At 45.1% G+C, this 57,671-nt stretch carries 50 protein-coding genes; 27 read left to right on the top strand and 23 right to left on the bottom strand.

All coding sequences use genetic code 11. From position 1 onward, the window contains the following. The first annotated feature begins 21 nt into the window (after nucleotides 1–21). Both RID53_RS22760 and RID53_RS22755 read left to right on the top strand, forming a co-directional pair. Nucleotides 22–873: a hypothetical protein gene (locus tag RID53_RS22760; RefSeq protein ID WP_446390274.1), complete on the top strand. Its 852-nt coding sequence runs from the start codon at nucleotides 22–24 to the stop codon at nucleotides 871–873. A gap of 92 nt (nucleotides 874–965) precedes the next feature. Next, nucleotides 966–1,148: a hypothetical protein gene (locus RID53_RS22755; RefSeq protein WP_446390273.1), complete on the top strand. Its 183-nt coding sequence runs from the start codon at nucleotides 966–968 to the stop codon at nucleotides 1,146–1,148. Between the two features lie 187 nt (nucleotides 1,149–1,335). Here RID53_RS22755 and RID53_RS22750 read toward each other — a convergent pair whose 3' ends face one another. Next, the gene (locus RID53_RS22750) at nucleotides 1,336–1,980 is read right to left on the bottom strand and encodes a hypothetical protein (protein ID WP_446390272.1); all 645 of its coding nucleotides are present in this window, start codon (nucleotides 1,978–1,980) and stop codon (nucleotides 1,336–1,338) included. Between the two features lie 598 nt (nucleotides 1,981–2,578). Here RID53_RS22750 and RID53_RS22745 point away from each other — a divergent pair. Beyond that, a complete protein-coding gene (locus RID53_RS22745) occupies nucleotides 2,579–2,962 on the top strand; it encodes an SH3 domain-containing protein (protein WP_446390271.1) in 384 nt (127 codons plus the stop codon). Nucleotides 2,963–3,068: 106 nt separating this feature from the next. Here RID53_RS22745 and mutS read toward each other — a convergent pair whose 3' ends face one another. Further along, nucleotides 3,069–5,696 carry a DNA mismatch repair protein MutS gene (gene mutS, locus RID53_RS22740; protein WP_446390284.1) on the bottom strand — a complete coding sequence of 876 codons (2,628 nt, stop codon included), beginning with the start codon at nucleotides 5,694–5,696 and terminating at the stop codon, nucleotides 3,069–3,071. A gap of 246 nt (nucleotides 5,697–5,942) precedes the next feature. Here mutS and RID53_RS22735 point away from each other — a divergent pair, with 246 nt between their 5' ends. The 5 genes from RID53_RS22735 to RID53_RS22715 all read left to right on the top strand — a co-directional run bounded on the left by RID53_RS22735 (nucleotide 5,943) and on the right by RID53_RS22715 (nucleotide 8,698). Beyond that, nucleotides 5,943–6,110, top strand: a complete 168-nt coding sequence (locus RID53_RS22735) for a hypothetical protein (RefSeq protein ID WP_446390270.1) — start codon at nucleotides 5,943–5,945, stop codon at nucleotides 6,108–6,110. Between the two features lie 214 nt (nucleotides 6,111–6,324). Then, a complete protein-coding gene (locus RID53_RS22730; protein WP_446390269.1) occupies nucleotides 6,325–6,576 on the top strand; it encodes a hypothetical protein in 252 nt (83 codons plus the stop codon). After that, nucleotides 6,573–6,920, top strand: coding sequence for a type II toxin-antitoxin system PemK/MazF family toxin (locus tag RID53_RS22725; RefSeq protein ID WP_006099904.1), 348 nt, complete (start codon nucleotides 6,573–6,575; stop codon nucleotides 6,918–6,920). Before RID53_RS22730 ends, RID53_RS22725 begins: the two co-directional genes overlap by 4 nt. A gap of 256 nt (nucleotides 6,921–7,176) precedes the next feature. After that, the gene (locus RID53_RS22720; RefSeq protein ID WP_446390268.1) at nucleotides 7,177–7,932 is read left to right on the top strand and encodes a leucine-rich repeat domain-containing protein; all 756 of its coding nucleotides are present in this window, start codon (nucleotides 7,177–7,179) and stop codon (nucleotides 7,930–7,932) included. A 190-nt stretch (nucleotides 7,933–8,122) separates the two neighbouring features. Continuing rightward, nucleotides 8,123–8,698 carry a Uma2 family endonuclease gene (locus tag RID53_RS22715; RefSeq protein WP_446390267.1) on the top strand — a complete coding sequence of 192 codons (576 nt, stop codon included), beginning with the start codon at nucleotides 8,123–8,125 and terminating at the stop codon, nucleotides 8,696–8,698. Nucleotides 8,699–8,854: 156 nt separating this feature from the next. Here the strand turns inward: RID53_RS22715 and RID53_RS22710 are convergent, their stop codons facing one another. From RID53_RS22710 to RID53_RS22670, 9 genes are all read right to left on the bottom strand, one after another. Beyond that, on the bottom strand, nucleotides 8,855–9,700 hold the full coding sequence (locus tag RID53_RS22710; protein WP_446390266.1) for a dual specificity protein phosphatase family protein: 846 nt from the start codon (nucleotides 9,698–9,700) through the stop codon (nucleotides 8,855–8,857). 288 nt (nucleotides 9,701–9,988) lie between these two features. Then, nucleotides 9,989–10,582, bottom strand: coding sequence for a Uma2 family endonuclease (locus tag RID53_RS22705; protein ID WP_446390265.1), 594 nt, complete (start codon nucleotides 10,580–10,582; stop codon nucleotides 9,989–9,991). 272 nt (nucleotides 10,583–10,854) lie between these two features. Beyond that, nucleotides 10,855–11,388, bottom strand: a complete 534-nt coding sequence (locus tag RID53_RS22700) for a chemotaxis protein CheW (RefSeq protein ID WP_446390264.1) — start codon at nucleotides 11,386–11,388, stop codon at nucleotides 10,855–10,857. A gap of 240 nt (nucleotides 11,389–11,628) precedes the next feature. Then, entirely contained in the window at nucleotides 11,629–14,931 is a 3,303-nt protein-coding gene (locus tag RID53_RS22695) for a response regulator (protein WP_446390263.1), read from the bottom strand. 551 nt (nucleotides 14,932–15,482) lie between these two features. Next, nucleotides 15,483–18,341 carry a methyl-accepting chemotaxis protein gene (locus RID53_RS22690; protein ID WP_446390262.1) on the bottom strand — a complete coding sequence of 953 codons (2,859 nt, stop codon included), beginning with the start codon at nucleotides 18,339–18,341 and terminating at the stop codon, nucleotides 15,483–15,485. A 447-nt stretch (nucleotides 18,342–18,788) separates the two neighbouring features. Further along, complete coding sequence (locus RID53_RS22685; protein WP_446390261.1) at nucleotides 18,789–19,364, bottom strand: chemotaxis protein CheW; 576 nt, start codon at nucleotides 19,362–19,364, stop codon at nucleotides 18,789–18,791. A 119-nt stretch (nucleotides 19,365–19,483) separates the two neighbouring features. Continuing rightward, on the bottom strand, nucleotides 19,484–19,849 hold the full coding sequence (locus RID53_RS22680; protein WP_446390260.1) for a response regulator transcription factor: 366 nt from the start codon (nucleotides 19,847–19,849) through the stop codon (nucleotides 19,484–19,486). Between the two features lie 140 nt (nucleotides 19,850–19,989). Beyond that, nucleotides 19,990–20,355, bottom strand: coding sequence for a response regulator transcription factor (locus tag RID53_RS22675; RefSeq protein WP_446390259.1), 366 nt, complete (start codon nucleotides 20,353–20,355; stop codon nucleotides 19,990–19,992). Nucleotides 20,356–20,460: 105 nt separating this feature from the next. After that, nucleotides 20,461–21,660 (bottom strand): response regulator, encoded by a 1,200-nt coding sequence (locus RID53_RS22670; protein ID WP_446390258.1) that lies wholly within the window; start codon nucleotides 21,658–21,660, stop codon nucleotides 20,461–20,463. 397 nt (nucleotides 21,661–22,057) lie between these two features. Here RID53_RS22670 and RID53_RS22665 point away from each other — a divergent pair, with 397 nt between their 5' ends. The 4 genes from RID53_RS22665 (at nucleotide 22,058) to RID53_RS22650 (ending at nucleotide 24,517) form a co-directional block, all read left to right on the top strand. Then, on the top strand, nucleotides 22,058–22,903 hold the full coding sequence (locus RID53_RS22665) for a lipoate--protein ligase family protein (RefSeq protein WP_446390257.1): 846 nt from the start codon (nucleotides 22,058–22,060) through the stop codon (nucleotides 22,901–22,903). A gap of 371 nt (nucleotides 22,904–23,274) precedes the next feature. Further along, nucleotides 23,275–23,868 (top strand): cysteine hydrolase family protein, encoded by a 594-nt coding sequence (locus tag RID53_RS22660; RefSeq protein WP_446390256.1) that lies wholly within the window; start codon nucleotides 23,275–23,277, stop codon nucleotides 23,866–23,868. A gap of 211 nt (nucleotides 23,869–24,079) precedes the next feature. Next, nucleotides 24,080–24,241 carry an arginine synthesis PII-interacting regulator PirA gene (pirA, locus tag RID53_RS22655; protein WP_006099655.1) on the top strand — a complete coding sequence of 54 codons (162 nt, stop codon included), beginning with the start codon at nucleotides 24,080–24,082 and terminating at the stop codon, nucleotides 24,239–24,241. 87 nt (nucleotides 24,242–24,328) lie between these two features. Further along, nucleotides 24,329–24,517, top strand: a complete 189-nt coding sequence (locus RID53_RS22650; protein ID WP_446390255.1) for a hypothetical protein — start codon at nucleotides 24,329–24,331, stop codon at nucleotides 24,515–24,517. A 33-nt stretch (nucleotides 24,518–24,550) separates the two neighbouring features. Here the strand turns inward: RID53_RS22650 and RID53_RS22645 are convergent, their stop codons facing one another. Next, nucleotides 24,551–24,814: a hypothetical protein gene (locus RID53_RS22645; protein ID WP_446390254.1), complete on the bottom strand. Its 264-nt coding sequence runs from the start codon at nucleotides 24,812–24,814 to the stop codon at nucleotides 24,551–24,553. Further along, entirely contained in the window at nucleotides 24,792–26,159 is a 1,368-nt protein-coding gene (locus RID53_RS22640) for a TldD/PmbA family protein (protein ID WP_446390253.1), read from the bottom strand. Before RID53_RS22640 ends, RID53_RS22645 begins: the two co-directional genes overlap by 23 nt. A 323-nt stretch (nucleotides 26,160–26,482) precedes the next feature. Here RID53_RS22640 and RID53_RS22635 point away from each other — a divergent pair, with 323 nt between their 5' ends. The 3 genes from RID53_RS22635 (at nucleotide 26,483) to RID53_RS22625 (ending at nucleotide 29,486) form a co-directional block, all read left to right on the top strand. Beyond that, a complete protein-coding gene (locus RID53_RS22635; protein WP_446390252.1) occupies nucleotides 26,483–27,133 on the top strand; it encodes a DUF1361 domain-containing protein in 651 nt (216 codons plus the stop codon). A gap of 213 nt (nucleotides 27,134–27,346) precedes the next feature. Continuing rightward, complete coding sequence (locus tag RID53_RS22630) at nucleotides 27,347–28,087, top strand: cytochrome c biogenesis protein CcdA (protein ID WP_446390251.1); 741 nt, start codon at nucleotides 27,347–27,349, stop codon at nucleotides 28,085–28,087. Nucleotides 28,088–28,091: 4 nt separating this feature from the next. Further along, nucleotides 28,092–29,486 (top strand): cytochrome c biogenesis protein, encoded by a 1,395-nt coding sequence (locus tag RID53_RS22625; RefSeq protein ID WP_446390250.1) that lies wholly within the window; start codon nucleotides 28,092–28,094, stop codon nucleotides 29,484–29,486. 51 nt (nucleotides 29,487–29,537) lie between these two features. Here the strand turns inward: RID53_RS22625 and RID53_RS22620 are convergent, their stop codons facing one another. The 3 genes from RID53_RS22620 to RID53_RS22610 all read right to left on the bottom strand — a co-directional run bounded on the left by RID53_RS22620 (nucleotide 29,538) and on the right by RID53_RS22610 (nucleotide 34,476). Further along, nucleotides 29,538–31,631 (bottom strand): HEAT repeat domain-containing protein, encoded by a 2,094-nt coding sequence (locus RID53_RS22620; RefSeq protein WP_446390249.1) that lies wholly within the window; start codon nucleotides 31,629–31,631, stop codon nucleotides 29,538–29,540. Between the two features lie 5 nt (nucleotides 31,632–31,636). Next, complete coding sequence (locus RID53_RS22615; protein WP_446390248.1) at nucleotides 31,637–32,854, bottom strand: glycosyltransferase family 4 protein; 1,218 nt, start codon at nucleotides 32,852–32,854, stop codon at nucleotides 31,637–31,639. Nucleotides 32,855–33,252: 398 nt separating this feature from the next. Continuing rightward, entirely contained in the window at nucleotides 33,253–34,476 is a 1,224-nt protein-coding gene (locus RID53_RS22610) for a glycosyltransferase family 4 protein (RefSeq protein ID WP_446390247.1), read from the bottom strand. A 121-nt stretch (nucleotides 34,477–34,597) separates the two neighbouring features. Between RID53_RS22610 and RID53_RS22605 the strand changes: the two genes are divergently transcribed. Beyond that, complete coding sequence (locus RID53_RS22605; RefSeq protein ID WP_446390246.1) at nucleotides 34,598–36,130, top strand: glycosyltransferase family 39 protein; 1,533 nt, start codon at nucleotides 34,598–34,600, stop codon at nucleotides 36,128–36,130. A gap of 21 nt (nucleotides 36,131–36,151) precedes the next feature. Here the strand turns inward: RID53_RS22605 and RID53_RS22600 are convergent, their stop codons facing one another. The 4 genes from RID53_RS22600 to RID53_RS22585 all read right to left on the bottom strand — a co-directional run bounded on the left by RID53_RS22600 (nucleotide 36,152) and on the right by RID53_RS22585 (nucleotide 39,431). Next, nucleotides 36,152–37,114, bottom strand: coding sequence for a GDP-mannose 4,6-dehydratase (locus RID53_RS22600; protein ID WP_446390245.1), 963 nt, complete (start codon nucleotides 37,112–37,114; stop codon nucleotides 36,152–36,154). Between the two features lie 113 nt (nucleotides 37,115–37,227). Next, complete coding sequence (locus RID53_RS22595; RefSeq protein ID WP_446390244.1) at nucleotides 37,228–37,350, bottom strand: hypothetical protein; 123 nt, start codon at nucleotides 37,348–37,350, stop codon at nucleotides 37,228–37,230. Further along, a complete protein-coding gene (locus RID53_RS22590; RefSeq protein ID WP_446390243.1) occupies nucleotides 37,340–38,272 on the bottom strand; it encodes a glycosyltransferase in 933 nt (310 codons plus the stop codon). The genes RID53_RS22595 and RID53_RS22590 overlap by 11 nt, the downstream gene beginning before the upstream one ends. Before the next feature lie 181 nt (nucleotides 38,273–38,453). Further along, a complete protein-coding gene (locus RID53_RS22585) occupies nucleotides 38,454–39,431 on the bottom strand; it encodes a glycosyltransferase (protein WP_446390283.1) in 978 nt (325 codons plus the stop codon). Between the two features lie 154 nt (nucleotides 39,432–39,585). Between RID53_RS22585 and RID53_RS22580 the strand changes: the two genes are divergently transcribed. The 4 genes from RID53_RS22580 (at nucleotide 39,586) to RID53_RS22565 (ending at nucleotide 44,298) form a co-directional block, all read left to right on the top strand. Beyond that, a complete protein-coding gene (locus RID53_RS22580) occupies nucleotides 39,586–40,599 on the top strand; it encodes an Npun_R2821/Npun_R2822 family protein (RefSeq protein WP_446390242.1) in 1,014 nt (337 codons plus the stop codon). A 160-nt stretch (nucleotides 40,600–40,759) separates the two neighbouring features. After that, on the top strand, nucleotides 40,760–42,088 hold the full coding sequence (locus tag RID53_RS22575; RefSeq protein WP_446390241.1) for a Coenzyme F420 hydrogenase/dehydrogenase, beta subunit C-terminal domain: 1,329 nt from the start codon (nucleotides 40,760–40,762) through the stop codon (nucleotides 42,086–42,088). Nucleotides 42,089–42,135: 47 nt separating this feature from the next. After that, on the top strand, nucleotides 42,136–43,023 hold the full coding sequence (locus RID53_RS22570; RefSeq protein WP_446390240.1) for a sulfotransferase domain-containing protein: 888 nt from the start codon (nucleotides 42,136–42,138) through the stop codon (nucleotides 43,021–43,023). A gap of 21 nt (nucleotides 43,024–43,044) precedes the next feature. After that, entirely contained in the window at nucleotides 43,045–44,298 is a 1,254-nt protein-coding gene (locus tag RID53_RS22565; RefSeq protein WP_446390239.1) for a polysaccharide pyruvyl transferase family protein, read from the top strand. 87 nt (nucleotides 44,299–44,385) lie between these two features. Here the strand turns inward: RID53_RS22565 and RID53_RS22560 are convergent, their stop codons facing one another. After that, on the bottom strand, nucleotides 44,386–45,624 hold the full coding sequence (locus RID53_RS22560) for a glycosyltransferase family 4 protein (protein WP_446390238.1): 1,239 nt from the start codon (nucleotides 45,622–45,624) through the stop codon (nucleotides 44,386–44,388). A 265-nt stretch (nucleotides 45,625–45,889) separates the two neighbouring features. On the opposite strand from RID53_RS22560, the gene RID53_RS22555 reads away from it, so the two are divergent. The 4 genes from RID53_RS22555 (at nucleotide 45,890) to RID53_RS22540 (ending at nucleotide 52,744) form a co-directional block, all read left to right on the top strand. Beyond that, nucleotides 45,890–46,876 (top strand): glycosyltransferase family 2 protein, encoded by a 987-nt coding sequence (locus RID53_RS22555; RefSeq protein ID WP_446390237.1) that lies wholly within the window; start codon nucleotides 45,890–45,892, stop codon nucleotides 46,874–46,876. A gap of 207 nt (nucleotides 46,877–47,083) precedes the next feature. Continuing rightward, nucleotides 47,084–47,947 carry a hypothetical protein gene (locus RID53_RS22550; protein WP_446390236.1) on the top strand — a complete coding sequence of 288 codons (864 nt, stop codon included), beginning with the start codon at nucleotides 47,084–47,086 and terminating at the stop codon, nucleotides 47,945–47,947. Nucleotides 47,948–48,123: 176 nt separating this feature from the next. Then, nucleotides 48,124–50,187 carry an ATP-binding protein gene (locus tag RID53_RS22545; protein WP_446390235.1) on the top strand — a complete coding sequence of 688 codons (2,064 nt, stop codon included), beginning with the start codon at nucleotides 48,124–48,126 and terminating at the stop codon, nucleotides 50,185–50,187. Between the two features lies 1 nt (nucleotide 50,188). Then, nucleotides 50,189–52,744: a DNA translocase FtsK gene (locus RID53_RS22540; protein WP_446390234.1), complete on the top strand. Its 2,556-nt coding sequence runs from the start codon at nucleotides 50,189–50,191 to the stop codon at nucleotides 52,742–52,744. 99 nt (nucleotides 52,745–52,843) lie between these two features. Here RID53_RS22540 and RID53_RS22535 read toward each other — a convergent pair whose 3' ends face one another. Both RID53_RS22535 and RID53_RS22530 read right to left on the bottom strand, forming a co-directional pair. Beyond that, on the bottom strand, nucleotides 52,844–53,518 hold the full coding sequence (locus RID53_RS22535) for a DUF4276 family protein (protein WP_446390233.1): 675 nt from the start codon (nucleotides 53,516–53,518) through the stop codon (nucleotides 52,844–52,846). Further along, complete coding sequence (locus tag RID53_RS22530) at nucleotides 53,518–54,618, bottom strand: AAA family ATPase (protein ID WP_446390232.1); 1,101 nt, start codon at nucleotides 54,616–54,618, stop codon at nucleotides 53,518–53,520. The genes RID53_RS22535 and RID53_RS22530 overlap by 1 nt, the downstream gene beginning before the upstream one ends. 274 nt (nucleotides 54,619–54,892) lie before the next feature. Between RID53_RS22530 and RID53_RS22525 the strand changes: the two genes are divergently transcribed. From RID53_RS22525 to RID53_RS22515, 3 genes are all read left to right on the top strand, one after another. Beyond that, nucleotides 54,893–55,756, top strand: a complete 864-nt coding sequence (locus RID53_RS22525) for a ParA family protein (RefSeq protein ID WP_446390231.1) — start codon at nucleotides 54,893–54,895, stop codon at nucleotides 55,754–55,756. Between the two features lie 116 nt (nucleotides 55,757–55,872). Then, nucleotides 55,873–56,034, top strand: a complete 162-nt coding sequence (locus RID53_RS22520) for a hypothetical protein (protein WP_446390230.1) — start codon at nucleotides 55,873–55,875, stop codon at nucleotides 56,032–56,034. Nucleotides 56,035–56,286: 252 nt separating this feature from the next. Further along, on the top strand, nucleotides 56,287–57,225 hold the full coding sequence (locus RID53_RS22515) for a ParA family protein (protein WP_446390229.1): 939 nt from the start codon (nucleotides 56,287–56,289) through the stop codon (nucleotides 57,223–57,225). Nucleotides 57,226–57,671 lie beyond the last annotated feature (446 nt).

The raw sequence follows: 57,671 nt of genomic DNA, 5'->3' as shown, positions 1-57,671 counted from the left end.
CTTTATCATCCCTAAATCGTCATGACTCTTCAGCACCATGAAACCTTAGAGCAAATTTACCAGCTTTTAGACAGTTTACCGAGCGAAGTGCTGTTTCAGCCAGATCTGATGACACCTGATCAGATCAATGAATGGCATAAAACCCGATCTACTCAGCACCTCAAAGCTGAATGCTGGAAAAGTAAGTTTATTAAACCTGGATATTATCCAATAGACGAGGCTTTGGATCGAAAAGATATTTCTAAATGTAAAGCAGAATTAATTAGACTGTCAGTTGAGGAACTCAAGGCTCGATGGGAACTTTCCCAAGTCGCTGAAAAACACGTAAAAAATGCCCATGATTTTTTACAGCACTTCACGGATTATGTCAACAATTTTCCTCAACCCATAAGTCGTCTTTGGAAAAAATTACTGCATAAAAATTTATTGAAGCCGTATCCTTTTAACTCAGCTTATGATTTGTTTGCCGAGACAGTCAAAGAAGATGTGGATTATCCTCTATCAATTTCTTTAGAAAAATACTATGAAGTTCCTATCGATAAATGGCGTAAGGCTAGTCGGTTCTTTGTTGAAATACTCGAACGAGCCGATTCTGATGGAGTTTATCCCAAGCTCAATAGTATAGAAGAAGGCAATTTTAAACACAATTTATCTTGGGATAAAGTAACTTTTTCCTGGTCAGGCATGACGTTATGGGTATGCCAAATTGAAGCCTCCAATGATCCATTGCTTAGAGATCGACTAATAACCTATCATAAATCGCTTCGAGAAGTACTGATTAAAACGGCGAAAGCTAGCTACAAGGTTCGCGGATTTAAGTGGGATAATGGACAAATAGTCCCTGCTTCTGGTCGTGGCGGAGTTTACCGCTAACCTTAACATAACTTCACATCTGGAACAAACTTGATCTCCTCCTAGGGGCACTCACTTATGTTGGACAAGTACATATCTTGAGGAGAGTATTTATGTCTAACATTCATGTAACCATTCTGGTAGCTTTACTTCTTGGTTCAGTGATTACCTTAGGGAAATTTCTCCAAGATCCGAAGCTACTGCTTTTAGGCTACGCTGCTTTCGGCGGTTATTGGTTTTGGTTATTACATAAAGTATGGTTAGCTATCGTTGAGTTAGCCACACAAGGACAGTAAATTGCCAAACAATAGAGACGTTCTGGTAGAACGTCTCTACGAAAAATGCATCGCGTCAACTTGTTTAATCCACAAAGGCTTGACCATCTTTTGAATACAGTAAGCCCCCCTTTTGAAGGGGGGTTTGGGGGGATCTGTCAACCTTAAATACACGCTTAGGAGTACGAGGAGTATGACGTCAATTTCTCTAATTCACAAAGACTTGACCATCTTCTTGAATTCTCAGTACCCCTTGATTACTATCTAACGTTGTTTCTTCTTCAAATGTAACCTCCAACTGTCCAGTTTCATCAACAGATATAGGCATCATCTGAAGCCAGCCCTCATCCTGACGAACGGCGGTTATCGTAATCGGCGTGGGTAAGTTTTGCAGAACAATTTCCTCTCCACCTGAGATAAATCGACGATCCGTATGTCCGACGGCTTGATAAGAAACAACAGCATCAGTGTTATTTTTCAGCCGCACATCAACAGTACCGTTTGTGGGTTGGATTCGGGCAACTGCATCACTACGTTCTGCTGGTAGAGGAGGTTGAGACACTCCGGCTGGAGGGGGTACAGGAGTCATCCTAGCAGGCATTTGACCGCCTCGACCCATCTGTCCTGCTGCATTCTGCGGACACCCCTGCGGAACCATGCGTGTGCTATTGTAGGGTTCTTCGTAGTAGATTCCCGGACAAGGATTGACTTGAGCTAAGGTAGAAAAAGGTGCGGCTGATGCTTCTAAAATCGTTGCTGGTAAGCTAATTAGAACACCACCGACTATCGCTCCTAATAGTCCGGCATTTTTGAGATTACGATTACTTAGATTATTCTGATGTTGCTTTTTCATGAAAACCTCTTTTAAAATCATCTATGGACGATAGTTTTGCCACCAAAACTAAATTTACTTATTTGAATTATCAGGCAAGGCTATTTTCCGATTCGTAACAGCTTAAGGTATACGAATACTGTTAGCGCAAGAACAGAGTTGGCTTTGTTCACGTTGTCCACCTAACAATTTAACCGCTTCTATTGACCATCTCATCTACCTGGGGAAGGGCATAACCTTCTATCGAAAGTAGGAGTTTTCTATAAGCCTAGAGTAAGCTGTCATGCATTTAAATTGGGAATGGGTAGCGAGCAAGATGCAAAGCCTACGGCATGGCTTCGCTAAACACACTACAAGGATTGCGCCCTTATTGATATTAAGGTTTAAATGCCGAACAGCACAGCTTATAAAGGAAAACTAAAATAACTGGAGTTTTTATAAAAATCAGCATATAGGAAGATGTCAAAAAACTTAATCAGTTTTACGGATTAAGCCTCCTTAAAACGCTTACTGTACGATTCGTTTCATCTGTTCAAAACTTGCTGTTTCAGTGGAGGGATATTAATGTTTACTTATATAGATAGATGGATAATTTACCCTAGTTAGATAAATTTTTATCATGCAAGTTAAATTCGGAAAAGCAATGAAAAGTTTGTATAAATTGATAGGATTGACAACCCCAGCGTTGATGGCATTGGGTACAGCCTCGGCTGTGGCGACAACACCATCATCTCCAAGACACCAGCCCTCCACTTCAGCCGGAATGTCTGTAGAAAATGAGACCCCTGATAAACTAGCACAAGTCTCAGCCAACTGTCGCCAAGTGGCAGCTATAGGAGGGGGGTTGTATGTCCGAGAACAACCCACGGTTTATAGTGAGTCTGTCACCGTATTAACAGATGGACAAACTGTCACGATTGAGAATGGTGGCACCAAGTATTGGGTTCCGATTTCCGCCCCTGTATCCGGTTATGCGTTTAGAGGTTTTCTGACGTCTTGTTAATCTACTCCGGGGGATTTGGTATAACCTCTCTTTTGACATTTGACTGGGCGAAGCATTTGCGATGCTAATTTAGCAGTAGAACCGAAACACCCGCAATGGTTCGCCCCTACTCGGCAAAAATATCTAACTGCTGTACCGATGTGTCTGGGGTAATCGTTTCAGTATCCTGGGGTTTTTTAGCAATACCTTTCCGCAATCCCATGGCAATTTTACTGTGCTTTTCAATTTGCCCCATCACCTGCTTTGCCCGTTGAATCACCGCCGGAGGTAAACCCGCCAGACGCCCTGCTTCAATCCCATAAGACTTATCCGCCCCGCCCGGTTGAACTTGGTGTAAAAAGATAATTTCATCGGGCAATTCTTTCACCGTAACCTGATAATTAGCAACATTCTCTAGAATAGATGCCAGTTCGTTTAATTCATGGTAATGGGTAGCAAAAATAGTCCGTGCTTGAATTTCCAGAGACAGATATTCCGCCACCGCCCAAGCAATGGATAACCCATCAAACGTGGCGGTTCCTCTGCCAATTTCATCTAATAAAACCAGGGACTTATTGGTGGCATGATTTAAGATATTTGCCGTTTCATTCATCTCCACCATAAACGTGGATTGACCCGTAGCTAAATCATCAACCGCGCCAACCCGAGTAAAAATGCGATCGCAGATTCCCAATGTCGCCGATGTCGCTGGCACAAAACTCCCCGTCTGCGCCATAATTTGAATTAATCCCACTTGGCGTAAATAGCAACTTTTGCCACTGGCATTGGGTCCAGTGAGGATAATTAAATCGGGACGTTGATGATTCTCTGTCTTTGTCTTTTCCGCAGATGATGACGTGGACTCCTCCCATCCCAAATACGCCGAATTAGGGACAAAGAATCCCACCGGGAGAGACTTTTCCACCACGGGATGGCGTCCATCAATAATCGTAATTTCCCGCCCCTCTACCATTGTGGGACGACAATAGCCCTGGCGTACCGCAATTTCTGCTAAACCCGACAAAACATCAATCGCCGCCACTGCGCGGGACAGATTGCGAATTAACTGGGCGTAATTCCCCACTTGGGCGCGTAATCCGACAAAAATCTCATATTCTAAGCGGTTTAAATCATCCCGTGCGGTCAGAATCCGGGTTTCGCGTTCTTTTAAGTCAGGAGTAATGTAGCGTTCTTCGTTGGTTAGGGTTTGCTTGCGGATGTACTCGTCGGGAACTTGGTCAGCTTTAGAGCGAGCAATACTGATGTAATAGCCGAAGGTTTTGTTGTATCCTACTTTTAGATTAGCAATACCCGTGCGATCGCGTTCGCTGACTTCTAAGTTAGCAATCCATTGCTGATCTGCTTCCGCCATGCGACGCATTTCATCCAGTTGGTCATTCACCCCAGGACGAATTAAATTGCCTTCCTTTATCTGTAATGGCGGCGATTCCACCAGATGGGCGCGAATGCTGTGTCCTAACTGTTCTAATTCAGGGGGAAAGGTTTGCAAGGCTTTCAGATAGGGAGAACCCCCATACGCCGCAAGTTCGGCTAAGTCGGGTAACTTTAACAGGGAATCCGCTAACGCCACCAAATCCCGTGCATTGGCGGTTCCCGAACTCGCGCGTCCAGTTAATCGTTCTAAATCATAAATTCCCCGTAATAACTGACGCAAATCTTCCCGCAGTCCGGTATTTTCCGTCAACTCCTGAATCGTATCCTGTCGCGCCCGAATTCCTTTAACATCGAGTAAGGGTTGCAATAACCAACGGCGTAATGCCCGTCCACCCATGGAGGTACTGGTTTGATCCAATGCCCAGAGAAGAGAACCATGAAACGTATTATCCCGCACCGTGGTGGTAATTTCTAAATTGCGGCGGCTTTGGTGATCTAGAATCAGATAATCGGCTAAAGTATAGGTGCGTAAATGTTGCAGAGCGACATAATTTTCCTTTTGGGTTTCTTCCAAATATTCCAGCAATCCCCCCGCCGCCCGCACTCCCAGAGGCAAATGTTCACAACCCATCCCTTCTAGCGATCGCACTTTAAATCTTTCTAGGAGTCGTTGTCTAGCTTCTGAGGAACGGAAGGGGGTTTGCGGACGCAGGCTATAACAAAAGGAACTAGGGAACCAATCCGGTAATGACTCTGAACGTTCCCCTGGACGCAACATACTCCCCAAATCCGGGGCGTTGGTGGGAATCAGCACTTCTGACGGGTGCAAACGCAACAGTTCCTGAACCAGTAACTCTAAATCCGTGGCTTGAGTCGTGAAAAATTCCCCCGTGGAAATATCCGCATAGGCTAATCCCCAATGATTCCCCGCTATCACCACCGCCGCCAGGAAGTTATTACGTTTAGCATTCAGCATCCCGGCTTCGGTTAACGTACCGGGGGTAAGAATCCGCGTGATTTCCCGTTTCACCTGACGCCCTTCTTTGGCGGCGATGGAGGCGTCTTCTACCTGATCACAAATAACAATCGCATAGCCTTTTTCCACTAACTGAGTGGCGTGGCGTTCAATGGAGTGATGAGGGACACCCGTCATCGGAACTCGTCCTACCCCTTTTCCTGCCTCCTTACTGGTGAGGACTAATTCCAATTCTTCCGCCACTCGCCGCGCATCTTGGAAGAAGGTTTCATAGAAATCACCCACCCGGTACAGCAGTACCGCATTCGGATACTGGTCTTTGAGTTCCGCAAAATGCTGCATCATCGGCGTTAACTGCTTGCGGTCTACCGTCCGATGATCCATATTTTCCGCAGCCACCTGTTTCGCCTTCTCGGTGGCGCGAACGTCGGTAGCACCGTTGGATTCGGGAGTAGATGCGTGGGAATATCCGCTCATGAACAGTCTCAATGATATGCCGACTTCTTAATGACTTTACCGTAATCTGGGGAGGATTGGTATTAAAGGTTTGTTAGGATTGCCTGGGCGTGGGTGCGAAGCGTCACCTTAAACCCAGGATACGGCAATGCCGTACCCCTACGGAAGAATTGATTGGGTAGGGACACGATACCATCATGTCCTGATTTAGATCTAACAGACAAACGTGCGATCGCGCCGTTTGTAGTTGAGGCTTTAGCCTTAAACAAGTTACGTCGAAGAGAACTAACGGAACTCGAAAAACTCACCTCCAACCCACACCACCTGGATTCTACCCGTTAACGGTTGGGTGCGGGGCGGGTTTATTGAATTGAGAAGTTTCTCGCCAAAGATAACAGTAAAACCCGCCCCTACGGGTTAACTCATATTTGGGTTAAATTGTCAAATTCAGAGGAAATAAAATCAACAGGCAGATTATGCGATCGCCTGAACCTTTTCCGCAGATCCAAATGATAAGCTAGACCTTAGAGCCACTCAATCCGTAGAATCTTAGATCATGAACCCTCCCACCTTGCACCAGATTGAAAAAATGGTCAGTTGCTTATCGGATGAAGAGCAACTGTGGTTAATGGAAAGAATTATTCACAATTTGAGACTATCTCGCACCCTTAACCATCGTGACAGCCAGGGAAAAACGGTTGAACAGCAACTGGTAATGATGGCAAATGACCCAGGGATTCAGGGCGAACTCAAGGCAATTGAGCAGGAATTTGCCGTAACTGAAATGGATGGATTAACTGAATTGTGAGCATTCAACGCGGCGAAATTTATTTTGTTAATCTCAACCCAGTTCAAGGGAGAGAACAAGCCGGAGAACGTCCTGTGCTTGTCCTTTCAATTGATGCCATTAATCGTTTACCGCTAGTGGTAACGGTTATTGTAGGAACGAAAGGAGAAAATATCCAGCGCGATTACCCAACGAACGTGCGGGTTTCTACAGCCGACAGTGGTTTGCCCATGGAAACGGTGTTCTTATGTTTCCAAATTCGCTCCCTGGATTCCAAACGCTTTCCTAAACAACCTGCGGGTTTACTGTCTGAAGAAGTTATGGCAAGGGTTGAAGCAACGACTCGCTATTGCTTAGGCTTATAACTACCTTATCTGTGATTGCGCTGTCTACTGTCTTGGTCTGAAAGGCTTCATAGATAGGCTATAGGCAGGCACATTTTCATAGGTGAAAAGTATACCAGAAAAGTAGGCGATCGCACTTTACCATCATCGGGGTAGGATTGGTATTAAAGGGTTGTGGCAATTTTTTAAACTGTGTTCCTTGATATACCTGGGTTTTAAGATTTTCACCTGTCAGCACTAAAATAGGATGGCGATATCTTTGAGGGAGAGAAAGGAAATGCATAAAACTGCTGTAATTGCTCTAACGATTAGTACGTGGATATTAGGATGGGAGGTGGCTCAAGCAGCTAACCCTAGCTTGGGGAGTTCTTTTCAAGAGTGGTGTCTGAACAAAACCCGTTTGTCAGCTGAGGCAAGGAAAACAGTAGAAGTGTTGTTAGAAATAGCCGACACGAGTGACTGTCAACAAGCTAATGAAAACCTATCAAGTCGCACTGAGCTTGACCTCAAAGTTAATCAAATAACAGATATCAGTCCTCTATCTGGACTTACCAATCTAACTTTGCTTTACCTCAGCGACAACAAAATAATAGATATCAGTCCTTTATCTGGACTTACCAACCTGACTGGGCTTGACCTCAGCAGTAACCAAATAAAAGATGTCACTCCTCTATCTGAACTTACCACTCTGACTTGGCTTTCCCTCAGCAACAACCAAATAACAGATGTCAGTTCTCTATCTGCACTTACCAATCTAACTGGGCTTTCCCTCAGCTCTAACCAAATAACAGATGTCAGTTCTCTATCTGGACTTGCCAATCTGAGTTGGCTTGGCCTCAGCGACAACCAAATAAAAGATGTCAGTCCTCTATCTGGACTTACCAATCTGAGTTTGCTTTTCCTCAACGATAACCAAATAACAGATGTCTCTCCTCTATCTGAACTTACCAATCTGATTCACCTTGACCTCGGAGACAATCCCATACCACAGCCAACTTGTCCAGTCAGTCCCCCAGATGTTTGCGAGTTCTGACCATAATTTAGTAGTGTTTACCGCGATTGGTGCTATTACCGCCTTGTCTACTATTTGTGTCTAAAATACTTAATCAAAAGGTTATAGGCAGGCACATTTTCATAGGTGAAAAGTATACCAGAAAATTGTGCGATCGCACTTGACAGTCATCGGGGTAGGATTGGTATTTAAGTTAATAGGTAAAACAAAAATGACCGCTTATACGATAGACTTTAACCCAATCATTCAGCTAACCGACGACCAATTTTATCAGTTGTGTCGGGCGAATCCAGATCTTAAATTTGAACGCAATGCCCAAGGAGAACTAATTATTATGCCTCCAACTGGCGGAGAAACCGGAAATCAAAATTTTGAGTTTGGTGCTGATTTAGCGATATGGAATCGCCAAACTCGATTAGGGGTTGGCTTTGACTCCTCCACCTGTTTTAAACTCCCCAATGGTGCTAATCGTTCTCCGGATTTGGCTTGGGTGATACAGGAACGATGGGAAGCTCTGTCTCCTGAACAACGCACCAAGTTTCCACCCATTTGTCCTGATTTTGTGGTGGAATTGATGTCTCCTTCGGATACCTTAAAAGACAGGCAAGATAAAATGAAGGAATATATCGAGAATGGCGCTCGTTTGGGTTGGTTAATTGCGCCAGGAATGAGACGAGTGGAAATTTATCGTCCTCAGCAAGCTGTTGAAGTTTTAAAGGCTCCGGCTACTCTCTCAGGAGAAGCGATTTTACCCGGATTCATTCTGAATTTAAGCTCTATTTGGTGAAGGTGAATTCAGGCGATCGCACCGTTCGTAGTCAGGGAAACTTAACCCTAAACAAATTACGTCGAAGAGAACTAACGCAACTCGACCAACTCACCTAAAACCCACACCAACTGAATTATACAAATTAGCGGTTGGGGTCAGAGCGGGTTTTTTCGCTTACCTTGACGTTGACCGAGGAAAGAGACGTTCTAAGCTATCTTGCAATTGAGAGTGGGGATAAATATTGGGCTTTTTACTCCAAATGTAGTCTAAAGTTTGTTGATAAGTCCACTGGGGATTTTTCCAGAAACAATAGGCAACACCGACAGAACCACTGCGACCAATCCCAGCACGACAATTGAGTAATATCTTCTTTTTGCCTTGCTGCACTTGTTCATCAATCCACTGAACAGCGGCTAACAACAATTCATCGGCAATCGGATTCGATGCGCCGTCTAAAGTCCCCATTTTTCTATAAGTAATAGGAGAAAATTCGGGAAACATTAAGGTCAATTCCTCGCCCAAATTCAGCACAGCATCGATACCTAAAGATGTCGCTTGGGACGCGGCGATAAAATTGCCGACATAGATATTAGGGAAAACTTCGACAAAATTGGGTCCTTGTGTCCATTGCCTATCTGGAGACGGCAGTTCTACTTTAAGGTAACCATTTTCCTGAAATTGTCCTGCCCATTGCCATGCATTTTCGTCATTTTTCAGGCGAAATCGATAGGTGAATTGAAAATCTCCGGGAGCAGTTGGCATAAATGAGCCTTGGAATACAGAGACTGGCTGGGATTCTTCGGGAGTATAGATTAAATTGATGCCATGCCAATCCCCTTCGCTATTGAATTTGGTTAAAGCATTCGTCCAGATTTGCACAATTAGGTCTTGAGGCGGATGGGGACTCAGAAGTTTAACTGTTGCCCCAAAATTCTCCAACATATAAAGCGTGATGTGAGAATGTAAGCAAGGATAAATGTCTTGAATTTGCACCAGTGAAAGATTGGAATTCTGCACCATAGTTTTAATTAATAAATTGCTCTGGCGGCTGGAAGTCGCAGCTACACAAATGAAGTCCGTTAAACAAGGACTGGATTACAAAGGGGTAGTCAAGCTAGATTTGGTTGGGTCTTAAGGTAAGCTTATCACCAATAACCCATAAACAAAACCCTGATGGTAGGGGCGGATGTAACCACAAAGGTCGGCGATGTTTTAGACACAATTGTAGGGGCGGGTTTAGGGACTTAATTCAAATATCCACCAATAAATGTTCAACAAAACCCGCCCTCCCTCACCAATAAATGAACTTTAAGGATTCAGGATCACGGTTAAATCGAGGACAAACCCAGGTAACACATCTTCACCTGACAGTGTAGGTGGTTCGTCAATCGAGAAATTAATTTGTTCTACATCAACAGTCGGTCGATAAATTTCCACCAGGGGGGTTTGGGGGTCAATAAGCCAACCTAAACGAGTGCCATTATCTCGGTACTCTAACATTTTGGCACGTAAGTTTTTAAGCGAATCACTTTCAGAACGAAGTTCAATCACAAAGTCTGGACATAAAGGAGGAAAACGTCGCCGTTGTTCAGGAGATAAGGCTTCCCAACGTTCCAGAAGCACCCAGGATACATCGGGACAACGTTTGGCATTATTAGGTAATCGAAACTCAGTGGAGGAGTCAAAAACTTTTCCCAGTCTAGTTTGTTCGTTCCAATTGTAAACTTTAGCGGTCAGACCCGCATTACTAATACCACTTTCTCCACCTGTTGGGGGCATAATAATTAGTTCTCCATCAGCGGTTAGTTCTAAGCGCCATTGCTCATTCGCGACACAAAGTTGGTAAAATTGCTCGTCGGTTAAACCAACGATAGGAGGTACATTCAGGGTTAGAGTTTCCATTGCTATGCCAGCTAACTGGATTAATTATATTATCGGCGATGTCTAGGGCAAAGCACCATTCTCGACTGGATGGTTAAAACTGCGTCTACCTAAAAAAACTGACAGAAGTAGATTTCTAAAGCATTAGTGTTGATATTCAATCATATACCGTAGTGGCGTGGCACAGCTCAAATTGTGGCATAGATTTGACGGTGAAATTGGGCGCACGTCCGAAAAGGGCGCACGTCGGTGCGCCCCTACGGTTTCTCCACGGATACAGGCTCAAAATTGTTTCATCCGTTGTGTGTTAATGTGCCAATTTCCTGGAAGATTGGCATCAGTAAATCGACATCGAGTAAAAATACAGTAATCGATTCTTTATCTTGGGGAATGACGGCGACATGACTGGCAACTTCTAGAGTATCGGCTCGTCGATAGGATTCGGGTAGTAAACGAATGGCTGATAAGGGTATTTCCATTAACATTGGTGTGTCCGTTACCGGAATTCCATATAAGTCCCCTGTCGTGTTTCTAACCACAATCAAATACCCGCCCGTGCTGGATTCCTGAATCGGGCTTTGCTTGAAAAATCGCCAATACAAGTCTACAACAGTCACTTCGCGATCGCCTAAATGAGCAACGCCGACATGATTCAGCCCACTACTGTAGATTGGTGTGTGATCCACGACTTTATAAACTGACTCAATGCGTAAGGCTAGATGCAGATTTCCCATGCTGAAGACAATGAATTTTAAAGATGGAATAACCTGTCTAGATTGGGATAAATCAGTATCGTTGGGTTGAAATTGAGTAACTAATGTTGCCATTTGTCATTTGTCCTTTGTCATTTGTCATTCGTCATTAGTCATTCGTCATTCGTCATACTCGCTCCCTTGAGAAGCAAGCTAAGTTATTTGTCTTATGCCATTTATCGGGGCGGGTTTAGTTACATCTGGATGTAACCAAAAAGATAGTAGTGAAACCCGCCCCTACATAATCTCCCCCTGCTCCCCTTGCTCCCCCTGCTTCTGATAACTGCTCACTGATAACTGATAACTCTCACCTGATCAAGAGGGTTGCAATTGCGGCTGTTGTGACTTATCCTGGGTTAAAATTTGTTCGATCGCACCTAAAAATTCTTGTTCCAGATAGGGTTTGGTAAAGTAGGCATTTGCGCCTAAATGCCGTGCTAACCAGCGATGTTTATCGTTACTGCGGGAGGTTAACATCACCACCGGAACCTGGGAAATCTGGGGATCTTGGCGACGTTGACCCAGAAATTCAAACCCGTTCATGTTGGGCATTTCAATGTCACAAACCACTAAATTAATGGCTGAGGTTTGCCGTAATTGTTCCAGCGCTTCTCGTCCATCTCTGGCTTGTAATACCCGACATCCAGCTCGTTCTAAGGTGAGGGCGAGAGTTCGCCGTAAGGCTACGGCGTCATCTACGACTAAGACGGTGGGGGCTTTCGCGGTTTGGACTTTATCATTTGTGTGAGCAGTACGCGACTCGCTCATGCTCACAAGCGTGCGGTTGCTGGATGTAATTGAGATTGACTGGCTGCTTTGACCTAAAAGCTGATCCATTAACACAGCGCCATCAATCACGGGGATTAAACTGCCGTCCCCTAAGATAGTACAACCGTAAGTAAAACTCGGAGGCGCGATCGCACTACCAAAGGGTTTAATTACTAATTCCTGTTCTGTGACGAGGCGATCAATTTCTAGGGCGAGAACATATTGATCTTGACGCAAAACCAGCATCGGTAACGCCCAATTGGTTGGTGATGGAACCGAAACCAACGCCTGACTGGGACAGGTTTCGGGTAAGGGACAAGCATAATCCAATAAATCCGTTAACCGATAGGTGGGGACAATTTGACCCCGCCAGCGTAGAAATCGCTGTTCTCCGGTGGTTTTGACTTGATTGCCTTTGGGAATAACAATTTCTTCTACACTGTCTGAGGGTAACGCCAACGCGGTGGAACCAACGAAACAGACGAGTAATTTACCAATGGTGAGGGTTAACGGTAGGCGTAAGGTAAACGTTGTCCCGACTCCAGGAGATGAATGAACCGAAATCGTCCCTTTTAATGAACGCATCTGCGATCGCACGATATCTAATCCTACCCCTCGCCCTGACAGTTCACTCACTTGTTCCGCCGTAGAAAATCCCGGTTCAAACAGAAATTCAAATAATCGATTAGAAGCCAGCGTCGTCAGTTGTTGCGGTGACACCAATCCCATATCAACCGCCTGTTGACCAATCCGTTTAGTATTTAATCCTTGACCATCATCTTTGACCTCTATAATGGTTTGACTGCCTTGGTGATAGGCGCGAATTTCAATTTGTCCAACTTCAGATTTCCCCTGCTGACGCCTCACCTCCGGCGATTCAATCCCATGGTCAAAGGCGTTGCGAAGTAAATGCAGTAGCGGATCATAGAGTTTTTCTAACGCCGCTTTGTCTACCAGAACATTTGTTCCATTCAGTTTCAAATTAACCGATTTTTCATACCGAGTAGACAAATCTCGGATCACACGCGGATAACGGTTAAGAACCTCACCCAAGGGCAACATCCGCGCCCACATCAATTCATCCCGTAAACTGGTCAGCATTTGGCGTTGCTGTTCCAGGGTTTGATCCGATTGCTTGGCAAATAGGGCGACATCATCCACTGATTCTTCCAACTGCACCATATCTTCAATCAGTTGTTGCAGTCGGGAGTTAAGGATACTATAGTTATCCAATTCCAGGGAATCAAACTCCTCGGTGCGGCTGACGAATTCAGTCAGTTGATTCAGCAGGGCGATGTTGATCTGGGGATTATAGCGTTCTGGTGAAATCAGCATCTTGTCTGAGAGTTCCCGCAAATTACCCACCATGCTTTGCACTCGGCTAAATCGCTCTAATAACTCTCGCACAGATCGTTGTAGTTGCTGGTGTTGCAGGGATAACCCATTCCGGTTAATCGCTAACTCACCCACCAGGTTATTCATGCGTTCTAAGCGTTCCGAGTCAACCCGCACTGATAGGTGAGGTGTCGCTGCTTCCTGTTTAGATTTAGAACGTTTCGGCGATACTGATTCAGGTTCTCGGTTCTCGGATGTGGGTTGGGCAGATGGATGAGTGGCAGAAAGTTCACTCGAACCCCGTTTTGAGGGAACCAGACTATTAGAGGTAACGGCAGGAGTTGCGTCATCACTCGCCGCAGGTGCAGGTAGATCTTCAACCGCAGGCAATTCCTCAAACACTTGCCCGATGGATGCGATCGCGTCTTCTAGGGTTTCTGGTGCAGGTATACTTAGACTCGATGCCGACGCTGCTGTTAATTCCTCTTCCGGTTCTGGTTCTACTTCTTCTTCCTGACTGGTGTCGGCTTCTACCTCCCCAAAAACATCCTCTAAGGAGGGAACCCCCTCTTCTAAATCGGCTAAAAGCGGTTCAGCATCAGTATCCAAAGACGAAGGAGACAGCGATTCCTCGGATGCTGGGAAACCTAACCCCCCAGCTTCCCCAGCTTCCCCGGCTTCCCCGGCTTCCCCAGCTTCCCCAGCTTCTCTATCAGGGGTCTCATCAGCCGCACCTGCTAATGCCATTAACTGAGGCGATGGGGTTCCCCCCTGAGTGCGATCGCCATTTAACACCGCCAGTCTACCTGCATCAAAATCAGCCAGGGCAAGTTGAGTAATCTCTAACGCCTTGTCTGGGTGAGCATTTAGCGCCGTAATTGCCGTGTTTGCGATCGCGCCAAATCCGGGTAGATTTAAAAGTTCGGCAAACCCCGCAAATACATCTGCTTGCGCCCGTAATTCTCCGGCTACTGGATGATGGTCTGGATCTGCCACCACCTGAGACAGTAATGCTAATCCTTGTTCTACATCCACTTCAAAGATGGATAATGCCATATCTACCCCTAATTCTGAGGAACTGGGGATAAAATTATCTGCCTGAGTTAACGCATCACCTAACCGGGTTTCAATCTGAGCAAAAATTGGTTCAGCAATCGCTAAAGCTTGCTCTTGATCGAACTGATTGGTGGCAATTTGCTCCATCAAAGGCAGACGCAAACAATCATAAGCTTGCAGCAGTTGACTCTCTAAGTCTGTATCAATGTCAACGGTTTCGTTGTAGAGTGCCTTGAAAATATTTTCTAGGCGATGAGCGATAGTTTTAATCGCCTCCAATTCTACACTCGCCGCACCTCCTTTTAATGAATGAGCGGATCGCATAATTCCATGGACATTTGCCGTGCTACGATCCTGGCGCAGATTAAGCAAACCTGCTTCAATATTTTGTAAGAGTTCTGGCGCTTCTTCGATAAAAAATTGATAGGCTTGGTCGCGAATATCAGGGTTGAGTGTCATTTGTCATTCGTCCTTTGTCTTATGTCCTTTGTCTTATGTCATTCGTCATTCGTCATTTGTCCTTTATATTTTGTAGGGGCACCATCCTTGCCATTGGTGTCAACTTAAGGTTAAAAGCGTTCCTTGTCAGACTTTGAATCTCGTCGAATCTCCTTTTAACCCCCCTTAGTCCCCCCTTATTAAGGGGGGAAACGTTCCCTCCCCTTGATAAGGGGAGGGTTAGGGTGGGGTCAGATCAAGGTATTGCTTGGGTTTTCCCTATTCCCTATTCCCTATTCCCTATTCCCTATTCCCTATTCCCTATTCCCTATTCCCTATTCTCTATATTCACGCTTCGTGTAGTGCAATCGTAGGGTGGGCACTGCCCACCAACCTTAAGAATAAAGGGCGACCCGATTAAATTGAGTGGATAAAGTTGTTGATTGATGTAAGCAGGTCGCCCCTACAGAATGAACCCAAGCGGTTAACCAATGACCAATGACCAATGACCAATGACCAATGACTAATGACCAATGACCAATGACCAATGACCAATGACTAATGACTAATAACTACTTCAACTTAAACTGACCCACGTCAGATTGTAGGGCTTGAGCCACTTTTCGCAGTTGTTCAAAGGAAGCCGAAACAAACCCAGCTTCTTCTGATGTTCGGGCAGCAATTTGAGCCACATCTGTCATCGTTTGGGTCACATCTTCAGAGGCTTTGGATTGGACAACCGTAGCTTCGGCAATCGCTTCAACTAATTGGTTAATTTGGTTAGATGCGGCAGCAATTTTGTTCAGCGATGCACGAGTTTCATCCACTAATTTTGTACCCGTAACCACCTGTTCTGTACCTGCTTCCATCGCCGCAACCACTTCATTGGTTTCCCCTTGAATCGCCGCCACCAGTTTTTCAATTTCTGCTGTCGCTTCTGCCGACTGCCGCGCCAAGGCACGTACTTCGTCCGCAACCACCGCAAACCCTCGTCCTTCTTCCCCAGCGCGGGCTGCCTCAATGGAAGCGTTCAGCGCTAGCAGGTTGGTTTGGGCGGCAAAGGTGCTAATCAGGTTAACAACGGTGGAAATCTTTTGCGAGGATTCACCCAAGTGTTTGACTTTTTTCGCCGTTTCTGCTACAGTTTCGCGGATTGCCAGAATCCCTTCAACTGTCCGGTTCATGTTGTCGTCCCCTTCTGCCACTGTCTGAGACGCCTCACGCACTGCCATCTCTGCATGTTCCGCGTGGGAGGCAACCATGCGTACCGTTTCTGCCATTTCTTGGGCGCGGCTGAGGGCGTTGGAAATTTGCTCGGCTTGGCGCAAGGCTTCTGCGGATAGGGATTGAACGGCAACTTCGTTGGTGCTTGTGGTTGTCGCCACCTGGGTGGCGGCGTCTTGCACCTGTTCGACAATCTTGCGTAAGTTTCCGACGGTAGCGTTGTAGGAGTCAGCAACCGTACCAATTTCATCCGCCGTGACTCGCGCCCGAATGGTTAAGTCTCCTTTACTAATTGGGTCTACTTCCTTCAGGAGTTCCAAGGCACGTTTTTGTAAGCTTTCTTTCAACTCCCGTTGTTCTTGCGCCAGTTTGTCCGTGCTTTCTAGGAGCATTACTCGGTCAATTACCAGTCCAATCTGACCTCCTAACTGTTTGAAGAAGTTGACTTCTGCGGTTTGCCATTCACGAGGAACCGAACATTGCTGCGCCATGATCAAGGCGAAGGGTTGACCTTCATGGAGAATCGGCACTTCTAAGTTGGCTTTGACACCCAGACGTGCCATTAATTTTTGTTGTTCAGGGACCAGATCTGCTTCAAAGACATGATTAGTGGCAACAACACGACCATCTTTATACGTCTCGCGCCGTTCCTCCGATAGGGTAAGTTCTTCAATCTTGTCATTCAGGCTACGGGGCCAACCCATGGCGACGGATTCAGCCGCAACATAGCTACTGCCATCGGGATTAAACTGGAAGATCATCACCCGTTCAGCCTTAAGGATTTTACGGGTTTCCTCAACCGCTTTCTGGAAGAGATCCCGGATTTCCTGGGATTTCAAGGTGCGAGAACCTGTAATCTCTGCCAGTAAACGGGCTTGTTCGGCAGCGAGTTCTTGTTCTTCAATAAAGACCTCTAACTGACCCGCCATATCGTTGATGTTGGCACCCAGGGTGGCGAGTTCGTCCTCTCCTTTCACTTGCAAACGAGTATTCAAGTCACCTTGACCAATTTTTGACACCGCACCTGCTGCATCCACAATCGGTCGAGTAGCGTTACCAGCCACGAACGTCGCGATCGCACCAACCATTAAGGTAGCACCCCCTGTCCCTAATCCCAATGTCCAGAGCATATTCCGTTGCGGTGCAAATGCCACATCCGTGGGACGGACAATAACCAGTGACCAGTTTAGGTTATAGTCCTCAGCCAGTTCTTCAGTGGGAGAGTAAGTAATAACGTCTTCCCGTCCAGTTCGCTTTTCAATAATGGTGAGGATGTCTTCCTGGTTTTGTTGAGCTTGACGATACGTCTCGGGAAACTTTTCCTCGAATGTTTGACCCACATCATCAGGATCTTCTGCAGCCACCACGTTACCAGACGAATCAATCAGGTGAAATTCTTGTTTCCGTTCTTTGGTTACACCGAAAATTCCATTCACTCGTTCCATCGGCTCACGGGTACGGAGAATGCCAATGGTTTTACCTGTCACTGAATCCTTAATCGGTGCGGTGATATACACAGCGTATCTGTTAGTCGTTTCAGAGAGTCGTGGTTCCGTGATGTAGATCTGATCCGTTTTCAATACTTCTTGAAAATAGTCTCGGTCAGAGTGATTTTCGAGAATTTCTCCAGAGTCCGATTGGGCAAGAACGTTACCCTGGAGGTCAAACACACCAATACTGTCGTAACTGTCGTACAGTTTCTCATAGGCATTGAGTAGACGTTCCTTTTCTTCCTTGGGTGTAATCTTCGCAAGTTCAGCATTATTAAACACCGGAAGTTCTGCCAGGACTTGAACGTCACTGTAGCGTTCTGCAATGAACAGCTCTAATTTATCTTCCAAGTCAATCGTGTTTGTTTGTTCGTTACTCACCACTTGGTCATACATCCCGCCACTGGCTGTGAAGTAAGCAGTCGCCCCCACCGCTAACACGGGTAACGTTCCAATCGCTAGCGCTAGACCAATCGCTTTACTTCGCAGACTAGACAGCAACCCGCGACGGTTTAATCGCTGTTCTGGCGTTTTTCCCATTGCCTCAAGTGCAGACAATTTGGGTAGAGGTTGATCAGCAGTCCCAGGCGTTCGATAGGGCATCGATGGGGGATAGTCACTCGAATAGTTTTGAGTCTCAACGGGTAGATTCTGCGAGTAGGAACCGCGACCATTGGTATCGTGATTGGAACCAGGTTTGGGAGAAAGTCTAGTCATGGATCAAACCTCTTTAATACAAAATAAGAAGGAATTGGCAAATTGCTCAAAACCGGACTTATGAGAATTCATTTTCTACGGTTTGCCACCCTGCCTATTTCCATTGGCAAGGGTTCTACGATAGGAGATAAAATCTGATAAGCCTTTTGGCGGAAAATCAAACTGCCACTAAATGCGAGGCAGTCCTATTCAATAATCGGTCGTGTAAATTCAGTAAACTGAAACAACAATGAATTAATCGTGGAAAGGTAGAACACCCTGATTCGGACTTGATGAGTTAGATCGAAAACAGAGAAAACTAAACACTTGATCAGGGCGGGTTGAGTTGCATTGGGGTGAAAGAGCCAAGGGAATCGTAAAACCCGCTTCTACAGACTAAGATGATACGCTTCTACAAAATGGGATAAGCGAAAATTCCTCGACATTACACATTTGTTACCTTACCCCTTAAACAGATTGCTTGGGCATCGATGCAATAATCGCGTTTCCATCAATAATCACTAGCATTTCACCATTATTTTTCAACCAATACCCACGCAAGAATGGCACCAGTTCCGGGGTAACACTAGCGGAGGGAGGAGATTGAATCCAATCGGCATTACACCATTCAATATCTTCAACTCGGTTTACCACGAGTCCTAGCATTTCGCTGTTGGCTTGGGTTGAAGTTGACGATTTGGTTTTGGCTTGCAGCACAATCGCCGTATAAGCTGAACCACTAGCCGCTTGTTGATACCACGGCGTAAGTCCGACTAAGTGACCTAAATCAACCATCCATAAGACTTCACCCCGCCAATTGTAAGCCCCCATCACCCAAGCAGGCATTTGAAAAATTGGGACAATTTGACCTCTAGGAATCGTCAATACTTCAGTCAGTTGATGAATGGGTAATAAAGCGGTGGTATCCGGTAACAAATGAAACCGCAAAAACTGTTCATTTGCCTGGGTAGAAGAACTGGATAATTGTTCTGGCGTTGGGGTAGTGGGTAAGGAAGGATTTGAGCTGAGTAAGACGTTAGACATTGACATTCTCTACAACTTAGGTAGTGTGGGTATCTGGATCACATACTTCTCCAGGTGAGAAAGATACCTGTACTACTTTTGCCAAAATAAAATGAGAGGCTTCCACTTTCTCTCGTGGATCAGCTTCTAATCAACTGTTTCACTGTGCGTAAAAGTTCTGCCTGATCAATCGGTTTACCAATGTAGGCATCAGCACCTTGTTTCATGCCCCAAAATTTATCCATTTCGCCATGTTTTGTTGAGCAAATAACCACAGGGATGCTTTTGGTATTAGCGGCATCTTTAATGTCTCGGCAAACCTCAAATCCACTCCGACCGGGTAAAACAACATCCAGCACAATTACATCAGGTTTTTGGCTGCTAAGTTTGGCAAGTGCTTCTTCACCACTGTCAGCCGTTAGCACCTTAATTCCTTCGTCCTGTAAGCAGCGAGTAATGATTTGCAAATCGGTTAAGCAATCTTCGACAACTAAAGCAGTCCCCATGGTATTGACCTCATGAAAAAATGAATGGGATTGGGTCAGTCTAGATTAATCATTAGATTTTGGATTGTGTTTCGATACATCTCAAGGTTGATTTAAAATCAATCCAGTAATGACTAATCTAGATCGAATGGACATTAAGCCTATCGCAGCGTCAATTGTTTGACGGTACGCAGCAATTCATCTTGATTAACGGGTTTAGACAGATAGGCATCAGCGCCTTGTTTCATGCCCCAAAACTTATCCATCTCGCCGCCTTTAGTCGAGCAAATCACAATTGGAATTTTGCTGGTATCAGCCGCCGCTTTTAAATCACGACAGACTTCAAACCCACTGCGCCCTGGAAGCACAACGTCGAGAACAATAACATCCGGTTTATGGTTATTCAGTTTTTCCAGAGCCGCTTCACCACTGTCAGCCGTCAATACGTTGATACCTCCTTCCTGTAGACATTTAATGATAATTTGCATATCGGTGGCAGAATCTTCGACAACTAGGGCAGTTCCCATGGGAGTTTCCTCTCGTAAAATAAGAATGGATAGTTTTGATTGAATTTTCGTTGTTAGTCAGTGATTTTCATCAATCATCAATCACTAATGACCAATGACTAATGACTAATGACCAACAACACTCTGCTTAAGATGCTTGCTAATCACATTAAGTACAGTCCCCGCATCAATGGGTTTATTCAAGAAATCCGATGCGCCCACTAATTTGGCTCGAACGCGATCAACAATGCCATCTTTCCCAGTCAAAATCACAATCGGCGTAGTTTGGAATGCTTGCAATTTGCGTAATTTGGCGCAAATCTCATAGCCATTGGTATTTGGCATCACTAAATCGAGAAAGATTACATCAGGTTTACGAGCAATCAAAAGCGCGATCGCACGTAAGCCATCGTCAATCACTAGCGATCGATAACCACTGGCGGTGAGTAGTTTTTCCATGGTGTGGCAAACTAAGGGACTGTCATCCACACAAGCAATCAGCGCCTGGGTCGATTGTGCAGTGGCGGGTGGATTTTCTGAATCCTCTTGCCTTACTGGATTCGGTAAATCTGGGATAGAAATCAACTCTATTAATTCCCAGCGAATATAAGGCAACAGAGAACGAGTCACTTGCAAGACATCCCGCTTCATCTGCACCGCCACATCCCGCAGTGTATGTTTCCCGTCTAAAAGTTTGCTCAGGAGTTGGTAAACCGCCTCTGAGGTACGGGCTTGCAAGGCTTGTGGTTGTCTAATAACGGGAGCCTGGTTGGGAGAATAGTCTACAACCAAATCGTGATGCCAAGCCTGCCATAACTTATCAGTTTGTGCGATCGCCATTTCTACATCAACAACAGGAAGCTGGGTGGATAAGGTGTTATCTTGTTTGATTTTGTAGGTGGTTTGCTTGGCTTGGGCGATATCAAACAAAACTTCCGTAATCACTGATTGAATCAGGTTCTCCGTCTGTTCATGCGTGATCTTCTGTTGTTTTGCCCATAAACTCAACAGGTAATATTGCCAAGAAGTTTGACAATTCGCTTGATTGAATTGGCTTAAATCACGCTGTATGGTTAGTCGATCCAACCTTAACTGAGGGCTGTGAGCAGCTACATTTCTCAGCCACCGTCTCACTGGATGAGTTCCACCCGTGGCATACATCAGATGACCGTCGCATAGAAAAAAAAACCATTTTTGCTGGTCTGGACTTGTCAATATCAGCTGACCGCTAAACCGAATCCGTTTTAAGGTTTGAATAAATTGAACTTGTTTAGATGCTGTAAACAAGCTGAAAGACACATTCGGTTTGATTGATTTAACGGTCATGACGACACCATAGTTTTGACAAATTAACAAAAGACTGATCGGCTACACCCTATTCAGTATTTCCATTTCTCCGGCTTCGTTTCTATTCAATTAATAGCACTGTAAATAGGTTGTTGTGGGTAAATAACTAAGAGTTTTATAAAAACTTTTTTCCTTTCGCAATAGAGGAAAATCGTAATACATTGCTTTGTTTGTAATACATATATTTATTTAGTTTTAAAAGTAAATAATATCTAATGTATTTGCACCTAAAACAAATGGATTAATCCTAATATTATGTCGTATTAAAACGTATTACATTTTTGCTAAAACAGGATAAAAAGAGATGAAAGTGGCAAAATTAAAATGTAAAGTTTTGTCTACTGTATGACAACAATTTTAAAAATTCGATGAAGCGATGAAACCAATCCTGACGAGCCAATCACCGTGGCGTTTAATCCCTCCCCTATGCCTCTCTGGACAGCTTCAGATGGCAATTGACCAATGGCTTCTGGAACAACAGCAGGGGAGCAATGTAGAGCTGTGCCATGGCACGTCTGGGTACACAGGTGCTAGGAATGCTCCAGTTCTGCGGTTTTACACCTGGGAATCTGCGACAATTTCCCTAGGATATCATCAACGTCGTTGGTCTCCAGCTTGGCAAACTCTGACCTGGAACGGAAAACCCATTCCCTTAGTCAGGCGTCCCACGGGAGGACGCGCTGTGCTACACCAAGGTGATTTAACCTATATGGTGGTGGCTTCAGGACTCAGTAATAAGCGCATTGAGGCATATCAGCAGATTTGTAAATTTTTGATTCAGGGATGGCGATCGCTCGGTGTCGATTTGCACTATGGTAAGGCGGGACGAGATTATCGCCACAATCCCAATTGTTTTGCCACAGCCACAGGTGCAGATTTGGTCACAACTGAAGGGTATAAACTGATTGGCAGCGCTCAGTTGCGACGCGGCGACGCGATATTGCAACATGGTTCGATGCGCTTAGAGCCAGATACTCAGTTATTTGCTCAGGTGTTTGGCGAAGCATCTCCTGTCAATTTACCTCTGACTCAGCGAGGGGATAATTTAAGGCAAACAGTGATCGAAGCACTCACCCAAGCCGCCGCCGATTGTTTTGGTGTGGAGTTTGTTGTACAACCGTTATCTGATCAGGAATGGCAAGAAATTTTAGCGAATGTCGAGACGTGCCATGGCACGTCTGGGAGCGGAGGAGACAAGGGAGAAGATATAGGGAAGATATGATTTAATTTTTGCACTCGGTCAGGGCAGTTTAGTCGCATCTGGGTGAGGCAAAAAACGATAATAGTGAAACCCGCCCCTACACACACGCCATGATAGATATAGCGCTACGCGCCAGGCAATAGGCAATAGGCAATAAGCTGTAATGCATTTAAATTGGGTATTAGTAGCGAGCAAGATGCAAAGCCTGCGGCATGGCTTCGCTAAACGCACTACAAGGATCTCGCAATTCTTGACATTATGGTTTAAATGCCGAACAGCTTAGGCAATAGTAAAGAAAAAAGCTTACTAAATCAGGGGATTGAGCGATTTTGAATTTTTCTTAATTTGTCCTAACGTGTCTGCGTAGTGCTATAAAGCAGAAGAAATCAAAAATGGTTAATCGAGATTGGCAGCAATTTGCCCTACTGTTAATCGATGTGCAACAGGATTTCTGGAATCTAGAACTCGAACAAGCGTTTCCAGATTTCCAGTCAAATATTGCTCGTTTGCTCCGCTTCTGTCGTCAAGAGGGACTCGAAGTGGTGAATCTGCGGGAAGTTTTTAATCCCGATGGTTCCGATTGGTTACCGCGATATCGATTGCGGGGACGTGCGGTTTGTCTACGAGGAACGCCAGGAGCCGATGTTTTAAGTGTGGCGGCGGCGCAATCTGGAGAAACGGTTATGGAAAAGCAAACTCAAGATGGGTTCCATCATCCTCCGTTGCTGGATTATCTGCGCTCCAAAGGGAAAAAATACATCCTGACGGCGGGATTGGTGACATCGGTTTGTGTCCTGTTAACCGCCGCTTCCGCCTCTCAGTTGGGGTTCTTGGTAACTGTGATTTCGGATTGCTGCGCGGATTATCCCGAAGCTCACGCGATCGCACTCCGTCGTTATCGAGGCTTTATGCTTGAATTAGCCTGTCTTGATGAACTTCCACAACGGTGGGGAGAGTGGGTTGCCCAAATTGAGCGGTTAGGTTGACGCCTTGCTCCCTACCTTCTGCCTGGTTGGTGAGCCTGTCGAACCTGGTTGGTGAGCCTGTCGAACCACTGCCCTCTGTTTACGGTTATCCACATCAAAATTTTACTAATTTCTGTATCAAATACTACGTTTAGGTGATCTTTTTTTATTTTATTCGTGGTATTTTTAAATTAGAGTCAATACCAGAAGTAAAGCTAAAGGAATGTTCACCATGAACAAACAACTACAAAAACAAGCCAAAGAAGCCGCAGCTACTCATCGCCAAAGCCTGCATAAGAACTTGCAACATCGTATAGAAGTCGCTAGAGCCAATGGCAATGACGCTTTGGTTCGTCAGCTAGAAGCCGAAGCCAGCTATTTGAAACTCAGTTAAGAGGCATATATCAATTCATCCTGACACAGGAGACAATCAAATTCTCCGAATGTCAGGAAAATTTAACACCCCCCCAGAATCCCTTTTTTGAATGTTGGCATTTGGGCGGGTTTCGTTGATCAGTCGGGTTTCGTTGATCAGTTATCGGTGAGGAGTGCGGGTTTCGTTGATCAGTCGGGTTTTGTTGATCAGTTATCGGTGAGGAGGGCGGGTTTTGTTGATCAGTTATCGGTGAGGAGGGCGGGTTTTGTTGATCAGTTATCGGTGACAAGCTAAGGTTAGTCCCTAAACCCGCCCCTACAATTGTGGCTAAACTCCCCCTGCTCCCCCTGCTCCCCCTGCTCCCCCTGCTCCCCCTGCTCCCCCTGCTCCCCCTGCTTCCCCTGCTCCCCCCGCTTCCCCTGCTTCCCCTGCTCCCCCTGCTTCCCCTGCTCCCCCCGCTTCCCCTGCTCCCCCCGCTTCCCCTGCTCCCCCTGCTCCCCCCGCTTCCCCTGCTCCCTCTGCTTCATCGTATCTACGAAGCTGCTCAAGTATTTTTATGCCCGCTGCACTAGCGCCCCCCAACCACGACATCCTTAATCCGCACATGGGGACCACCAACGCTGACGGCTAGGGGCATTTGTCCGCCTTTACCACACCCGCCACTGACATAAAGCGTATCATTACCGATCGCGTCAATATCTTTCAGGGTTTGAAACACATTCCCGGTGAGAGTGACATCGCTGACAGGTTCTGCAATCTTACCATTGCGAATCATATACCCTTCTCCGGCGGCAAAGGTGAACATTTCACCATTCGTTTGTCCGCCTAACATCCGTACCGCATAAACCCCTTCCTCGATATCGCCAATCATCTCCTCGAAAGAACAGTCTCCAGGTTCAATCGCTGTATTCGTCATCCGTACAATGGGCGGATAGGTAGCATTAATCGCCCTGGCGTTCCCTGTTGGCGTTTCTTGCATCTTGCCTGCGGTTTCCCGTGAATGCAACCGTTGGCTGAGAATGCCATCTTTAATTAAATACTTGCGCTGGGCGGGTACTCCTTCATCATCGTAGTGTAGAGTACCTGGTAAACCCGGTAGCGTCGCATCATCAATCACATTCAGTTGGGGAATCGCCATCGGTTTCCCTAGGGTGAGTAACTCTTGCATCCGGGGATTTTCATAGACAAAATCGGCTTCTGATAAATGTCCAAAGGCTTCGTGAATAAAGACACCCGCCAAATAGGGATCTAAAACAACCGTGTGCTGTCCACCCTTGACTGACTTCGCTTCTAGCTGAGTCACCGCCCGTTTCGCCGCCCCTAACACCCGTTCTTCAATCCCCACTAATGCATCGTAATCGGAACGGGAGTGAACCGACTCAAAACCTTGACGCACGATCCCTTCATCCCCTCGCGCGATCGCACCAAACCGGGCGGATATATCCAGCCGTTCTTGGACAATGCAGGAACCTGTAGAATTGACAAAATAATTAATCCCGAAGCGATCGCGATATCCCACCATTGTGGTTTGAATTCGCGGATCATACTCGAGTAATAGGCGATTATACTCGGCGATTAACTGACGCTTTTCTAACAGAGATAAACCACGGGGATCGCGACCTAGTTCCACCGCCACATAATCTTGAATTGGTTCTAGGGGCGCTAAACTTGTGGTGTCTTTCCCCACTAACCGCGCTTGGGAAATCGCCGCTTCAATCCGATCCTGCAACTCCGCCAACCCATTAAATGTGACAAAACTCCATCCCCCTTGATGACAAGCGCGAATTCCCCCCGCTAAACTCAAGCTACGGTCTACCGCATCCAGTTGCTCTCCCCGAAACGATATCGCCGTTTGCTCACTTTGCTCCACCCGAATTTCCACATAATCAACGGTGTCTCGATAGGGTGCGATCGCCTGTTGCAATTGTTCGTGCATGACTATCTTCCCACGCTTTCTATAAACTTATGCTTTCTATCTTAAGTAAAATGTCACTGAATTAAGCGTTTGTAGTCAGCGCTGTCTTCGCTATAAATGCTGCCATCCACCCAACACTCAAATTCTCGTCACCCACCAAACCCTTGAGAAGTGGTGCGTTACGCTTCACTAACGCACCCTACAAGTTGGCTACAATTTAGCTTACTTAAAATTGACAAGATTTCGCTGATAAGGGATCACTAATAACGGCTCATGGCGTCTTGAAGCCATTAGGTATACTGGTAAATAACCGATTGCTCTAGCAGACTTATACCCGTAAAAACATGTCTTTCAGATTTCTATTAAGGGATGCCTGGAAAGCGTGGCATCGCCATAGCGGTTGGATGGCTTGGAATTTATTTCTGGCGTTTATCCCCTTAGCTTTAAGCGTTTGGCTCTTTCGCCGATCTTCTGGCTCTCGTAACCTTTTGTGGTGGGTAGGTTTCATTGTTTTCATGGCGTTCTTACCCAATGCACCTTATCTGTTGACGGATATCATCCACCTAATTGATGCGGTTCGCCGTGACTATTCCGTCTGGGTGATTACGTTGGTATTAATTCCGCAACATCTAAGTGTTATTCTACTGGGCTTTGAAGCTTACGTTATCTCGTTAATTAATTTAGGATACTATTTACAAAAGCAAGGTATGGGTAAATTTACGCTTCCGGCTGAACTGATTACTCATGCCCTATGCGCGGTTGGTATCTATTTAGGACGATTCCTCCGATTTAATAGTTGGGATTTAGTTACACAACCGGAGGATTTAGCCCAAACCGTCGTTGACGATTTAACGGCTAAACGTCCCCTGTTGGTCATGTTTGTCACCTTTATCGTGTTGACAGTATTTTATTGGGTGATGAAACAAATCACCCTCGGACTCATTCTCAAAGTGCGTTATCGCAAAGTTCTCCACGAAGTAGGTGGGGATAATTAAAGTTAACGGTAGTGATCGTCATTTGTCATACCTGTAAAGCAAGTGAGTAGGGTGCCGTTAGCGACAGCGTAACGCACCCAATCCTTTAAAAATCGGTGCGTTACGCTCCACTTTGTTCCGCTAACACACGATGGCGGCTTACATTTTGACGGCTTCATGAGTTCCATACGTTAAAATTCTTACAGAACAGGCATTTGGTGAATTACCCAGCGCATGATTGACACCTTACAAACTCAACTGTACCAACTGGAACAATTTGCCGATAATCTGGTTGGTAATCAGCTTACCCATCTGAGTGCATTGAGCATCGGGATTATCTTTGCGGCTGGGTTGCTGACTAGCCTTACTCCTTGTATGCTATCTATGCTGCCGATCACAATAGGCTACATTGGCGGCTATGAAGCCAAAGGACGCCTGCAAGCCGCGACTCAATCGACTTGGTTTGCTTTGGGGTTAGCCACCACTCTGGCTGGATTGGGGATTTTAGCCGCATCGGTGGGGCGGGTGTATGGGCAAGTGGGTGTTGGGTTACCGATAATTGTTAGCCTGATTGCGATTATCATGGGGCTAAACCTACTCGAAGCCTTACCCTTACAATTACCGTCTTTTGGCGGAATGGAGTGGATTTCCCCCGATTTGCCCAAGGGGATACGTTCCTATCTGATTGGTTTAACCTTTGGTTTAGTCGCCTCGCCGTGCAGTACACCCGTTTTAGCAACGTTACTGGCTTGGGTGGCGAGTACCCAAGACTGGGTTTTAGGCGGGGTTCTGCTATTATCCTATACGGCAGGTTATGTTACCCCGTTGATTGTGGCGGGTACGTTTACCGCTTCGATCAAGAAATTATTAGAAGTACGCCAATGGTCAAGTTGGATTACACCCGTGAGTGGGGCTTTATTAGTCGGATTCGGCGTCTTTTCGCTGCTGTCTCGGATTCCTGGGGGAATTTTTTAATTAAATGACGTTAGATAATCAATCTGTGCCTAATCCTGTCGGACGTTGGTTCCGGCGTTATATCCTATCATTTTTAGCAGATTTGCGACTGGCGATCGCACTCCTTCTCGCGATCGCTCTTTTCAGTATCAGTGGCACCGTTATCGAACAGGGTCAATCTCTTGCCTTTTATCAAGCCAATTATCCCGAAAATCCCGCCTTATTTGGGTTCTTAACCTGGAAAGTGCTCCTATTCTTAGGATTAGACCATGTATACCGGACATGGTGGTTTTTGTCAATCCTAGTTCTGTTTGGCAGTAGCCTCACCGCTTGCACGTTTACTCGTCAATTTCCCGCCCTGAAAGCCGCTCGTCGCTGGAATTATTACAAAGAACCACGTCAGTTTCAGAAATTAGCACTCAGCGCTGAACTAGAAACGGGTTCGGTGAATTCCTTATCCCAACTGCTGCAAGCCAAGCGCTATCGGGTATTTCAAGAAGGAGATAGCCTCTACGCCCGCAAAGGAATCGTCGGGCGGATTGGTCCAATTGTGGTTCATGCCAGTATGCTGATTATTCTGGGTGGGGCAATTTGGGGCGCAATGACGGGATTTATGGCACAGGAAATGGTTCCCAGTGGTGCAACCTTTCACGTCAGAAATATTATTGATGCGGGTCCCTGGGCAAAATCTCAGGTTCCTCAAGATTGGGGGATTCATGTTAATCGCTTCTGGATTGACTACACCCCCGAAGGCGGAATTGATCAGTTTTATTCCGATTTATCGGTAGTGGATAACCAGGAACAAGAGATTGACAGAGAAACCATTTATGTGAACAAACCCCTGCGCCATCAAGGTGTCACCTTCTACCAAACCGACTGGGGAATCGCGGCGGTGCGGGTACAGTTAAATAACAGTCCGATTTTCCAGTTACCCATGGCGAAACTGGATACCCAGGGGAATGGGCGCATCTGGGGGACGTGGGTACCGACGAAACCGGATTTAAGTGAAGGGGCTTCATTGTTGGCAAAAGATTTACAGGGGACAGTTTTGGTGTATGATGCCAAGGGTAAATTAGTCTCCACCGTGCGTTCTGGAATGAGTACCCAAGTGAATGGGGTAACGTTGCGTCTTAAGGAATTAATCGGCAGTACGGGTTTACAAATAAAAGCTGATCCGGGAATTCCGATTGTGTATACAGGCTTTGGTTTGCTGATGGTGGGTGTAATTATGAGTTACGTGTCTCACTCCCAAATTTGGGCATTACAAAAAGGCGATCGCTTTTATGTGGGGGGGAGAACTAACCGCGCCCAGGTATCCTTTGAGCGAGAAGTGATTGAGATTTTAGATCGCTTGCATGAGGATAAATCAACACCTGACGTTCCCCCAGTAACGACAGAATCGTTAGCGAGTAGTGGTTAGCTTTCCTCGACTCTCATCCCACGGTCGAATCTTTGTGTCAAGCAAAAAATTCTAGAAGTTGTCTAACTGATCACTTGCAAAACGACAGAGCGCTCGACGGGCTGTGTCTTGAATCTCTGGATCTGGATCAGACAACTGCCTCTCAACGGCTGGAGCGGACACTGGGTCGCCAATCCAGCGTAGAGATGCGATTGCTGCTAAGCGAATCGACGTTCTGCTATCGTCTAGACAATGGATTAAGGCTGGAACTGCACGAGGTAGACCTATGCGACCTAATGCTTGAATCGCTTCCACACAAATTACCTCGTCCCGATGGTTCAAAGCATCTACTAAATGGGAATAAGTTAACTGACCCAAAAATCCCATCGCTCGTCCCGCATCAGCTCGGCTAGGATGCTCAGGGTTCTGCCAAATCTCAAACAGGAGTGAAAGACCCTCTTGACCGCTGAGCTGGGTCAGGGCTTCAAGTATTGGACCGCGAATGGGAGACACACGCCACCCAGTTTTCTCAGGCAAAATGCCACCTTGGGTTCTGATTTGCCAATCCATTTCTAGATGGTACTGATACCCACAGATGGGTTGCCAAGTCTCGCGGCTTAATTGTTCGATCAGCACAGGAATAGCTTCTGTGGCGTGAAACTTAACAAATATCTCAAGACATGATGAAGTGATCAACCAACGTTCTTTTGCCTGCTGAATGAGTGGCGGTATCACCCTTCTATTGGATTCATTGACCTCTAGGAGCGCCAAGGCGGGGCAAATGGCGAATCCAGCTTTGGGCAGTAACGCCAGTAGGTGATCAATAGCTTGCTGATTACCCGCTCTAACTAGAACCATCGCGATCGCAATCATCCCAGTGTGACTTCTAGGGATGGAAATTCTCTGAAGTCGCCTCAGCAAGGACTCACTTTTGGACTGTCGCATTTCTCCAAGCCTCGGTCCTAGCTGTGGATCTTGAGCAATTTGCTCCAAGCATTCTATTGCCAAGGCTTTCTGCGCCGGAAAGTCAGGCGACTTGAGATACCGCAGCAGTACAGGGACAGCCGCCAAGCCACACTGCTTGAGGGCAAGCTTCTCTTCCTCATAGAGAGAGTGGTGCTGACGCTGGCGAATGTTTTCCGCGATCGCGGCGACGCCACGCCGATCACCAAACTGACCCAAGGCTGCGATCGCCGCTTTCTTTACATATACATCTTGTGTCGGTTCCTGTAAACCACCTATAATCACATCCAAGCCTCGGAGATCGCCTAAATGTCCCAAAGCTATCAATGCTACTCGACGCAAATTAGGTTCATTCTCGGCAGTGGCAAATGGGGCAATCAATGGGTAGGCATCAGGATGACCCAAACGCCCCAGAATTTGAATAATCCAATATTGGTATTTCCTTAACGCCTGATCTTGCAACGCCCTCTCTAGCAATTCCAACAGCCGCTGATCTTGAGGCTGTGCTAGTCTACTTAGTCCATAGAGAGCATTGATCCGTTGACTGACATCCGGTGTTTGCAAAGCGTCGATCAGCAGCGCTTCAACTTTTGTACCGCCGATGCTGGCAAGGCACTCTAGTATGAAGCGACGGAGACCGTTAGGAGCCCATTCAAGAGAGCGAATCAGTGGTGCTTCGGCGCGGCGATCTCTGATGTCGCTCAATACCTCTAAAACACGCTCTTGTAGCCCGTAATCTTCCCGAGGGTGGATTAGCTCAAGCAGAAATGGCACGGCGGTAGCACCAATGTTCACCAGTGCCTGCTGCACTCGCGTCCAATTGAAATCGCCGGCTAATAAGAGCAGTAGCGGCTCAATCGCGACATCACAGTTGACTTCCTGCGCTGCCAAAGTCCCAATCCCTTGCACCGCAGAGTATGGGAGGCTCTGATCTTGATGGGGATTGATTAGCAGTAGCGGTAGAAGCGCATCCCGTGCTGCTGTGCCTCCTAACTGAGTAATGGCACGTAAGGCTTTGTAGGAGCAGTAGGAGAACCATTTGTGGTGAGGGTTCAGTAGTGGCTGCAATTGCTCGACCAAGGCTGGATCACCTAGAGACCCAATTTCTTCTAAAGCCCAAGACATCGCCCTGCGTGCCATGCCATCTTCCCAGTCCATTTGCTCTGCATGATGCAGAATCCAAACCATAGAAGGATAGACCATTTGGGTTAATTCCCCATTAATACCTTCTCATATAGTTCCCCCGCCCGTTTCCAGGTATATTTCTGCTCAACCAGCGATCGCCCATTGTCTGAGAGTTGTTTGCGAAGCTGACGGTTCTCAAATAAGCGACTCACCGCATACACATACTCAGCGGGTTCATTCGCCCGTAATGCCCGCAGGGGGACATCTCCACCATCGACAGGCAATCCTTCCAAACCGCGATCGCTTGCCACCACCGGGACTCCTGCTGCCATGGCTTCTAGGGTTTTGTTTTTAATCCCATAGCTAGTCCGCAGGGGAATCACGCAAACTGTAGCCTTATGCAAATACTCTACGGTTGAACTCACCCGCCCTGCTACCGTAATTCCCGGACGTTCCTGCAACTCTAACACCTCAGATACAGGGCGTGCGCCAACAATTTCTAGCGTTGCCTCTGGATACCGTCGTAAAATCTCTGGGAATACTTCCAAGCTAAAGAAACGTACCGCATCAACGTTTGTCGGGCTATCCATGACGCCGACAAACACTAATCGCTGTCCTCCCGGATCAGAGACACGCTTGGGAAACTGTTTAAAATCAACGCCATTGGGAACTAGCGTAATCTTGCCCTCGGGTTCATAATCCTCTATCTGACGCCGATCTTTAGGAGTGGCAACGACAATATTGGTAAACTTGCCACAATATCGCTCTTCGTAACGACGCAGTAGGGGTAAATTTAATTGCTCTCGTAGCTGCTTATCTGCTGGTTTTCCATCTAACTGATGGCGCTGCTTGCGATAGAGGGAACTATGAATATTGACGACGGTTCGCAACTTCTCTCGCCATTGGGGGCGAACATAGATTTCATTCATACTATGTTCGCAGGTGATCACGTCAAAGTTTCCTGACTCGATTGCCTGGTTTACCCACTCCTGCATCTCTGGGGAGTAGTGTTTTAATACACTTTGAGGCGTTCCTTGTTGCAGGAATGTACTCAAGCGCTGCACCTTTGACCGCAGTCCACTGTTGTTCTCTGAGCCGTTGGGTTGAGGGAAAACGACGAGTTCTTCGACCCACTCCTGCAATTTTTCCACCTCAGTCTCGGAAATATCATCAGTGCGTTGAGTCACCAGGGTAATCTGATGACGCTCACTCAGAGCCTTGAGTAAGTTAAACGTTCTAACCTCAGTGCCGCCGCTGGTGGGTGGATAAGGAAATGTGGCAGAGAGGATGAGAATTTTCATAATGCTTTAAATTCCCCCCAAAATGGTCATAAATTCGATTTTATCGGGATTAATGATGAATTGAGATGGCATTTATTAAAATTGGCTGGTGAATTATATCTATTTCATCAAACAGTTTTACTCAATTATATAAACATTTTAAGGTTTGAATCATAAATTATTTATATAGATAATTTATTGTTAATTTTTGATCACAAATTATTGACAGACTATTCCCTGAAGCAGATATCTTCAATGGAAATTTAAGCTGAAAAATGATCTCTCCCTAACCCTCCCCTTGTCAAGGGGAGGGAACTTGAATCGCTTGGGTTATACTAAAGCGGCTTTTGTTATCCTCTTTATCCCTGAAAAACTTTTTCCTTCTACCCCTTGGAGTCCTCTGCCCTCTGCCCTCTGCCTTATTCCAACCCCGGATTTAGGATGACTTGTTCATAAAGCTGGGCGGCTCGCTCCCATGTATAATTATTCTCAATAAACTGGCGTCCATTTTGTGACAATTCCTGCCTCAGTTGAGACTCTTCAAATAAGCGAGTCACCGCGTCAACATACTCGGAAACCGAGTTTGCCCTCAATGCTCTTAATGGTACATTGGGACGATCAACCTCCAGTCCTTCCAAACCGCGATCGCTTCCCACCACAGGTACACCCGCCGCCATCGCCTCCAGGGTTTTGTTCTTGATCCCATACCCTGTTCGCATCGAAACAATGCATACCGTGGCTTGATGTAAGTAGTCTGCCATAGACGCAACCCGCCCAGTTACCGTAATTCCGGGACGATTTCCCAGCGCCGATACCTCAGAGGTGGGACGTGCGCCAACCAGCGTTAAGGTTGTGTCAGGATACCGTTCTTGAATCGCGGGAAATACCTCTAAACTTAAGAACGTCACCGCATCAATATTGGCTAAATTATCCATCGCGCCGATAAACGTCAAGCGATGTCCACCTGGATCAACAGTGCGATAGGGGAATTGGCTAAAGTCTACACCATTGGGAATCACGGCAATCTGACTGGGGGGATTATAGGATTGAATCTGTTGGCGATCGTCATCCGTTGTCACTACAATATGAGAGAATTTAGCACAGTAGCGCTGTTCATAGCGATAAAGCAGAGGCAGATTCAAGCGATCGCGCCAGAGATTCTCACTTGTACCCGTTTGCAACTGATTGCGACAGGAACCATACACCGAACTGTGGATATTGACAACTGTTTGCAGTTGTTCGCGAAACTCCGGACGCACATAAATTTCGTTGACGCTATGTTCGCAGGTAATCACATCAACGTTATTCTTCTCGACACACTGATCAACCCAATCCTGTAATTGTGGAGAATATATCGAGAGGACACTGGGAGGAATCCCCTGCTGTAAAAACTGACCGAAGCGCTGTAACTTGCCCAACAATCCTCCCTTCAGACTGGAAGTTGTGGGACGGGGAAAAACGACCAACTCAGCCACCCATTCTCGTAATGCTTCAATGTCAGCATCAGTTACATCATCAGCGCGTTGAGTGAGTAGGGTAATCTCATGTCCAGTGAGATGTTTGAGTAAGTTAAACGTCCTCACCTGAGTCCCTCCTTGGGTTGGGGGATAGGGGAACGTAGAAGAGAGCATCAAAATCTTCATGGGTAATAGGTGAGGGTTTAAGGTGTGTATACAAAACGTAACCTATTTTAGTTTTGATCAAGCCTGTAGAATAGCAATAATTCTTCCCTCAAAACCTACTCTATCAATTGGGTAAACTGATATGGGATCATCTACCTCGATAAACGCCAAACTTCGAGCAGCCAAGCTACGGCAATGGCTTCCAATTAGCTTAATCGGATTAATCGCCGCAACCCTCTATATTTACCAACTCGCAGAAGAAGGATTCTGGATTGATGAACTCACCAGTGTTACCGACATTCAAACGGGACGGGGATTACCGCCGAACAACCTAGTTCGTCCCCTCTATTATATGCTGCTGAGTATTTGGATACAGGTCAGCAATCATGATGCTTGGCTGCGAGGATTATCCGTCCTTTTTGCGATAACCAGTGTTTTCCTTGTCTATCAGCTAGGTCGTCGTTTAGCAGGAGAAGCAGAAGGCTTAATTGCTGCCCTAATCTTGGCACTTTCACCCCTATTCATCAATCACGCCCAAGAAGTACGCATGTATGCTATGAGTACTTGCTTGGGGTTAGGCGGTACCGTGGCGTTGACATACGCCCTGATGAGAGAGCCAGGGAAGCGTCCCAGTTTGGCGTCAATGGCTGGATGGGCAGGTTTGCGACTCTTAGCCATATTGACGGTGCCGCTTAACCTGACGTTACTGATACCGGATGTCCTGTTGGTGGGATGGAGATTCCGCCATCAACGCGCCGTGTTGTTCGATTTTGGTAAATGGCTGCTGCTAATTGTGGTTTTGTGGTCTCCAGGTGTATTGTCTGTCGTTCACATGGCGTCTCCTTCATCCTCCTACGCCCAGCAAGGACATGTCACGGGGAGACGAACCCCACAATTAATTGATATTGTCCGCACCTTGAAGTTTTTTACAGTTTGGCCCTTCTCGGTGCAGTCGAATGCGATCGCCGCCTGGTTTTACAAGCTATTTACGGGACTATTGGCGGGCTTATTAGGTGCGGCGCTGATCAAAAATAAACATCACAATTCATCAAAGCTGTTTTGGGTTGCAGCCTGGGCATTTATACCACTCGGCTTAATCTTTGCGTTTTCCTATATCTCAATGTCCCTGTGGGTAACCCGCTATTTGTTATTTGTCAGCCCTTACATTTTCATCCTACTGGCAGCAGGTTTGATCAGAGTGTGGCGTCAGTGGCGAATCGTGGCGATAGCCATTGCGTTAGCCTATACAATAGCCGTTGGCGGTGGATTGGTGCGCTACTATACCGTTCAAGATCGACCCAATTATAAAGCCGTTGTCCAAGTAATTAACACCAACGAGCAACCGGGTGATGTAATTATTTGGTCGATGTATTATGCCAAGGCGCTAGCCCATTACTATCACGGTTCCGCCCCAGCTCATCAACATATCCTTCCAAGTACTTTAGAGACATCCGATCTGGAAAAGTTGTTGAGAGATTTATCATCCATCGAGTCGCGCTTTTGGTTAGCGACTCAAGTGTCTTCCCAGAGTTCTCCACTATTAGAGACATTCTTGGCAGAAAACTTCGATATCCTCACCCATGATTCATTCAATAAGCAGTTAGGCAGTGATCGAAGGATGGAACTTTTCTTGTTGAGTCCGCGTTCTACGGATATTGAGACAAATGATCAATGACAGACAAATGACCATGCACTTTTATTGTGCCGAATTTTGCTTGGCTTGAACCATCATCCGCACAATATCAGGCATTTTGTACTGGGCTTGCCATCCGAGTTTTTCTCTGGCTTTGGCAGGATTTCCCCGACTGACTGCTAAATCGGTTGGTCGGAACAAACTCCTATCCGTGATCACATAATCTTGCCAATTTAAACCGACTGAATTAAACGCCTCTACCACAAAGTCTTCTAAGGTGTAACTCTCTCCTGTGGCAATCACATAATCATCGGGTTCTTCTTGTTGCAAGATTTTATACATTGCCTCAACGTATTCTGGTGCCCATCCCCAGTCTCGTTTAATATCAACATTACCCAAATAAAGCTTTTCTTGGCTACCTTGGGCAATCCGAGACACGGCTGCAACAATCTTTTGGGTCACAAATCGTTGGGGTCTCAGGGGAGATTCGTGATTGAAGAGAATTCCAGAACAAGCAAACAAACCGTAAGCTTCCCGATAGTTTGCCACTTGCCAAAAGGCAGCCGATTTTGCTACCGCATAAGGACTTCTGGGGCGAAATGGAGTTGTTTCATCCGCCGCTTCTGTGCCAATATCGCCAAAACATTCACTCGATCCCGCATTATAAAATTTAATAGGTTCACCCGTAAACCGAATCGCTTCTAAAAGATTTAATGTACCAATAGAAATACTTTCTAGGGTTTCTACGGGTTGTTCAAACGACAATCCCACTGAACTTTGTCCTGCCAAGTTATAGACCTCATCCGGTTGGTTTTTCATCAGGACTTGCAGCACACTGCGAAAATCAGTGAGGGCGGCTGATTCTAGTTTCACTTGGTCACGGATACCCAGGCGGACTAGATTCTGAAAGGATGACATTTGAGCATCCCGTGATGTACCACAGACGCTATACCCTTCGTTGAGGAGTAATTTGGCTAAGTAAGCGCCATCTTGACCCGATACGCCGCAAATTAGTGCTTTTTTCATGATTTATCATGTATCATTTGTCATTTGTCATTTGTCAGTCAATAGGGAATAGGGAATAAGCAACAGGCAATAGGCAACAGGCAATAGGCAACAGTGTAAGGTAGAGTTTTGAGTTAACTCACGACTTCCTCATCTCCCTCATCTCCCCCAGCTTCCCCAGCTTCCCCAGCTTCCCCAGCTTCCCCAGCTTCCCCAGCTCCCCTATCTTCCTTGTTCCCTGATAAGTCAGCCCTCATCCTTGGGTTTGATTAGCATAGCTTGAATGGCAGCACGTAAGTAACCAATCTGACCATAAGCATAAACTAGATTATCAAACCGTTTGGCTGGGTCAGTCAAATGTTTCGCCGATTTATAGAGTCCCCGGGCGATGCGTTCTCCTCCTCGTCCTAGCTGACGTACCCCAGTTCGACCTGCGACTTCTTCGCGATAACACTCGCTAATCCCTTGCCACCAGCTACGCTGCAAAAACCAGCTTGCTTTGAGGCGTTCTGGGGCGACGTTGTGGGCGGCTACGGCATCGGGGAGATAAGCGACTTGCCAACCCTGTTTGAGGGCAAGTTCAGTCACGTATAATTCTTCGTTGGAGAGTAATTTTTTACCTTGACGCCCTAGATTAGGATCAAAGCCGCCAATTTGTTCTAGGAAGGTACGCCGGATGGAGTAGTTTAAGCCTCTGGGTGTTAAACCAGGTTCTTTGATATAGACAACAGTATCTCCGAGATCATAAAGTCCTAGATTGCCAGCAAGTTCTGGGGATATCCAGTTGGGGGGTTCGACGCTGGGGGGCCAGATTAGGGTGACTTTACCGCCAGCTACTGCCAATTTTTCATTTTGTTGATAAGCGTCTAGGAGAACCCTCAACCATTGGGGACTGGCGACAGCATCATCATCTAAATAGGCGAGAATGGGAGCAGTGGTTTCTTTTGCGCCTGTATTGCGTGCCACGGAAAGACCAATGACGGGTTCGTAAACGTACTTTAACTGAGGATGGGAGATTCTGGCTTCAACAATCTCACGAGTGCGATCGCTAGAGGCGTTATCGACCACTACGACAATAAAATTATCACAATCTTGGGCTAGTAGGCTATCGATGGCAGCACCCAGATAAGCATCTCGGTTGTGAGTACAGATAATCGCAGCAATCTGAGGCGTTGGCATAACTGTCAGGGTGAGTCGTCGCTAGGGAGTCTAACCAGCTCTGTTGTAACACAAGAATCAAATGAATCGGCAAATCGGCGTTACGCTGTCATTCAGAGGGGGCGGGTTTAGTCACATCTGGGTGGCAAGTAACGATAATGGTCAAACCTGCCCCTACACCCTTCAAAATAAAAAAAATCTTTTACAACCAATCAATTTTATTCGCTTTTTCATCAAGTTGAGTTTTGTGTTGCCCTAAGTCACGATACCAAGCACCGTACAGATTAACGGGAGTCTTGATTATATCAACAAAAGATGCTTTTCCAGTAAAAATTTGTCCGCTGGTTATTGGAAATTCTTTCAGCAACCAACGACTGAGCAAATAGAAGGTTTTCTTGGCGGTTAATTTGGGTTGTAATTCGACGCCGTGCAGTTCATGTAAGTATTTGTTTGAGCGTCCATAGCGTTGCCATTGGCTGCGGAATTCCTGTAAGTTAGCACGGTGGCGGTGTTGAACAATGGCTGTTTCGGCAAAGTCGAGTTGCCATTGAGTCTGGCGTTGAATTCGCCAACAAATATCAGCGTCTCCTCCGGTAGTCATGTAGGGACGGAACAAGCCTACCTCTTGTAAGGCTTGGCGACGAATTGCTAAATTAGCGGTTTGACCGTAAGGACAAAAGGGGTGTTCTATCGTATGTTTTTGGGTTAAGGTTCCTTGACGTTCTGCGTGTTTTTCTAGCAGCGTTTTACCGGGTAGAGCAGAAATTTCACCGACAACTAATCCGATTTTGGGATTGGCAAAGGGTTGAACCAAGAGACTCAACCATTGGGGAATGGGGCGACAATCGGCATCGGTGAAGGCTAGAATTTCACCAGTGGATGCTTTGATGCCTGTATTGCGGGCGGCGTAGGAACTTTGAATCTGGTTTTCGGTGAGGGGGTGAAGCGTGATGCCTTGAGATTTGGCGTCTTGAGCCGCTTGTTGCAGGATGTCAGGAGTGCGATCGCGGCTATTATTGTCTACGAGTAGGTATTCTACCTGATCCTTGGGGTATGTTTGACAGAAGAGACACTGGATTAAGTCGGGTATGTCGGCTATACCGTTATAGATGGGGACAACGACGGATACCTTGGGGACAGAGGGGTAGGGTTGACTATCGGGAGTGCGATCGGGGTTCATACTTTTATCAAGAATTAGTGTCCAACTATACCAGTATCGACTCAGATCGGTTCCTAGCACTGCCTGGACTACTTCTAAGTGGATTCGACATCAACCACGCTTCCCAAAAATGGGTTAAGCTATTGGGAAACTGCTACAGTGAGGACTTTTCTCTATGTCATCCTTTGGTATTTATACCCTAGCTAATGATGCAGTTTATGACCAACTCGTTGCCTTACTCAACAGCATTGAGGTGAATGTCAGTCCTGACATTCCAGTTTGTGTAATTCCCTATGACGAACGACTCGAACGAGTAAAGCCGGAAGTTGATTCCAGAGCCAATGTCACACTGTTTGATAACAGGGAATCAATTCAACGCTGGGAAGACTTTGCCACACAGGTTTGGGCAGCTCATCCAGCCGCCAAAAAGAAGGCGATTACTCGTCCCCCCTGGGGCAAAGGTCATCATAGAAGGTTTACGGCTTTTGATGGGCAGTTTGAAACGTTTGTCTTTTACGATGCTGATAGTCTAGCCATGAAGTCGGTGGAGGATGTATTGGAAAAGTTAGACGCCTATGACTTTGTGTTTGATGATTGGGAACACAAGAAATCGGTGGATACGGCGGCACTGAATATTCCTCTAATTGAAAAAAGTGGTATTTATACAGAAGAACAGATCCGACCAAAACTGCATTGTTCTAGCTTTTTTGGTTCAAAACAAGGAATTTTTGATGAACAAGAACTATCAATTTTGAAAGAGCAGCTTATTGAACGGGAAGAAATAGCTTGGGTATCTCGTTGGTGGGATGATGCATTTTTGTTTAATTATATGACGCTTCGGTGCGATCACCCCTTATATAACTTTACTCTCAGCCCCAACGGGCAAGACCGCACGGGTAATTGTGCGGATGCCGATCCCTTCGTGAATATTGATCAGGTTCTCTATAATGAGCAGGGATTAAAGCCGATTCATCGCATTCACTACATGAACTACTCGTCTAAGGATTTCGCCCAGTTATGTAAAGGAGAAGATGTTGATATTCGTTACAAAGATATATTTTTATGTTATCGCTTCATGAAACAACCCGATCAGAAACCTAAGCAACTAAAATCACCCAGCTTATTCGTAAAGACCAACCGAAATTTACAAAAATTTGTCCAAAAAGTCAAGAAAATATCTGTTAGTTGATTTGGTGTATTATCATTAGTTATTAATTATGAGTAGCTCGGCGAACATCACTGTCCTTAATGAAAACTCACAACTAGGAAATCTCTTTAAGACTGTAGTCAAGGGCGGCTATTGCATAGGCTGCGGTGCATGCGCTGCAGTCAGCGAATCTCCAATTCAGATGCAGATGGACGAATACGGCAAGTTTACTGCTACTATTAATCCATTAGCTGAACAGTCGTCCTTGGAGCTTCCCGTGGAGGCTGTATGCCCATTCTCAAGTCGCTCACAAAACGAAGATCAGATAGGTCAGGAACTGTTTGGCAAAGACTGTCAAGACCACAACAAAATCGGCTATTATCAAGCTACCTATGCAGGTTTCGTGTCTGAGGGAAATTTTCGCGATCGCGGCAGTTCGGGTGGAATGGGTACCTGGATTGTGACTAACCTGATGCTGGAAGGTTTAGTTGATCGAGTGATTCACGTCCAACCTCGTCACCCTTCTGAGGATGATTCTAGGCTATTCCACTACCAAATATCCACGACAATCGAACAGGTGAAACGGGGGGCAAAGTCTCGCTACTATCCTATCGAAATGTCTGAAGTTATTCGGCAAGTCCGAGAACAACCAGGACGCTATGCCATTGTCGGGATACCCTGTTTTCTTAAAGCGGTTCGTCTCCTGATGCGTCAGGATGCTATATTAGCGGAACGGATCAAGTTTTGTGTCGGGCTAGTTTGTGGTCATCTCAAGAGTAGGCGGTTTGCTGATATGTTTGCATGGCAGTGTGGCATTGAACCCGGTAACATTCTAGAGTTCGACTTCCGTAAGAAGATACCCGGTAGAAATGCTAATAGCTATGGAATTGAGGTAGTGGGACTAAAAGAGGGTCAGGTAATCACTCAAACCAGTCCAGTTGATCAACTTTACGGTAAAGATTGGGGGCTAGGCTTTTTTAAGTACAAAGCCTGCGATTATTGTGATGATGTGGTTGCTGAAGCAGCAGATGTTAGTGTTGGTGATGCTTGGTTGCCTCAATATGTTCGGGACAGCCAAGGTACAAACGTAGTAATTGTCCGCCACCCGAAAATCCGTGAGTTATTGGAACAAGGGATGGCGACTAGCAAGTTAAAGCTTGATTACATAGATGCTGAAGAAGTAGCTCGTTCGCAGGAATCAGGATTCCGTCATCGGCGGGATGGGTTAGCATATCGTCTCCTCATGACTAAGCGTAGAGGTGAATGGTTTCCTCCGAAGCGTGTTCAGCCTAGGATTGACCGTTCCAGACCTTTGTTTAACAAGGGGCAAAAATTCCGTGTTTTGTTAGCCGAACAAAGTCATATTGCCTTCAAAGAAGCAGTAGAAGCTCGTGACTTTTCCTTATTCGTAAAGAAGATAGAACCTTTAGTTGAGGCATATCGAGCATCCTATAAGCTACCTAAATGGATGCAAGTAGCGCAACGTGTTAAGCAGGTATTGATGGATCTGCTGGGAAGGTTTAGCTCATAGCTAGTAGTTTGTATTAAGCAATTTATAGTAATTAAAGGAGTTCAAGAATGACAAGGAACAAAAATCATCTACTAGCTTATTTTGGACATCACAAAGCAGCTAGTACCTGGATCAATTCTATAATTGTAGATGTTTGTAATAATCTGGGCTGGAAGACATCCTATGTCTCTAATGCCAATATGTTTAATCATAATCTGAAGGAGTTTGCAACTTTAGAAAATGTAGATTTCCTTTGTTATACAAATGCAGACTTTCTCTATGTATCTGCTCTGGAAAATTTTAAAGGATTTCATGTGATAAGAGATCCGCGAGACTTAATCACTTCTGCATATTTTTCCCATCTTTACAGTCATCCAATAACTAAGCATTGGCCAGAACTTAAAGAACACCGGAGACAGCTAAAAGAATTACCTAAAGATGAAGGTATAATTTTAGAGATGAAATTCAGTAAGCGTTTCCTTGAGGAAATGTATAATTGGAACTATAATATGCCAAACATCTTAGAAATAAAAATGGAATATCTTGCAAGTAATCCTTATAAAAATTTCCTTAATATTTTTGATTTTTTAGGAGTTTTAAATAAAAATGCTGGATTTAAATATTATTTGTTTCAGCTATCAAATATAATAATTAACAAACTAAATAAAAAGTACAAAAAATATTATTTTATTCCATTTCAATTCAGCATGGATAGTATTCCAGCAGAAAGATTATTGGGAATAGTATTTAAAAATGAATTTTCGATACTCGCAAAAGGCAGGAAAATCGGCGACGAAAATGCTAAGAGTCACTATAGAAAAGGAGTATTTGGAGACTGGAAAAATCATTTCAAGCAAGAGCATATAGAGTTTTTTAAAGACAATTATAATGAGGTTCTCCTAAAACTAGGATATGAATCAGATCCTAAATGGTGGGGAAATTTAGATAGACATTAAAAAAGTTGGATTATTTTATTTATGAAACGACTAATCGTCTCCTGGTTACTAACAATTTACACCACTGTTTTTCGCCTAATGCGAACTGTGGGACTCCTTCAAAGCGTGGAGTCATCTGCTCTTGTGTTACCCGCAGCAGCACCGGGTAATCTAGGCGATGAAGCTTTGGTGGCTGCAACAGTCAATTATCTTCAGCAAAAAGGTGTAAACCATATTGGTTTAATCTCTTACAATCCTGATCGCCAGTGGGGAGGCTTACATTCAGTCAATGAAGTTATTGAAATGAAAGACTATTTCTCTTATGGTTCATGGCGTTCCTGGAAAGCTTTATTCCGTCTTGTTCCTATTATTGGCAGATATGAGCAATTTTATTGCCTTGGTGCTGACATGATGGATGGTTATTATTATCCTCCAGCTACGTCTAAAATGCTGACTATTATTTCAGTCGCCGCGTCAATAGGACTTGATACAACTGTTATTGGGTTCAGTTTTAATGAAAAACCAACACCCGATTCTGTGCAAAGTTTACGGAAATTGCCATCCAATGTCAAATTATGTGCGAGAGACCAAATTTCCCAAGAACGATTGGTTAAACATACAGATAGAGCCATTGAACTTGTAGCAGATGTAGCATTTCTGCTGCCTCCTTCTGTAGAGTCCGAGACTGTTTCCGAAATTTGGGAGTGGATTGCTCACCAACAAAACAATGGTCGTATTGTAATAGGCTTCAATCCTTACAACCAACTCACTGAAGGGGCTGGTATTCAAACCTTTGAGCAGCTTGTTAGAATCTATGTCGATACCTTAGTAGAACTGTATTCAAAAAACCAAACAATTAGTTTTGTTTTAATTCCTCACGATTTTCGGACTTACAAAAACAAGTTCAGTGACCTTGCCATAATTGAGGCAATTTTCAAGGCACTTCCTGCCGAAATCCAGTTTCATTCTCGAAAAATAAGCGCAACTTGCACAGCAGCTAATATCAAAGCTATAGTTGGTAAGCTTGATCTGGTTCTAAGTGGTAAATTTCACCTTTCTATCGCTTGTTTAGGTCAACAAACACCCGTAGGCTGTATTACATATCAGGGAAAATTTGAAGGTTTGTTTAAGCATTTTGAGCTAGAAGGTATGATGATTGAGCCACAACAAGCTCTTCAGTCAAATAAGTTAGTTAAATTTTTGATTCCCCTGATTGAAAATAGAAAATATATTTGCCAGCAAATTCAAGCGAAATTACCTAAAATTCAAGAACTGGCACGCGCCAACTTTGTGTAAAGAGTACAGCGTCTTTTCAAGTTAGTCTTTGAGGATTATAAAGTCAATAATGCTATTTAGCATATTGCTTAATTTAATCTTTTGCCTTCAAAATAACTCTTGAATAACCTGATCTACCTTTCTCCCAACCGCTTCCCAGGAGTATTCTGACTTGACTAACTCATAGGCAGAACGAGCCAGTTTTTCACCCAAGGTAGGCTCTGACCAGAGTTGATACACACCCTCGACGATCGCGTCAATTTCATTCCGAATCAGCAAATGTTCTCCATCCTTAGCTTTCAACCCCTCAGCCCCCTTAGCCGTACTGATGACTGGACAACCAGCAGCAAAAGCTTCTAGGATTTTCAGACGAGTGCCTCCCCCCTGAAGCAGTGGCACAATCACAATGCTAGCAGCAGCTAGATAAGGCAGTACATCTCGAACCCCTCCTGTGACGATGATCCCAGGTTCTCGCTGGGCAGCTTCCTGCATCTTCTGATTCGGATTGCGTCCGACCAACAGGAGACGACAGTCCGAGTCAATCTCTCGTAACCGAGGATAGATTTGGTCTATGAGTAATTCTGCCGCCTCGGTGTTGGGTGCGTAGGAGAGTAAACCCACAAATAATAAGGTTCGGCGAGTATCTTCTAATCCACTGGGAGGGGGGCATTGATCCAAGCGCACCGGGTCATACTGTGCCACATTCATCCCATTGGGTACAACTTTAGTATTGGATACCGCTCCGTAAAAGTTATTGATTAGGCAAGCGTCATCATCACTACATACCCAAACTTGGTTAGCTTGACGGACGAAGTCGCCCTCAATGGACGTGAGATGGGAAAGCTGAATAGTCGCTTTCGCCCGTGATCTGAGACCCTGAAATGAAGGATATTTCTGCTGGAAAAGCTGTGCCTCTATGTTATGCTCATCAAAAATAATCCGACATTGATGACGCTTGACCACACTCAGGTAGGGATACAGCCACACCTCCTCAAAGATTACCAGATCAGGCTGGAATTTGGTTAAGAGTTCATCTAATTCCTGAGCCGCCTTGTGGGAATAAGCCCAATCCGCATCTGGATGTCTGCGGCGGCGCAGCCACCACAACCGACGTTCTCGATTTTCCCACCCTGAACGTTGTGTAGCAACATTAGTATGCTGCCATAGGACAACACCGGGTAGAGAGGAGTGCTTAGGAGTCCAGTTGGAAGCGGAGAAAACGGCAACCCGACCAAACTTGATCATGATGTTGATGTTTTGCCAGTTCCGGAGAGATACTCCACCCTTGGGTGGGTACGGCACTTCCTTAGTAATGAAGAGAGTCCGAATCGAGGGAGCGATCGCCAAATTATACCTCCTTGTATAACCCTTTCATATTTTAGGCTGAATCGCATTGAGGCTAATGTGAGTCCAAACTATTGCAGTTTGATTGAAGAATTTATTGCTCAACTCGATAAAATTATACCGGAATTTGGCTACAAAAAGAGTGTAACCCGTTGTGTGTCTACCGCACCCAGTAGGAGGTAAAGCACTGGAATTCTCACCTAGCCTGATTTGATTGTTAAAATTTAGACAATTATTCGTCATTAACTGTGTCCTTTGCTAGTGTATCATGTCTAAAGTTAGTGTTTGTATTCCCACCTACAACCGTGCCAACTATCTAGTTGAGTCAGTTAACAGTGTTCTGAGTCAGACGTATAAAGATTTTGAGTTAATTATTTGCGATGATGGTTCAACTGATGAGACGCCTACGGTTGTCAATCAGGGGGATGATTCCCGCATTCGCTATATCCGCCATCCTAAAAATATTGGACGCAGTAAAAATATGCGCTCTGGATTTGATGCAGCCCAGGGAAACTATTTTATCAAATTTGATGATGATGATGCCCTAACGCCAGAATTCTTAGAAAAAACAGTGGCAGTATTAGAGGCGGAACCCAGTGTTGATTTTGTCTGTACGAATCACTGGGTTATTGATAAAAACGGCAATCGCGTGGAGTCGGCGACGAAAGAAAATGCGGTGAAGTGGGGTAAGGATAAGCTGGAGCAGGGTATAATTCCTGATTTAATGCGGCAAACATTTCAATATCAAAGTTTGCAGGTGGGTTCAACCTTGTTTCGTCGCGCCTGTTTGCAGGATGTTGACTATATGCGCCCAGAAGCCGATGGCTGCGAGGATTTTGATTTACTGGTACGATTAGCGATCGCGCTTAAGCAGGGGTATTTTTTGCCAGAGTATTTGATGGAGTATCGGTTTCACGGGGGACAGACGAGTTTAAGACAGAATCTGCATTTTTTGAAGGCAAAGGTATTTTGTATTGATAGTTATCGATTTCCCGATCAGGAATTAGAGAAACTACGGATACAAAAATTAGCCTGGACTAAAGAAGCTTTGGGGTTACGGTTAATTGAAAATGGGGATACAGTTCAGGGACGCCAAATGTTGCAAGATGTAGCGGAGATTATTGGTAGTTCTCGGAAAGCGCAATTGGGAGTAATCTTATCCTATTTACCCCTCAGTTTACGGCAAGCGGCGTTGCAGGCGTTTCGTCAAATGCGTCCCAAAGATTATACCGATCAGGTGCGAGAAGCGGGTTGAATGTTTGTAGTAAGCGCTTCAGCGCTGCTATCCCTCAAGTGCTGACTACCAACCTAATCTTATGAAGCTAGGATGGAATTGTCTCTGTTGCCGATGCAGTCGTGCTGTTGGCTGTTGAGTCGGTTTGGGGTAAGTATGCCAAAACATTGGTCATGGGAGCATCTTACTCTCTAGAATTGGGGAAGCGAATTAAATAAGGTTGATGTTATGGACGTTAAAGAACTAAAGTTTCTGTTGAAACTATTGGGAAAACCAGATTATCGAGCCTCGATTACAGAACTTAAGCCAAATTCTAAAACGTCAGCCTCAGAACGCGATCGCATTTGCCGTCAGCTACGGGAACGGGATTTGGTTGGCTATAGTGAGGAGATTCAAAAGCTGAAGATTTCCCCAGCAGGAGAATCCCTACTGAAATTAGATCCGGCGGGATTACCTGTAACCCCGCAAGAGTTGAAAATACTCCAAGCTTGCCAGAAGGGCGCGATTACTCCCGGCCAAACCAAGATCACCCCGGCTAAAACCCGACAAGCACTCATCGACAGTTTGGCACATCGGGGGTTTATTGAGCCAGTACAGACGCAAATTAAAGAAGTTTGGCTGACGGAACCGGGGAAGGAGTATCTGCGGGAGGAATATATGCCTCTGGGTGCGGGAAATCTCACGATGACTAAAGCAATGTTGGCAGATTACCTGCGCTTTCTACGGAAATTTCTGCCCCGAGAATTACAAGCTGTTACCACGTCGCCGACGCCAGCGACAGCCGCATTGACAAGCCAGCCAGGTAGAGACGTACTATGGCGCGTCTCCAGTGATGAAGAGATTTTACAGATCATTCAAGATTTAGATCGGCAATTGGGGACAGACAACTATTTGCCGATTTTTTATTTGCGGGATAAGTTACAACCGCCCCTATCCAGGGAAGAATTAGATCAGGCACTCTATCGCCTAGAACGGCAAGATAAGATAGAACTCAGCGCGTTGCAAGAAGTGAGAACCTATACTCCAGAACAAATTGAGGCGGGGATTCCTCAAGATATTGGGGGACGCTTGTTCTTCATCATCGTGACGTAATATGAAGGGTACTGACTGGTATGCTGGTGGGTTTCGACTTCGCTCAACCCACCCTACACTATATCAAGGGTTTCGGCAATCCAAAAATGCTTATTTCAGTGCCATTCGACTTAGCATTCTATCCGCTAATTCTATTTCTTTGTTACGGCAGTCTCTGAGTAGAACCCAACTTTAGCATGGCATCCATCGATCAAATTATTCGGCAAGAGATTAATCCTTTTGACCCAGTTACCTTTCAAACCCGTAACTTTTGGCAGGAACGGCAAGATCAAGCGATCGCGGTTGATTCAATTCATAAAAACGTGATTACTCAAATAGAAAGGGTTTTGGATCAAGTTGCTAAAGACCATTATCCGCGCACTTTACTATTGGCGGGAGATTCGGGATCGGGGAAAAGTTATCTTTTAGCACGGCTTAAACGCACCCTTAACCCTAAAGCCTTTTTCGCTTATATTGAACCGTGGCCCGATAGTGATTATATCTGGCGTCATATTCTGCGGCAAACGGTTGATAGTTTGATGCATATTCCCGAAGGTCAACAGGCCTCTCAGTTGCTGCTTTGGCTCAAGGGTTTACCCGCATTCAAAAAAAGCAGCTTGATGAAACAACTACTGGGTGAGCAGAAGAAGTTTATTAGTGATCTGAAAGCAAGCTATCCTACAGGAATCTACAATCCCAGAGAGTTTTTCAAAGTCCTCTATCACCTGAATAATCCTGAATTACAGCCTCTTGCCTGTGATTGGTTACGGGGAGATGAATTAGATGAAGACGATCTCAAAGAATTGGGAGTTCAACGCCTGATTGACAGTGAAGATGCGGCTCAAAAACTTTTGGCTAACTTTGGCAGAGTTTCTGCTAGCAGCCAGCCGATTGTACTGTGTTTTGATAACTTGGATAGCATTCCTCGCTTTCCCGACGGTTCCATCGACTTACAAGCTTTATTTAATGTCAATTCCAGTATTAACACGCGCTATCCGCAAAATTTTTTGGTGATTATTAGCATCATTAATAGTACTTGGCAAAACAATAAAAATAATGTTCAACCTTCTGATAAAATTGAAGGTCGAATCTATGGAGCGCTTTCGCTCAAGCCGATTACATTGGAGCAAGCCGAAGCACTTTGGGCAAAGCGACTTTATCCGTTACATCAGCAAGCCACTCCTCAGCCTGACTTGCCAATTTATCCCTTAACTCGGCAAGCTTTAGAGGACAAATTTCCCCGTGGCAAAACCACTCCTCGCTACGCTTTACAATTAGGGCGTCACCTATTTCAAGACTACAAAGCTCATTTAGTTCAAGATGACGTTCCAGTCGCGCCTAACCCTGCACCAGAGACTCCCTCGCCAAAACCGCCAACTCCTCCAACTGATCCGTTGGCTGCATTGGATTTAGTCTGGCGCAAGGAATTCAAAAAAACGCAGCAAAAAATCGATAGAATTCCTAAACTCGGATCGCCGGAACTGATTCAAATGTTGCAAGAGGTTCTGAGTGCATTACAAGTCGCGGGAATTGAGCATCGACTTTTACAGAACACCAAATATTCGATTTATTCCTTGAGCTATAAACCCTCAGATCAGACAGAACGAATCGGAATCGTTTGGAGTGAAGAAGCCAATCTGAGAAGCTTTTCTTCTCTAATGAACGCTTGCGAAAAAGCACTTCATCAAAAACTATGCAATAGCTTGATCCTAATTCGGGCTGCTCAATTGGGTCAAACCAGAAATGCAGGATACAGACTGTTTAAGCGCATCTTTACAGGTTCACCTCATCGTCACATTACCCCCCATTTAAACTCAGTACACTACCTGGCAACATATCATAGTTTAGGGAATGCAGCTCGTGCTGGGGATTTAGTCGTGGGTGATCTAACGCCTAATTTAAAGGAGTTGGAAGTATTTATCCGTGAATCAAAAATTTTGCATAACTGTAGTTTATTACAGGAGTTGGGAATTGTTCCGGCTACTCCTGAAAAGGGGGGAGGAGACGATAAGGATAATGAGCTAGAAAAAGTACGGCAAGACGTTAAGGATTATTTAGTAACACTTGTCCGAAATGATGGGATGATGCTAGGGCGAAAAACCTTACTGGAAAACGCCAACCGCGAATACTCGCAGTTTAATGAATCTCAGTTGAACCCACTAATTGAGGAACTGTGTCAAGAAAATAAACTTCAAATTCCTAATATAAAGGAAAAGCTAGAAAAACAAGTTGTCTGTCTAGTTGTTAATCCTATCCATTAAAATGACGAATTCATTAACCGCTACTGATATCCGGGTTGCTGTCGAATGCCCTCGCCTATTTTATTTATCAAAGAAACTGGGCGGAAAAAGTTTATTTCTACCCCCAGAGAGTTCACAGGGGATTGGCACTACCTTTCATAAATTGGCAAATCAGTTTGTCAAACTGGCTTGTCAAAACGGTAAATTTCGACAACTGTTTGAAGCTGACGCCGATCATCTGAAAAAAGAGGCGATCGCGACTCAGATGGAACAGTTGTTTTATCAACTGGCTTTTTATCCCTATTTCCAAGAAATCACCCAAACTGATCCGGGAAAAGCCCAGCCGTTATTTCAAGTTTGGCAAGGATTACGGGGGTTAATTCAGCGTTGGGCAGAACTGTTAATTAAGAATCGCCGCTATCACAGTGCAGCCGAGGTTATTGGTAAAACCTTTATTGATCCTGATCCGAAACTTATTCAGCATCAGTTTACCTTATCTGATGGCACAAAACAAGTGGTTAAAGGTCAATTTGATAACTTAATTTTCGATAGCGATCGCCAGCGTCTCTGTGTGGTTGAATACAAAACTTATGAGCCTGTTGATCCATCCGCCCAGTTAGCCCAAGTTGCGGTTTATAGTTATCTCCTCTGGGAAAAGACCAAACTACCCGTTGACTCCGCTATCTATTGTGTTTTACCCGAATTTAAAGAGTATCACTATTCCTGGGAACAGCTAGAAACTACTGTGCATCAGCTTATTCCCCCTAAATTACAGCAGATGCAGAAATGGTTAACCTGGGAACCCGGACAACCCGATCCACCGCCGTCAACCTCCCAGGCTCACCTGTGCCAAATTTGCCCCCAGCAGGAAAAATGTCAGACGTTATTTGAGGGTGATGAATCGAATCACTATCTAACCAAACCTGCTGAGATTCGAGCTATGATTAAGCAATTGACTAGCGCAGAAATCCTCTGGCTGGATACAGAAGTAGCGGATTGGAATACCGCTAATCCCCGATTGTCTCTAATCCAGGTGTTAGCGAATCCTACCGATAGAACCGGGAAACATGCTTATATATTTGATGTCTTGGATCAGCCGGATGTGGTACAGAATTTTGTTGAGCAAATTATGGTAAATCCCGGAATAGAAAAAGTCTTTCACAACGCCAGCTTTGATCTAAGGTTTCTGGGGAAAGAACAGGCGGAGAATATTACTTGTACACAAAAGATGGTGAATAGGCTGACAAGAAAAAGGCGCTCGAATCGGCTGCAAGTCTCCAACAAGAAACTGAAAACATTGGCGGTAGAACTGTGTCAATTCTCTCATGTCGATAGTGAGGAACAGCAAAGCGATTGGGGACAGCGCCCGTTAACGGAAAAGCAGATAAAGTATGCCAAGATGGATACAGTTTATCTGGCTCATGTTTATCGCTATTTATTAGAATTTATTGCAGCAGCGCCCAGTCAAACATCTAACACTATTGCCTCTCAGCCTACTCCTGAGACAGTGGAAACGCCTCAGCCGGAAAAAGAACCTACTCCAGATGTTGATGTTGATGCGATCGCGCAACAGTTAGTTGAGACGTTACAATCCTTTAAGATAGACGTGACTTGTGTGGGAACCGCCGTTGGTCCAGCGTTTATTCGGGTAAAGCTGAAACCGAGTCTGGGGGTAAAGGTTAGTGCTTTGCTGAAATTATCGGCTGATTTACAGGTACAACTAGGAATTACCAATCCCCCCCTAATTGCGCCCCAACCTGGCTATGTCAGCGTCGATTTACCGCGTCCAGATCGACAAGTAGCGCGGCTTGAGGATTATATCACACTTCAGACAACACCGACTCAGGCTCCAGTAAAAATTGCCATTGGTGTGGATTTAGATGGGAAACTGGTGGAAGCCGACTTATCCGATGCGAATACCTGTCATTTTCTAGTTGGGGGAACAACCGGAAGCGGGAAGAGTGAATTTTTGCGATCGCTCCTGTTATCCTTACTCTATCGCCATTCGCCCCAACAGCTTAAAATCGCCCTGGTTGATCCCAAGCGTGTCACCTTTCCCGAATTCGAGCAAATCCCCTGGTTATACGCTCCTATCGTCAAGGATAGCGAAGATGCGATCGCTCTGATGGATAATTTAGTCACGGAAATGGAACGGCGTTATCAGCGATTTGAGCAAGCGGGATGTTCTCACCTGGATGCTTATAATCAACAGAATAACCCACCTTTACCTCGTCTTGTCTGCATCTTTGACGAATATGCTGACTTTATGACCGAAAAAGATATCCGCAATGCTTTAGAATTAAGTATTAAACGGTTAGGCTCAATGGCGAGAGCGGCGGGTATCCATTTAATTATTGCCACTCAACGCCCCGAAGCGAAAGTCGTTACGCCAATTATTCGGTCAAATTTACCGGGGCGAGTTGCGTTGCGGACAGCTAGCGAAGCGGATTCTGAGATTATTTTAGGGGGGAAACAATCGGAAGCGGCTTATCTTTTAGGGAAAGGGGATTTACTATATCAAGTTGGGGCGAAGTTGCAGCGGTTGCAGAGTTTATTTGCTCGAAGGATTGAATTGTGAAGGGGGAAGGGGATTTTTTTAACGCAGAGGTACGCAGAGGTTTTAACGCAGAGGTACGCAGAGGGAGTGTGAGAGTTTTGTCTCTAAAATTGAGTTTATCTATCTTAACTGTTCTAGCTGGGATATCCAAGCATCAAAATGAGGACATTTTTGTCTGATGGCTGGTAAACCAATTTTTTTAGCTATTAAAGGAGCCACCGATACTTTTGCGTCTTCATAACCCGGAATAAATTTGTTAATGCGCTTAGAAGGTGCTGTAGTTGAGCCATCATTAATGAGTTCCGGAGACGGAAACTTTTCACAATCCGCTAAGAGTTTTTGTATGTTGACTTGATAGTCAGGAAATCTCTCAGCTAATTTACTGGGATCAGATAAGATTAAAGCTTCAAATTCATGCAATTGAATGTAAGGAATAAAACGAGGGTCATTAATGTCATTACCCAAAGCTGCTTCTAGTTTTTCAACTTTTTGATAAGGATCGGACTTATTTTGAGATTCAGCAAACTCAGGACAATCATTTGGTAAAGCATATAAATCTAACATTGTTGTAAATCTTGCTTCCTGACTCCTATCTTGCTTGAGCCAGAGCATAATATCTTTTTTGATTTTTCCATAACTGACGGCTCCACCTCGATAAACCTTATTTTTCGTTCGTTTAGTTGTAACGCAATGCACATCAGTTGAAATATTGAAATTACCTAAATGTTCTGTTAAAACAGATTTAATAAATTCCTCTTCTGTTTGACCCTCCGCAACAATATGTAAACGAATCATCAGCTCGGTCTTCCTCCAATAATATTTTTATTCCATAGCTCAGACAATGAATACTCTTCTAACCAATCTTCCAGTGTTTCGGTTTTTTGTCGATAAAAATAAGATTGACGATTTTTTCGTTCGACAACAATAATGTCTTCGGGTTCAAATAAATCAATTAACAGGGTGGACTGAGTAGCTAAGATGACTTGACTATGAAGAGAAACACTATTAATTAAACCACCGATGATATTAATGGCATAAGGATGTAACCCTAATTCTGGTTCATCCAAAATTAAAACATCCGGCAAATCACGTTGGGGTTGTAATAAAAGGGTAACTAATGCCATTGTCCTCAATGTGCCATCTGAGGCTTGAGCCGAACTAAAGATTAAATCAGTTCCCCTTTCTCTCCATTGAAGAATAACAGCGTTACTGACTGGTTCTAAAACAAAATCAGCAAAAAATGGGGCAATTAGATTCAGAGTATCGACGATTCTTCTATAATAAATTGGCTCTGTTTCTTTGAGGCGCAAGAGAAAGGGAGCTAAGTTGGCTCCATCTTCTCGTAGATATCGGTTATCGTCTATATTCCATCGTTGTCTAATCCGAGCCGTTTCCGATGTGTTGTGAAACTGATAAACGGCACAACTCTGCATCAGTTTTAAAATAGTTTTAGCTGTTGCATTGCCTGAATTTGCACTATCAATTAGTTTCGCTTCTCTCTGACCTGCATCTAATGATGTCCAATCAGCCAGCCCATTAAACGTGGTACGGGAAAAGCGATATTTCTCTTCAGCAAAGATGAACGTATCTGAGGCAGCATAAAAAAGCCTAAAGAAGTAATATTTTCGTCCGGCTTCTGTTTGAAAATGAAGTTCTGACTCCATTTGTGGCGTGACGGATGCACCATCAAACAGCAAAGCATTGGCTCCGCCTGACTTGCCGACAAATACTTGTAACTGTCCTGGTGTTTGCAGCATCCAGCGTAATAGTTTGAAGAAAGAAATGAGATTAGATTTTCCAGCTCCATTCGCCCCAATTAAAATATTTCTGGGTGCTAACTCCAACTCCATATCTCGAATAGATTTATAGCCTTGAATTTTGATTTTTCTTAACATTAGCTATTTATAGCTTACATTAGCCATTGATTTAATTAAATTTTATCCTATAGTCTTCACCAGAGTAGCTGTCTTTGTTGATTCTTCTCATTCAATGGGAGATTAGGTCAGACTCTTCTCTTTGTCAATTCTATGGTTTTGTGTAGGGGCGGGTTTCACGATTATCGTTTCTTTTTAACCCATAAGTGACTAAACCCGCCCTGACTAACGTCCTCCCTCTCCACCGCATCAGGCAGATCAGAGTATGATATAAGCATCGTCAAAACAACCATGAATGGGACACGTTATTTCAATCGTCAATATGAAAGGAGGTGTGGGCAAAACCACACTCACTGTCAACTTGGGGACAAGTCTGGCTAAAGACCATGGGATGCGAGTGCTAATCGTTGATCTCGATACCCAGATTAATGCGACTCTCAGCCTAATCCCTCCGGTACAGTTTACAAAATGCCGTAAACAAAAGCGCACGCTACAACAATTAGTTAATCAAGCGCTTCAATCTGATTCGTTATCCGCCCCTACTGTTGAGGATGTGATTGTCCCCAACATTTGTCAGGTGAATGGACTGGACTTGATACCGGGTAATATCGAACTGTACAACGATTTCTTATTAGCGACCCAGATTTATAGACAAGCCAATAGCCATCAGCAAGACTTTGAAAAAGGCTGGAATCATCTGGAAGATGGGTTAGTGAAGCGGATAATTAAACCGATTGTTTCCAATTATGACTGGATTTTGCTAGATTTTCCGCCAGGAGATAATTTGCTGACGCGCAGTGGTATGATTGCCAGTGACTTTTATCTGATTCCCGCCAAACCTGAACCTTTATCGGTTGTAGGGATGGGGATTTTGGAAGGTCGTATCCGGAAACTCAAGCAGAGCGATCGCGCTACACTCAATTTACTGGGTATTGTCTTTTCGTCCCTCGGTCATGCGACAACGATGGCAAGGAAAGTCAAGAAGCGAGTCCGTTCTGATTTTGGTGACGATAAAGTCTTTATCACTGAAATTCCCACCAATGTCGCCATCGCCAAAGCCGTTGATGAGTTTCAACCCGTGGTTCTCACCGAACCCACCTCCACGGGGGCGAAAGCGTTTACCGAGTTAACCAAAGAATTTCTCCAGCGAATTGCTTAGTATAGCGCTACGCGCTAGGCAATAGGCAATAGGCAATAGGCAACACCTCGGACTTCGGCGTGAGCGCTCAGTCGAACGCTTACCTCGGCTTCGCTCGGTAACACGCTCGGTGTGTCATGGGCAATAGTGAAGAAAAAGGACGTAACGCTGTAGGGGCGGGTTTTACCGATAACAGTTTGGTACAAACCCATAACTTGACTAAACCCGCCCTTCTGGTGGAAACCGGGGGGACAGACATACCATCTGACAATTCTACCCTTGGGGCGGGGCGGGTTTAGTTGCTTATGGGTGGGAATAGAAACGATAGTAGTGAAACCCGCCCCTACAGACTAAAATGGTATGTTTGGAATACTCAAAACTATGGTATTAAGGGTTGCGAAGGATTCCTCACTGGATTCCCTTGATGGGTAAAATCGCTTACTATAGTAGACTGTTGCCGAAAGCTAGGGAATTTTCAGACGCAATACGGCGTTTATAATCTAGGCTGGCTGATACCTAACTGGGTAACGTTTCTCCAAGAGGATTTTATCATGGGATTTGTCATTGCCACAGTTAACATGAAAGGCGGTGTCGGAAAAACGACGCTAACCGTCAACTTGGCAACTTGCTTGGCGAAACAGCATCAAAAACGGGTTTTAGTGGTTGATTTAGATACACAAATCAGCGCTACACTCAGCTTAATCGCCCCTCAAGATTTTGCTAAAGCCAGAAAAGCGAGACGCACGCTGAATCAGTTAATTGATAAGGCAATTCGTCCCAATCGCCACGCCAAACTCAAGATTCAGGATGTTATTAAATCTTACGTTTGTTCGGTAAAAGGACTGGATTTATTGCCGGGAGATATTGATCTGTATGATGAGTATTTAGTCTCCGAGATGCTGCATCAAGAAGCCAGTCGCGAAGAGACGCCCAATTTTAATCAGGTGTGGAATCGGTTTGAGCGGCTGTTGATTAAAAGTATTTTAGAACCTGTGATAGATAACTATGACTTTATTATCTTAGATTGCGCTCCTGGCTATAATCTGTTAACCCGTAGCGGTATTGTTGCCAGTGATTTCTATTTACTTCCGGCTCGCCCTGAACCTTTATCAGTTGTGGGAATTCAACTCTTAGAACGGCGGATTGCCAAATTGAAGGAGAGTCATAAGTCTAACACCTCTCTCGACTTACAGTTATTAGGCATTGTCTTTATTTTATCCGGAGGATTGCTGGGTCGATATTACAAGCAGGTGATGAATCGGGTAACCGAAGATTTTGTTCCGACGCAATTGTTTAAGAATCGCATTCCGATGGATGTGAATGTGGCTAAGGCAGTTGATAGTTTTATGCCTGCGGTTATCGCTTCTCCCAATTCTTCAGGGGCAAAAGCGTTTATGCGCTTGACAGAAGAATTTGTCGAGAAAATAAATGCCTATCAGAATGAGTTTAAAAATGGCTCTAATAAAATGAATTTGGCGAATTTGGAGTGATTTATCATTTGTCCGCTGTACTAAGAAATGTTAACAAGCCTCAAATCTTTATACAGCATTTCTCAGTCTAGTGAGGTACAGTAACAAGACGATGTTAGCCTCTGTGAGAGCAAAAGTCTTATTCTCAATATACCTCACCAGCATGGAAAACGCTGTATAAACAAATGACGTAGCTTGCTTCTCGATGAAAACGAGTATGACGAATGGCGTAGCTTGCTTCTCAAGGACAGCGAGTTCCCCACCGTTAACTTTAATCTGAAGTTCCCCCAGCCAAAAAATCAAAACTGCCTCACCGTGCGGCTTTGCGCGATTTTTTAGCCGCCCTACTTATGTACAATCGCTGAAACCTTGATGTAGCGTGGGTTTCAACCGATCTCTTGTCATATTGCAAAAATACCGCGTTGGCGGAGCCTGTTCCGAAGGAACGTATCGCGGTATTTTTGCAA

This window comes from Coleofasciculus sp. B1-GNL1-01 (assembly GCF_040220235.1).
Classification (GTDB): Bacteria; Cyanobacteriota; Cyanobacteriia; order Cyanobacteriales; family Coleofasciculaceae; genus Coleofasciculus.
Note: the sequence above shows the minus strand (reverse complement) of the source record. Positions and strands in the feature narration are given on the sequence as shown.

Excerpts from the sequence above, each read along its gene's own strand:
- RID53_RS22760 (WP_446390274.1), top strand. The coding sequence starts at position 22 with ATGACTCTTCAGCACCATGAAACCTTAGAGCAAATTTACCAGCTTTTA.
- RID53_RS22755 (WP_446390273.1), top strand. The coding sequence starts at position 966 with ATGTCTAACATTCATGTAACCATTCTGGTAGCTTTACTTCTTGGTTCA.
- RID53_RS22750 (WP_446390272.1), bottom strand. The coding sequence starts at position 1,980 with ATGAAAAAGCAACATCAGAATAATCTAAGTAATCGTAATCTCAAAAAT.
- RID53_RS22745 (WP_446390271.1), top strand. The coding sequence starts at position 2,579 with ATGCAAGTTAAATTCGGAAAAGCAATGAAAAGTTTGTATAAATTGATA.
- mutS (WP_446390284.1), bottom strand. The coding sequence starts at position 5,696 with ATGGATCATCGGACGGTAGACCGCAAGCAGTTAACGCCGATGATGCAG.
- RID53_RS22730 (WP_446390269.1), top strand. The coding sequence starts at position 6,325 with ATGAACCCTCCCACCTTGCACCAGATTGAAAAAATGGTCAGTTGCTTA.
- RID53_RS22720 (WP_446390268.1), top strand. The coding sequence starts at position 7,177 with ATGCATAAAACTGCTGTAATTGCTCTAACGATTAGTACGTGGATATTA.
- RID53_RS22715 (WP_446390267.1), top strand. The coding sequence starts at position 8,123 with ATGACCGCTTATACGATAGACTTTAACCCAATCATTCAGCTAACCGAC.
- RID53_RS22710 (WP_446390266.1), bottom strand. The coding sequence starts at position 9,700 with ATGGTGCAGAATTCCAATCTTTCACTGGTGCAAATTCAAGACATTTAT.
- RID53_RS22705 (WP_446390265.1), bottom strand. The coding sequence starts at position 10,582 with ATGGAAACTCTAACCCTGAATGTACCTCCTATCGTTGGTTTAACCGAC.
- RID53_RS22700 (WP_446390264.1), bottom strand. The coding sequence starts at position 11,388 with ATGGCAACATTAGTTACTCAATTTCAACCCAACGATACTGATTTATCC.
- RID53_RS22695 (WP_446390263.1), bottom strand. The coding sequence starts at position 14,931 with ATGACACTCAACCCTGATATTCGCGACCAAGCCTATCAATTTTTTATC.
- RID53_RS22690 (WP_446390262.1), bottom strand. The coding sequence starts at position 18,341 with ATGACTAGACTTTCTCCCAAACCTGGTTCCAATCACGATACCAATGGT.
- RID53_RS22685 (WP_446390261.1), bottom strand. The coding sequence starts at position 19,364 with ATGTCTAACGTCTTACTCAGCTCAAATCCTTCCTTACCCACTACCCCA.
- RID53_RS22680 (WP_446390260.1), bottom strand. The coding sequence starts at position 19,849 with ATGGGGACTGCTTTAGTTGTCGAAGATTGCTTAACCGATTTGCAAATC.
- RID53_RS22675 (WP_446390259.1), bottom strand. The coding sequence starts at position 20,355 with ATGGGAACTGCCCTAGTTGTCGAAGATTCTGCCACCGATATGCAAATT.
- RID53_RS22670 (WP_446390258.1), bottom strand. The coding sequence starts at position 21,660 with ATGACCGTTAAATCAATCAAACCGAATGTGTCTTTCAGCTTGTTTACA.
- RID53_RS22665 (WP_446390257.1), top strand. The coding sequence starts at position 22,058 with ATGAAACCAATCCTGACGAGCCAATCACCGTGGCGTTTAATCCCTCCC.
- RID53_RS22660 (WP_446390256.1), top strand. The coding sequence starts at position 23,275 with ATGGTTAATCGAGATTGGCAGCAATTTGCCCTACTGTTAATCGATGTG.
- pirA (WP_006099655.1), top strand. The coding sequence starts at position 24,080 with ATGAACAAACAACTACAAAAACAAGCCAAAGAAGCCGCAGCTACTCAT.
- RID53_RS22645 (WP_446390254.1), bottom strand. The coding sequence starts at position 24,814 with ATGTCGTGGTTGGGGGGCGCTAGTGCAGCGGGCATAAAAATACTTGAG.
- RID53_RS22640 (WP_446390253.1), bottom strand. The coding sequence starts at position 26,159 with ATGCACGAACAATTGCAACAGGCGATCGCACCCTATCGAGACACCGTT.
- RID53_RS22635 (WP_446390252.1), top strand. The coding sequence starts at position 26,483 with ATGTCTTTCAGATTTCTATTAAGGGATGCCTGGAAAGCGTGGCATCGC.
- RID53_RS22630 (WP_446390251.1), top strand. The coding sequence starts at position 27,347 with ATGATTGACACCTTACAAACTCAACTGTACCAACTGGAACAATTTGCC.
- RID53_RS22625 (WP_446390250.1), top strand. The coding sequence starts at position 28,092 with ATGACGTTAGATAATCAATCTGTGCCTAATCCTGTCGGACGTTGGTTC.
- RID53_RS22620 (WP_446390249.1), bottom strand. The coding sequence starts at position 31,631 with ATGGTCTATCCTTCTATGGTTTGGATTCTGCATCATGCAGAGCAAATG.
- RID53_RS22615 (WP_446390248.1), bottom strand. The coding sequence starts at position 32,854 with ATGAAAATTCTCATCCTCTCTGCCACATTTCCTTATCCACCCACCAGC.
- RID53_RS22610 (WP_446390247.1), bottom strand. The coding sequence starts at position 34,476 with ATGAAGATTTTGATGCTCTCTTCTACGTTCCCCTATCCCCCAACCCAA.
- RID53_RS22605 (WP_446390246.1), top strand. The coding sequence starts at position 34,598 with ATGGGATCATCTACCTCGATAAACGCCAAACTTCGAGCAGCCAAGCTA.
- RID53_RS22600 (WP_446390245.1), bottom strand. The coding sequence starts at position 37,114 with ATGAAAAAAGCACTAATTTGCGGCGTATCGGGTCAAGATGGCGCTTAC.
- RID53_RS22595 (WP_446390244.1), bottom strand. The coding sequence starts at position 37,350 with ATGAGGGCTGACTTATCAGGGAACAAGGAAGATAGGGGAGCTGGGGAA.
- RID53_RS22590 (WP_446390243.1), bottom strand. The coding sequence starts at position 38,272 with ATGCCAACGCCTCAGATTGCTGCGATTATCTGTACTCACAACCGAGAT.
- RID53_RS22585 (WP_446390283.1), bottom strand. The coding sequence starts at position 39,431 with ATGAACCCCGATCGCACTCCCGATAGTCAACCCTACCCCTCTGTCCCC.
- RID53_RS22580 (WP_446390242.1), top strand. The coding sequence starts at position 39,586 with ATGTCATCCTTTGGTATTTATACCCTAGCTAATGATGCAGTTTATGAC.
- RID53_RS22575 (WP_446390241.1), top strand. The coding sequence starts at position 40,760 with ATGCAGATGGACGAATACGGCAAGTTTACTGCTACTATTAATCCATTA.
- RID53_RS22570 (WP_446390240.1), top strand. The coding sequence starts at position 42,136 with ATGACAAGGAACAAAAATCATCTACTAGCTTATTTTGGACATCACAAA.
- RID53_RS22565 (WP_446390239.1), top strand. The coding sequence starts at position 43,045 with ATGAAACGACTAATCGTCTCCTGGTTACTAACAATTTACACCACTGTT.
- RID53_RS22555 (WP_446390237.1), top strand. The coding sequence starts at position 45,890 with ATGTCTAAAGTTAGTGTTTGTATTCCCACCTACAACCGTGCCAACTAT.
- RID53_RS22550 (WP_446390236.1), top strand. The coding sequence starts at position 47,084 with ATGGACGTTAAAGAACTAAAGTTTCTGTTGAAACTATTGGGAAAACCA.
- RID53_RS22545 (WP_446390235.1), top strand. The coding sequence starts at position 48,124 with ATGGCATCCATCGATCAAATTATTCGGCAAGAGATTAATCCTTTTGAC.
- RID53_RS22540 (WP_446390234.1), top strand. The coding sequence starts at position 50,189 with ATGACGAATTCATTAACCGCTACTGATATCCGGGTTGCTGTCGAATGC.
- RID53_RS22535 (WP_446390233.1), bottom strand. The coding sequence starts at position 53,518 with ATGATTCGTTTACATATTGTTGCGGAGGGTCAAACAGAAGAGGAATTT.
- RID53_RS22530 (WP_446390232.1), bottom strand. The coding sequence starts at position 54,618 with ATGTTAAGAAAAATCAAAATTCAAGGCTATAAATCTATTCGAGATATG.
- RID53_RS22525 (WP_446390231.1), top strand. The coding sequence starts at position 54,893 with ATGGGACACGTTATTTCAATCGTCAATATGAAAGGAGGTGTGGGCAAA.
- RID53_RS22520 (WP_446390230.1), top strand. The coding sequence starts at position 55,873 with ATGGGCAATAGTGAAGAAAAAGGACGTAACGCTGTAGGGGCGGGTTTT.
- RID53_RS22515 (WP_446390229.1), top strand. The coding sequence starts at position 56,287 with ATGGGATTTGTCATTGCCACAGTTAACATGAAAGGCGGTGTCGGAAAA.